At 65.4% G+C, this 56,325-nt stretch carries 52 protein-coding genes, 1 tRNA gene and 3 pseudogenes (2 of these 56 only partly in view); 26 read left to right on the top strand and 30 right to left on the bottom strand.

The window, feature by feature from the left end; all coding sequences use genetic code 11:
- The 4 genes from C265_RS05265 to C265_RS05280 form a co-directional block, all read left to right on the top strand.
- On the top strand, window positions 1–975 hold the 3' portion of the coding sequence (locus tag C265_RS05265; protein ID WP_010813597.1) for an HlyD family efflux transporter periplasmic adaptor subunit. The gene continues 405 nt to the left of window position 1, outside the view; only the last 975 of its 1,380 coding nucleotides appear in the window; the start codon falls outside the window, past its left edge; its stop codon occupies window positions 973–975.
- Window positions 976–1,055: 80 nt separating this feature from the next.
- Window positions 1,056–1,808, top strand: coding sequence for a peptidylprolyl isomerase (locus C265_RS05270; RefSeq protein WP_010813596.1), 753 nt, complete (start codon window positions 1,056–1,058; stop codon window positions 1,806–1,808).
- Window positions 1,789–4,908, top strand: coding sequence for a peptidase domain-containing ABC transporter (locus tag C265_RS05275; protein WP_010813595.1), 3,120 nt, complete (start codon window positions 1,789–1,791; stop codon window positions 4,906–4,908). Before C265_RS05270 ends, C265_RS05275 begins: the two co-directional genes overlap by 20 nt.
- Window positions 4,905–6,221, top strand: coding sequence for a sigma-54-dependent Fis family transcriptional regulator (locus C265_RS05280; RefSeq protein WP_010813594.1), 1,317 nt, complete (start codon window positions 4,905–4,907; stop codon window positions 6,219–6,221). Before C265_RS05275 ends, C265_RS05280 begins: the two co-directional genes overlap by 4 nt.
- A gap of 38 nt (window positions 6,222–6,259) precedes the next feature.
- On the opposite strand, the gene C265_RS05285 is transcribed toward C265_RS05280, so the two are convergent.
- Both C265_RS05285 and C265_RS05290 read right to left on the bottom strand, forming a co-directional pair.
- Window positions 6,260–7,036 carry a PP2C family serine/threonine-protein phosphatase gene (locus tag C265_RS05285; protein ID WP_010813593.1) on the bottom strand — a complete coding sequence of 259 codons (777 nt, stop codon included), beginning with the start codon at window positions 7,034–7,036 and terminating at the stop codon, window positions 6,260–6,262.
- A 74-nt stretch (window positions 7,037–7,110) separates the two neighbouring features.
- Entirely contained in the window at window positions 7,111–7,290 is a 180-nt protein-coding gene (locus tag C265_RS05290; RefSeq protein WP_234788091.1) for a hypothetical protein, read from the bottom strand.
- 499 nt (window positions 7,291–7,789) lie between these two features.
- Between C265_RS05290 and C265_RS05295 the strand changes: the two genes are divergently transcribed.
- The 4 genes from C265_RS05295 to C265_RS05310 all read left to right on the top strand — a co-directional run bounded on the left by C265_RS05295 (window position 7,790) and on the right by C265_RS05310 (window position 10,374).
- The gene (locus C265_RS05295) at window positions 7,790–8,281 is read left to right on the top strand and encodes a lecithin retinol acyltransferase family protein (protein ID WP_010813591.1); all 492 of its coding nucleotides are present in this window, start codon (window positions 7,790–7,792) and stop codon (window positions 8,279–8,281) included.
- Between the two features lie 34 nt (window positions 8,282–8,315).
- Window positions 8,316–8,546, top strand: coding sequence for a hypothetical protein (locus C265_RS05300; protein WP_010813590.1), 231 nt, complete (start codon window positions 8,316–8,318; stop codon window positions 8,544–8,546).
- A 62-nt stretch (window positions 8,547–8,608) separates the two neighbouring features.
- Window positions 8,609–8,683, top strand: a tRNA-Arg gene (locus C265_RS05305).
- Window positions 8,684–9,150: 467 nt separating this feature from the next.
- On the top strand, window positions 9,151–10,374 hold the full coding sequence (locus tag C265_RS05310; protein ID WP_144062241.1) for an IS110 family transposase: 1,224 nt from the start codon (window positions 9,151–9,153) through the stop codon (window positions 10,372–10,374).
- A 25-nt stretch (window positions 10,375–10,399) separates the two neighbouring features.
- Here C265_RS05310 and C265_RS05315 read toward each other — a convergent pair.
- Window positions 10,400–11,477 (bottom strand): annotated as a pseudogene (locus tag C265_RS05315) (IS256 family transposase); the annotation flags it as partial.
- A gap of 109 nt (window positions 11,478–11,586) precedes the next feature.
- Between C265_RS05315 and C265_RS05320 the strand changes: the two are divergent.
- Window positions 11,587–11,850 (top strand): hypothetical protein, encoded by a 264-nt coding sequence (locus C265_RS05320; RefSeq protein ID WP_010813587.1) that lies wholly within the window; start codon window positions 11,587–11,589, stop codon window positions 11,848–11,850.
- A gap of 272 nt (window positions 11,851–12,122) precedes the next feature.
- On the opposite strand, the gene C265_RS05325 is transcribed toward C265_RS05320, so the two are convergent.
- The 5 genes from C265_RS05325 to C265_RS05345 all read right to left on the bottom strand — a co-directional run bounded on the left by C265_RS05325 (window position 12,123) and on the right by C265_RS05345 (window position 18,051).
- A complete protein-coding gene (locus C265_RS05325; RefSeq protein WP_256375516.1) occupies window positions 12,123–12,518 on the bottom strand; it encodes a GtrA family protein in 396 nt (131 codons plus the stop codon).
- A complete protein-coding gene (locus C265_RS05330; RefSeq protein ID WP_037023609.1) occupies window positions 12,515–13,480 on the bottom strand; it encodes a WxcM-like domain-containing protein in 966 nt (321 codons plus the stop codon). Before C265_RS05330 ends, C265_RS05325 begins: the two co-directional genes overlap by 4 nt.
- Complete coding sequence (locus C265_RS05335) at window positions 13,470–14,417, bottom strand: glycosyltransferase family 2 protein (protein WP_037023611.1); 948 nt, start codon at window positions 14,415–14,417, stop codon at window positions 13,470–13,472. The genes C265_RS05330 and C265_RS05335 overlap by 11 nt, the downstream gene beginning before the upstream one ends.
- Complete coding sequence (locus C265_RS31225) at window positions 14,414–15,511, bottom strand: DegT/DnrJ/EryC1/StrS aminotransferase family protein (RefSeq protein WP_010813582.1); 1,098 nt, start codon at window positions 15,509–15,511, stop codon at window positions 14,414–14,416. The genes C265_RS05335 and C265_RS31225 overlap by 4 nt, the downstream gene beginning before the upstream one ends.
- Before the next feature lie 164 nt (window positions 15,512–15,675).
- On the bottom strand, window positions 15,676–18,051 hold the full coding sequence (locus C265_RS05345) for a hypothetical protein (RefSeq protein ID WP_010813581.1): 2,376 nt from the start codon (window positions 18,049–18,051) through the stop codon (window positions 15,676–15,678).
- Between the two features lie 888 nt (window positions 18,052–18,939).
- Here C265_RS05345 and C265_RS32110 point away from each other — a divergent pair.
- From C265_RS32110 to C265_RS05360, 3 genes are all read left to right on the top strand, one after another.
- Window positions 18,940–19,317 carry a hypothetical protein gene (locus C265_RS32110; RefSeq protein WP_010813579.1) on the top strand — a complete coding sequence of 126 codons (378 nt, stop codon included), beginning with the start codon at window positions 18,940–18,942 and terminating at the stop codon, window positions 19,315–19,317.
- A 180-nt stretch (window positions 19,318–19,497) separates the two neighbouring features.
- On the top strand, window positions 19,498–19,707 hold the full coding sequence (locus C265_RS05355) for a hypothetical protein (RefSeq protein WP_010813578.1): 210 nt from the start codon (window positions 19,498–19,500) through the stop codon (window positions 19,705–19,707).
- Between the two features lie 31 nt (window positions 19,708–19,738).
- Window positions 19,739–19,975 carry a hypothetical protein gene (locus C265_RS05360; protein ID WP_010813577.1) on the top strand — a complete coding sequence of 79 codons (237 nt, stop codon included), beginning with the start codon at window positions 19,739–19,741 and terminating at the stop codon, window positions 19,973–19,975.
- A 27-nt stretch (window positions 19,976–20,002) separates the two neighbouring features.
- On the opposite strand, the gene C265_RS05365 is transcribed toward C265_RS05360, so the two are convergent.
- The 3 genes and pseudogenes from C265_RS05365 to C265_RS05370 form a co-directional block, all read right to left on the bottom strand.
- Entirely contained in the window at window positions 20,003–20,374 is a 372-nt protein-coding gene (locus tag C265_RS05365; RefSeq protein WP_010813576.1) for a type II toxin-antitoxin system HigA family antitoxin, read from the bottom strand.
- Between the two features lie 5 nt (window positions 20,375–20,379).
- Window positions 20,380–20,683, bottom strand: a pseudogene (locus C265_RS31230) (type II toxin-antitoxin system HigB family toxin).
- Window positions 20,684–20,758: 75 nt separating this feature from the next.
- Window positions 20,759–21,091, bottom strand: a complete 333-nt coding sequence (locus tag C265_RS05370; protein WP_010813574.1) for a multidrug efflux SMR transporter — start codon at window positions 21,089–21,091, stop codon at window positions 20,759–20,761.
- Window positions 21,092–21,351: 260 nt separating this feature from the next.
- Between C265_RS05370 and C265_RS05375 the strand changes: the two genes are divergently transcribed.
- Window positions 21,352–21,861 carry a hypothetical protein gene (locus C265_RS05375; protein ID WP_010813573.1) on the top strand — a complete coding sequence of 170 codons (510 nt, stop codon included), beginning with the start codon at window positions 21,352–21,354 and terminating at the stop codon, window positions 21,859–21,861.
- 9 nt (window positions 21,862–21,870) lie between these two features.
- On the opposite strand, the gene C265_RS05380 is transcribed toward C265_RS05375, so the two are convergent.
- On the bottom strand, window positions 21,871–23,049 hold the full coding sequence (locus tag C265_RS05380) for a benzoate/H(+) symporter BenE family transporter (RefSeq protein ID WP_010813572.1): 1,179 nt from the start codon (window positions 23,047–23,049) through the stop codon (window positions 21,871–21,873).
- 334 nt (window positions 23,050–23,383) lie between these two features.
- Here C265_RS05380 and C265_RS05385 point away from each other — a divergent pair, with 334 nt between their 5' ends.
- Complete coding sequence (locus C265_RS05385; protein ID WP_010813571.1) at window positions 23,384–25,315, top strand: ATP-binding cassette domain-containing protein; 1,932 nt, start codon at window positions 23,384–23,386, stop codon at window positions 25,313–25,315.
- An 18-nt stretch (window positions 25,316–25,333) separates the two neighbouring features.
- On the opposite strand, the gene C265_RS32470 is transcribed toward C265_RS05385, so the two are convergent.
- Window positions 25,334–25,477 (bottom strand): hypothetical protein, encoded by a 144-nt coding sequence (locus tag C265_RS32470; protein WP_168163303.1) that lies wholly within the window; start codon window positions 25,475–25,477, stop codon window positions 25,334–25,336.
- Window positions 25,474–26,685: an MFS transporter gene (locus tag C265_RS05390; RefSeq protein WP_037023614.1), complete on the bottom strand. Its 1,212-nt coding sequence runs from the start codon at window positions 26,683–26,685 to the stop codon at window positions 25,474–25,476. The genes C265_RS32470 and C265_RS05390 overlap by 4 nt, the downstream gene beginning before the upstream one ends.
- Before the next feature lie 346 nt (window positions 26,686–27,031).
- Between C265_RS05390 and C265_RS05395 the strand changes: the two genes are divergently transcribed.
- From C265_RS05395 to parC, 3 genes are all read left to right on the top strand, one after another.
- On the top strand, window positions 27,032–29,023 hold the full coding sequence (locus tag C265_RS05395) for a DNA topoisomerase IV subunit B (protein ID WP_010813568.1): 1,992 nt from the start codon (window positions 27,032–27,034) through the stop codon (window positions 29,021–29,023).
- A gap of 107 nt (window positions 29,024–29,130) precedes the next feature.
- Complete coding sequence (locus C265_RS05400) at window positions 29,131–29,928, top strand: lytic transglycosylase domain-containing protein (RefSeq protein WP_010813567.1); 798 nt, start codon at window positions 29,131–29,133, stop codon at window positions 29,926–29,928.
- A 72-nt stretch (window positions 29,929–30,000) separates the two neighbouring features.
- Complete coding sequence (gene parC / locus C265_RS05405) at window positions 30,001–32,343, top strand: DNA topoisomerase IV subunit A (RefSeq protein ID WP_010813566.1); 2,343 nt, start codon at window positions 30,001–30,003, stop codon at window positions 32,341–32,343.
- A 74-nt stretch (window positions 32,344–32,417) separates the two neighbouring features.
- Here parC and C265_RS05410 read toward each other — a convergent pair whose 3' ends face one another.
- Together C265_RS05410 and C265_RS05415 are read right to left on the bottom strand one after the other, a co-directional pair.
- Window positions 32,418–34,247, bottom strand: coding sequence for an ABC transporter ATP-binding protein (locus C265_RS05410; protein ID WP_010813565.1), 1,830 nt, complete (start codon window positions 34,245–34,247; stop codon window positions 32,418–32,420).
- Between the two features lie 161 nt (window positions 34,248–34,408).
- Complete coding sequence (locus C265_RS05415) at window positions 34,409–36,091, bottom strand: L-lactate permease (RefSeq protein WP_010813564.1); 1,683 nt, start codon at window positions 36,089–36,091, stop codon at window positions 34,409–34,411.
- A 415-nt stretch (window positions 36,092–36,506) separates the two neighbouring features.
- Between C265_RS05415 and C265_RS05420 the strand changes: the two genes are divergently transcribed.
- Entirely contained in the window at window positions 36,507–37,160 is a 654-nt protein-coding gene (locus C265_RS05420) for a LysE family translocator (protein ID WP_010813563.1), read from the top strand.
- 34 nt (window positions 37,161–37,194) lie between these two features.
- Here the strand turns inward: C265_RS05420 and C265_RS05425 are convergent, their stop codons facing one another.
- The 8 genes from C265_RS05425 to C265_RS05460 are packed head-to-tail and all read right to left on the bottom strand — an operon-like array spanning window position 37,195 to window position 43,018.
- Window positions 37,195–37,839 (bottom strand): glutathione S-transferase family protein, encoded by a 645-nt coding sequence (locus tag C265_RS05425; protein WP_010813562.1) that lies wholly within the window; start codon window positions 37,837–37,839, stop codon window positions 37,195–37,197.
- Between the two features lie 31 nt (window positions 37,840–37,870).
- The gene (locus tag C265_RS05430; protein WP_010813561.1) at window positions 37,871–39,061 is read right to left on the bottom strand and encodes a PLP-dependent aminotransferase family protein; all 1,191 of its coding nucleotides are present in this window, start codon (window positions 39,059–39,061) and stop codon (window positions 37,871–37,873) included.
- 53 nt (window positions 39,062–39,114) lie between these two features.
- A complete protein-coding gene (locus C265_RS05435; RefSeq protein ID WP_010813560.1) occupies window positions 39,115–39,444 on the bottom strand; it encodes a DHCW motif cupin fold protein in 330 nt (109 codons plus the stop codon).
- Window positions 39,445–39,451: 7 nt separating this feature from the next.
- Complete coding sequence (locus C265_RS05440) at window positions 39,452–39,913, bottom strand: RidA family protein (protein WP_010813559.1); 462 nt, start codon at window positions 39,911–39,913, stop codon at window positions 39,452–39,454.
- A gap of 11 nt (window positions 39,914–39,924) precedes the next feature.
- Window positions 39,925–40,908 (bottom strand): DMT family transporter, encoded by a 984-nt coding sequence (locus tag C265_RS05445; RefSeq protein ID WP_011615760.1) that lies wholly within the window; start codon window positions 40,906–40,908, stop codon window positions 39,925–39,927.
- 46 nt (window positions 40,909–40,954) lie between these two features.
- Complete coding sequence (locus C265_RS05450; RefSeq protein ID WP_010813557.1) at window positions 40,955–41,593, bottom strand: LysE family translocator; 639 nt, start codon at window positions 41,591–41,593, stop codon at window positions 40,955–40,957.
- Window positions 41,593–42,306, bottom strand: coding sequence for an alanyl-tRNA editing protein (locus C265_RS05455; protein ID WP_010813556.1), 714 nt, complete (start codon window positions 42,304–42,306; stop codon window positions 41,593–41,595). Before C265_RS05455 ends, C265_RS05450 begins: the two co-directional genes overlap by 1 nt.
- A 34-nt stretch (window positions 42,307–42,340) precedes the next feature.
- Window positions 42,341–43,018, bottom strand: coding sequence for a VOC family protein (locus tag C265_RS05460; protein ID WP_010813555.1), 678 nt, complete (start codon window positions 43,016–43,018; stop codon window positions 42,341–42,343).
- An 84-nt stretch (window positions 43,019–43,102) separates the two neighbouring features.
- On the opposite strand from C265_RS05460, the gene C265_RS05465 reads away from it, so the two are divergent.
- The 3 genes from C265_RS05465 to C265_RS05475 all read left to right on the top strand — a co-directional run bounded on the left by C265_RS05465 (window position 43,103) and on the right by C265_RS05475 (window position 47,264).
- A complete protein-coding gene (locus tag C265_RS05465; RefSeq protein WP_010813554.1) occupies window positions 43,103–44,653 on the top strand; it encodes a PLP-dependent aminotransferase family protein in 1,551 nt (516 codons plus the stop codon).
- A 123-nt stretch (window positions 44,654–44,776) separates the two neighbouring features.
- Window positions 44,777–46,678 carry a molecular chaperone HtpG gene (htpG, locus tag C265_RS05470; RefSeq protein WP_010813553.1) on the top strand — a complete coding sequence of 634 codons (1,902 nt, stop codon included), beginning with the start codon at window positions 44,777–44,779 and terminating at the stop codon, window positions 46,676–46,678.
- A 73-nt stretch (window positions 46,679–46,751) separates the two neighbouring features.
- Window positions 46,752–47,264 (top strand): DNA-deoxyinosine glycosylase, encoded by a 513-nt coding sequence (locus tag C265_RS05475; protein ID WP_010813552.1) that lies wholly within the window; start codon window positions 46,752–46,754, stop codon window positions 47,262–47,264.
- An 18-nt stretch (window positions 47,265–47,282) separates the two neighbouring features.
- Here C265_RS05475 and C265_RS05480 read toward each other — a convergent pair whose 3' ends face one another.
- The 3 genes from C265_RS05480 to C265_RS05490 form a co-directional block, all read right to left on the bottom strand.
- The gene (locus C265_RS05480; protein ID WP_010813551.1) at window positions 47,283–48,071 is read right to left on the bottom strand and encodes a type IV pili methyl-accepting chemotaxis transducer N-terminal domain-containing protein; all 789 of its coding nucleotides are present in this window, start codon (window positions 48,069–48,071) and stop codon (window positions 47,283–47,285) included.
- A gap of 13 nt (window positions 48,072–48,084) precedes the next feature.
- Complete coding sequence (locus tag C265_RS05485; protein ID WP_010813550.1) at window positions 48,085–48,765, bottom strand: methyl-accepting chemotaxis protein; 681 nt, start codon at window positions 48,763–48,765, stop codon at window positions 48,085–48,087.
- Window positions 48,766–49,007: 242 nt separating this feature from the next.
- Window positions 49,008–49,226, bottom strand: a complete 219-nt coding sequence (locus C265_RS05490) for a hypothetical protein (protein ID WP_210401216.1) — start codon at window positions 49,224–49,226, stop codon at window positions 49,008–49,010.
- A gap of 29 nt (window positions 49,227–49,255) precedes the next feature.
- Between C265_RS05490 and C265_RS32115 the strand changes: the two genes are divergently transcribed.
- Window positions 49,256–49,747 (top strand): MFS transporter, encoded by a 492-nt coding sequence (locus C265_RS32115; protein WP_168163304.1) that lies wholly within the window; start codon window positions 49,256–49,258, stop codon window positions 49,745–49,747.
- Window positions 49,748–49,799: 52 nt separating this feature from the next.
- Complete coding sequence (locus tag C265_RS05500; protein WP_010813547.1) at window positions 49,800–50,237, top strand: universal stress protein; 438 nt, start codon at window positions 49,800–49,802, stop codon at window positions 50,235–50,237.
- Window positions 50,238–50,280: 43 nt separating this feature from the next.
- Here the strand turns inward: C265_RS05500 and C265_RS05505 are convergent.
- Both C265_RS05505 and C265_RS05510 read right to left on the bottom strand, forming a co-directional pair.
- Window positions 50,281–51,090 (bottom strand): annotated as a pseudogene (locus C265_RS05505) (YoaK family protein); the annotation flags it as partial.
- A 56-nt stretch (window positions 51,091–51,146) separates the two neighbouring features.
- On the bottom strand, window positions 51,147–52,016 hold the full coding sequence (locus C265_RS05510; protein WP_011615752.1) for a spermidine synthase: 870 nt from the start codon (window positions 52,014–52,016) through the stop codon (window positions 51,147–51,149).
- 323 nt (window positions 52,017–52,339) lie between these two features.
- On the opposite strand from C265_RS05510, the gene C265_RS05515 reads away from it, so the two are divergent.
- The 3 genes from C265_RS05515 to C265_RS05525 all read left to right on the top strand — a co-directional run bounded on the left by C265_RS05515 (window position 52,340) and on the right by C265_RS05525 (window position 55,230).
- Window positions 52,340–53,476 carry a PLP-dependent cysteine synthase family protein gene (locus tag C265_RS05515; protein WP_010813544.1) on the top strand — a complete coding sequence of 379 codons (1,137 nt, stop codon included), beginning with the start codon at window positions 52,340–52,342 and terminating at the stop codon, window positions 53,474–53,476.
- A gap of 74 nt (window positions 53,477–53,550) precedes the next feature.
- Window positions 53,551–54,303, top strand: coding sequence for a tetratricopeptide repeat protein (locus tag C265_RS05520; protein ID WP_010813543.1), 753 nt, complete (start codon window positions 53,551–53,553; stop codon window positions 54,301–54,303).
- 54 nt (window positions 54,304–54,357) lie between these two features.
- A complete protein-coding gene (locus tag C265_RS05525) occupies window positions 54,358–55,230 on the top strand; it encodes a spermidine synthase (protein ID WP_010813542.1) in 873 nt (290 codons plus the stop codon).
- Between the two features lie 52 nt (window positions 55,231–55,282).
- On the opposite strand, the gene C265_RS05530 is transcribed toward C265_RS05525, so the two are convergent.
- On the bottom strand, window positions 55,283–56,325 hold the 3' portion of the coding sequence (locus C265_RS05530; protein WP_010813541.1) for an ABC transporter substrate-binding protein. Its footprint extends 589 nt past the window's final position; the window shows 1,043 of its 1,632 coding nt (coding positions 590–1,632); the start codon falls outside the window, past its right edge — the gene reads right to left on this strand; the stop codon is at window positions 55,283–55,285.

The raw sequence follows: 56,325 nt of genomic DNA on the forward strand, positions 1-56,325 counted from the left end.
CCGGACAAGAAGGCGCTGATGGAACGCCGGGCCGCGGCGCTCAAGCAGCAGATCGACGTGGCCACGCGCCAGCACGAGACCCGCATTGCAGAAGGCACCACGCGGCTTGCCGAACAGCAGCGCGCCCAGCTGCAGGAAGCACGCAGCAACCTCGAGAACGCCCGCCGCGCGCGCGAGTTCGCGCGCCAGGAGCAGGACCGTTATGCGCGCCTGCTGGCGCTGCCGGGCGGTGGTGGCGTTTCGCAGTCGCAGGTTGACACCAAGCGCGCCGCGGCGCAGGACGCGGAGAACAACCTGCGCGTGGCGCAGTCGCGGCTGAGTGAACTGGATGCGCGCCTGGGCCGCGAACTCACCCAGGCCAGTTCCGAGCTTGAAAGCAGCGGCCAGGACCTGGCCGGGCTGCGCGTGCAGTACGAGGCGGCCCTGCGCGAGATTGCCAACACCGAGGACAAGCTGCGCCTGCAGGTGCAGACCGCCCGCCTGGTGGCAGACGCGGCGGCGCGCATCCGCTTCGAGAACATCGACAAGGACAACTTCCTGCTGATCCTGGCGCCGGTGTCGGGCGTGATCACCGATGTCACCTCCACCCAGCGCGGCGACAAGGTGCAGGCCAACACGCCGCTGGGGGGCATTGCGCCCAAGGATGCGCGCCCGGTGGTCAAGATCGTCATTGCCGAGCGCGACCGCGCCTTCCTGCGCGAAGGCCTGCCGGTCAAGCTCAAGTTCAGCGCCTTCCCGTACCAGCGCTACGGGATCATAGAAGGAACGCTGGAATTTATCTCGCCCGCCACCAAGCCGGGGCCGGACAAGCAGCCGGTCTACGAGGGCCGTGTGCGCCTGGCACGCGACTACTACGCGGTGTCCGACAACAAGTATCCGTTGCGTTACGGCATGACCGCCACGGCAGAGATCGTTGTGCGCGAACGTCGCCTGATCGATCTGGGGCTTGACCCCTTCCGTGAGGTGGCAGGGTAGCGCAGCCGGGGGGAAACACGAAAACAGCCGATCTGGACAGCCCGGTGCGCAAGCGCAGGGGCCGTCAAAGGAGCCGAGAAATGACTGGCATTGTGCGTATCGACGACGAGGTGTTCGGCGTCGAGGAGTTCGTGCGGCTGCTCAAGCTGACCGGGCAGTTCGAGGGCCTGGTCGAGCAGATGGTGCGCGACAAGCTGACCGTGCACGCCGCGAAACGGCAGGGCCTGGTGGTCACGCCCGAGGAGATCCAGGAGCGCGCCGACCAGTTCCGCCGCGTGCAGGGCCTGCATCGCGCCGCCGACATGAACCACTACCTGGATGCGCTGAACGTCAGCCTGGACGAGTTCGAGGCCTTTATCACCGACAACCTGTATCAGGAGCGGATGATGGAGCAGGTCTGCAACGACGCCGCGGTGCAGGAGTACTTTGCGCTCAACTCGCCGCGCTTCGACAGCATCGAGGTCAGCCATATCGTGGTCGACAGCGAGGGCAAGGCCAAGGAGCTGATCTCATACCTGCAGGATGATCCGGAGGCCTTCGCCGAGATGGCGCGCGAGCATTCCATTGCCGACACGCGCGAGCGCGGCGGCGAGATCGGCAAGGTGCTGCGCGGCTCGCTCAAGACCGATATCGAGGCCAAGGTCTTCAATGCCGAGCCGGGCGACCTGCTGGGGCCGTTCCCCGCCGCTGACCGCTCCTTCTTCGAGGTGTTCCTGGTGCGCGACAAGCACCAGGCCACGCTCGACAGCGAGGTGGCGGTGGAAGTGCGGCGCCTGTTGCGCGAGAACTGGCTGATGGCCAGGGCGCAGGAACATGTCATCGAAGCCCGCTAGCGAGTCCGGCCAGGCCGGTGATCGCGCCGCCGCGGCTGCCCCGGACAAGCCGGAGGCAGGATCGGCGCTGGCCGCCTTCCTGGCCAGCGTCGAGATCCTGTCGGTGCTGACGCCGGAGGAGTTGGCACGCCTGGCGGAAGCCGCGCAGGTGCTGACCTTCGGTTTTGGCGACACTGTCTGCAATGCCGGCGAAGCGGCGCCGGGCTTGTTTGTCGTCAAGTCCGGCTCGGTGCGCGTGTTCAACGAGGAGCACGGCAAGGAAATCAGCATGGGCGTGCGCAAGACCGGCGAGGTCTTTGCCGATATCGCGCTGCTGCGCGACTACCGGCATGAGTCGTCGGTGCGCGCCTCCGGCAAGACCGAGCTGCTGATGATCCCGCGCAGCGTGGGCGAGCCCGTGGTGGCGGGCAACCCCGCCGCGCTGGCCTTTATCACCAGCTATGTCGCGATCAGTTCGGCCGGCGGCTTTGTCGCGCGGCTCTTCGACCTGCGCGGCAAGCTCGACAAGCAGGAGCTGGAAGACGCCGTGCGCAGCGTCGGCGTCAAGCGCGTGGCGGCCGGCAAGGAAATCCTGAAGCAGGACGGGCGCGAGGACCGGCGCCTGTACGTGGTGCGCCAGGGCACGGTGCGCATCGTGCGCAGCGAAGAGGGCAGCGAGTTCCCACTGGCCACGCTGGGGCAGGGCGATATCTTCGGCGAGCGCGCCTGCGTGATGCGGCAGGAGCAGCTGGCCTCGGCCATTGCCGAAACCGACGTGCGCCTGCTGGTGATCCCCGAGAAGACGGTGCAGCTGATCCTGGAGCGTAACCCGCGCCTGCGCGAGGTGCTGGAAGAGCGCATCCGCGTGCTGGACCGCGAGCTGCATCGGCAGAAGAAGCTGGCCGAACGGCGCAAGCGCCCGGTGCTGCTCGACCTGCATTCCAAACCGGAGCTGGGCGAGAAGCTGATCCGCCGCTTCGCGCTGGTGGAGCAGGCCGAGGAGATGGATTGCGGCGCGGCCTGCCTGGCGATGATCTGCCGGCACTACGGCATCCCGATGACGCTGGGCAAGCTGCGCGAGCTGGCCAACGTGACCACCCAGGGCGCCACGCTGGACAGCCTGGCACGAGCCGGCGAATCGCTCGGCTTCACCACGCGCGGGGTGCAGTGCACGCGGGATTCGCTGATGGGCTTCGAGCTGCCCTTTATCGTGCACTGGGAGGGCTACCACTACGTGGTTGTGTACGGGATCTCGTCGCGCTGGGTGTGGGTGGCCGACCCGGCCATTGGCTTCCGCAAGATGAGCGCGGAGGAGTTCGAGCGCGGCTGGAGCGGCACCTGCCTGCTGTTCACGCCGGGCGAGAGCATGACCCAGCTGTCGGTGTCGCGCTCGCCGTGGCTGCGTTTTATCGGCTACCTGGCGCCGTATAAGAAGATCCTGTCGCACCTGTTCCTGGCTACCTTCGTGATCCAGATGCTGGGGGTGGTGCCGCCGCTGATCATCCAGAACATCCTGGACGGCGTGGTGGTGCACCAGAACGTGGGGCTGCTGCACCTGCTGATCGCGGGGCTGATTATCTCCAGCGTGTTCTCGCAGCTGATGGCGACCATCCGCGCCTACCTGGCCAACTTCATGGTGCGCAGCATGGACTTCGCCATGATGTCGCAGTTCTTCAAGCACACGCTATCGCTGCCGCTGTCGTTCTTTGCCAAGCGCAAGACCGGGGACATCTTCGCGCGCTTCCAGGAGAACCAGACCATCCGCGCCTTCCTGACCGAGTCGACGGTGACCACGGCGCTGAACCTGCTGATGGTGTTTATCTACTTCACCATCATGTTCCTCTACAACGTCAAGCTGACGCTGCTGCTGATCGCCTTCGTGATCCCGATCGCGGCGCTGACGGTGGTGGTGACGCCCAAGGTCAAGACCTATGCGCGCGAGGTGTTCGCGGCATCGACCGATGCCAAGGCCTACCTGATGGAAACGCTGGGCGGCGCCGAGACCGTCAAGGGCATGGGCATCGAGCGCCCGGTGCGGCTGCGCTGGGAGCGCAAGTACGCCAAGGCCCTGGACGCGCAATACCGGGCGCAGGCCTTCCATATCCTGGTGGGGCTGGTGAGCCAGCTGCTCAACGCCGCCACCACCATCGCGGTGCTGTGGGTGGGCGCGACGCTGGTGCTGGAGCGCGAGCTCACCATCGGCCAGCTGATCGCCTTCAATGCCTTCATGGGCAGCGTGCTGGCGCCGCTGATGGGGCTGGTGGCCTTGTGGGGCCAGCTCAACGACGCCGGCGTGGCGATGGAGCGGCTGGGCGACGTGCTCGACCTGGAGCCCGAGCAGAAGCCGCAGGACGTGCTGTCGCGCGTGATGCTGCCCGACCTGCAGGGCGAGATCGTGATGAAGGACCTGTACTTCCGCTACGGCGGCGAAGACACGCCCTACGTGCTGGAGAACATCAGCTTCGCCATCCGGCCGGGCGAGATGGTGGCCATCGTCGGGCGCAGCGGCTCCGGCAAGACCACGCTGGCCAAGCTGCTGGTGGGCTTCTACAAGCCTACCGAGGGCTCGATGACGGTGGACGGCTACGACCTGAACGTGATCGACGCGGCGTTCTACCGCGCTCAGGTGGGCTACGTGATGCAGTCCAACCTGCTGTTCTCGGGCACCATTGCCGAGAACATCGCCTGCGGCGACGACAGCCCGGACCGGCGCCGCATCGAGGAGGTGGCGCGCATGGCCGATGCCCACGCCTTTATCAGCAAGCTGCCGCTGGGCTACGAGCAGGTGGTGGGCGAGCGCGGCATCGGGCTTTCCGGCGGGCAGATCCAGCGCCTGTGCATCGCCCGCGCGCTGTACCACGACCCGCGCCTGCTGGTGTTCGACGAGGCCACCTCGGCGCTCGACACGCAGTCAGAGAGCAACATCCTGGCCAATATGCAGGAGATCCTGCGCGGGCGCACCGCGGTCATCATCGCGCACCGGCTCAGCACCATCATGCAGGCCGACAAGATCCTGGTGCTGTATGAAGGCGCCATCGTCGAGCAGGGCCGGCACGAGGAGCTGATCGAGCGCAAGGGCATGTATTTCCAACTGGTGCAGAAGCAACTGAGTGCCGCATGAAGCTATATAACCAGGGTGCCACCCCCGCCTCGGCCACCTCGCCGGTGTCGTTTGCCGGCCTGATCGAGAAGATCGAGATCCTGCGCTCCACGCTGCGCTGGTCGTCGCGGCTTGACCGGCCCGAGATCGAGAAGCTGCTCAAGCAGGCCACCACGCTGCGCGACGAGGTGATGGGGCTGTCGCACAAGGAGCGCTTCGTGCAGGCGGCATCGGCCGAGGCCGCCGCGCCTCAGGAAGAAGTCGAGCGCATGCCGCGCGAGCGCCGGCAGGCGCTGGTGGAGCGCAGCTTTATTTTCGAAGGGACCTTCGGCGACAACCCCAAGTTGCTGGAAGCGCTGGAGATTGCCGAGAAGGCGGCGCCGACCGACCTGCCGGTGCTGATCGATGGCGAGAGCGGCACCGGCAAGGAGCTGATGGCCAAGGTGATCCATGCCAATGGCTCCCGCACCGACAAGCCGTTTATCTCGGTCAACTGCGGCGCGATTCCCGACAGCCTGCTTGAATCCGAGCTGTTCGGCCACAAGAAGGGCGCCTTCACCGGCGCCAGCAACGACCGGCGCGGCAAGTTCGAGAGCGCGCATACCGGCACCATCTTCCTGGACGAGATCGGCGAGCTGCCGCTGACCGGGCAGGTCAAGCTGCTGCGCGTGCTGGAGGCGCACGAGATCCAGCGCGTGGGTTCGGACGAGGCGATTTCGGTCGATACGCGCATCGTCGCGGCCACCAACAAGGACCTGCGCCGCATGAGCCAGGCCGGCACCTTCCGCGAGGACCTGTTCTACCGCCTGAGCGTGATCCACGTCAGCCTGCCGCCGCTGCGCGAGCGGCGCGACGAGATCCCGCTGCTGGTGTCGTACTTCAGTGACGAGGCCGCAGGCATGCTCAAGCGCCGGCCGCTCAAGCTGACGCCGCGGCTGCGCGACTTCCTGCTGCACTACGACTACCCGGGCAATATCCGCGAGCTGCGCAACCTGCTGTACCGGTTGAGCTGCCTGGCCGGCGACACCGCCGACCTGGCCCACCTGCCGCAGGACATCCGGCCCAGGCCGGCCGCGCTGGCGGTGGTCGGCGCGGGCACGGCAGCCGCGGACATCACCATGGCGACGTCGCTGAGCGAGGCCAAGCGCGCCGCCAGCGACGAGGCCGAGCGGGCCTTCCTCGAACGGGGCTTGCAGGAAGTCGGCGGCACCGTCGCCGAACTGGCGCGGCGCTTCGACATGAACCGCTCGCACCTGCAGATGCTGCTGAAGAAGCACGGCATCCACTCGAAAGATTTCCGCGCCAACCGGCAGGCCGACGGCGGCAAGGGGTAGCAAGGGGCAGGGGGCCGAGGCTGCCGGCGGTCGTGCCTTCAGGCGTCCAGCTCGGGATTGACCAGCGTCTTGTCAGAGCCGTAGGGGTCCGCCGCACGCAGCACCACCACCGACACGTTGTCGCGGCCGCCGGCATCAAGCGCCATCTGCACCAGCGTCGGCGCGGCCTGCGCAACGTCCTGCTGCGCCAGCACCGCCGCGATGTCGTCATCGTCGACCTCGTTGCTCAGGCCATCGCTGCACAGCAGGTAGACGTCGCCATCGGCCACCTCGGTCAGCAGCTGCTCCGGCGCCAGCGTCGGGGCCGCGCCGACGGCGCGTGTGATGGTGTTCTGCGCGGGATGGTGGCGCGCTTCTTCCGGGGTGATCAGCCCGCGCGCCAGCAGGCGCTCGACCTGGTTGTGGTCGCGCGTGAGGCGCGCGAACTGGCCGCCGCGCAGCCGGTACAGGCGGCTGTCGCCGGCCCACACGCAGGCGCAACGGCGATCGCCCGCCAGCATCACCACCACCGTGCTGCCGATGCAGCGCACGCCCAGGCGCGCCGCTTCATCGACCAGCGCCAGATTCACGCCCTGCAGCGCCGCGCGCGTGGCGTCGACCCGGTCTTCCAGCCGGGGCTGCGGCGGCAGCGTGGCCAGCGCCTGGACCACCGCCTGGCTGGCGAAGTCCCCCACGGCATGGCCGCCCATGCCGTCGGCTACCGCCCACAGGTCCTGGCCGGGCAGGTCCAGGCAAGCATCCTCGTTGCGTTCGCGCACGCGCCCGACGTCCGTGCATGCGGCCGAGGTCCACTGGAAGTGCGAGTCGAAACCCAATCTTGTCTCCGGTCCGCGTGAAGCCCCGGACCCGCCGGGGCACTACCACGGCGGCGCTGGCGCTCAGATCAGCATCAGATCAGCCGGCCGTCGTTCCTCGCGCCCTGGTCGCCCTGGACATTGATGTTGGCGTTTGGCGCGTTGTTGCGGATATCGATGTTCTGGAACTGGTTGTTCATCTGATCAGCATAGAAGCTGTAGTTGATCTCGTAAAAGTTGATCACCGTCCCGAGCGGCAGCGGAGACGAGGGCACGAACGGGCGGATCGTTGATCGCAAGGGTGGCCATGATCGGTCTCCGGTGGATGTGGCGTGGCGCCGGGGGGCGGTACCGGTATTTAGCAAGGCGCCTGCCACAGCATGGGTGTGGCAGGCGGGCGACTGGAAACCCAAGGCCGGCGCGGGCTGCAGGGCGGAGTGGCGACAACGGGGCCCACCCCGGCGGGCCTGCCACGTTGGCCTGGACCCGACACCCGGCCAGCCAGTGTCGGGATGCGCCCACCACAGCGTACGCATCGCGCGATCGCTGCCGCCAGCCCGTCCAGGCCCCGCGGCGCACGGCGAATGGTGGCTGCCAGCCAACAGAGTTGCCGCCACGCGGTTGGCTGCCATCCGACAGTCCATCCCCTCCAAAACCCCCGGATTCCCGCCAAACCGTTGTCCTGCCGTGCCTCCCTGGTATTGGCATGGTTGATGCTGTTGGTCTGGCATGAAGCAGCAATGCCTGCAGCAACCAGACAGACCGAGGCCAGCCATGAACATCCAGGAACAACAAGAACGCGCTACCGGCAGCGACGATCGTTTCGCCGACCCGCTGCCGCTCGGCGCGCACCTGGTCACGAAGCGCCACGGCTACGCCCATCATGGGATCTATGCCGGCGCCGGCCGCGTCATCCACTACGCCGGTTTCGCCCGCTCCCTGCAAGCCGCGCCTGTTGAAGAAACTACCCTCGAAGCCTTCGCCGCCGGATTCGGCATCGCCGTCAGGCCGGAACCCTGCGCCCGCTTCGCCGGCCGTCAGGCCGTCGAACGCGCCCGTTCCCGCGTTGGCGAAAACGCCTACCACTTGCTGACCAACAACTGTGAGCATTTCTGCTCCTGGTGCCTGTCCGGCGAAAGTCGCAGCGAGCAGGTGGAAACATGCATGCGCCGCCCGAGCGCCGCGCTGCACATCGGCTGGCTGCTGCTGGGCGCGCTGCTGCAAGCCCAACTGGGCGGCCTGAACCTGGGCCTGGGCCTCGCCTGAACCGCGCGGCCATCACCGAATCAAGGAGCCTGCCATGTCCGGACTGATCGACTGGGAACTGCGCTGCAACCTGCGCGGACAAGCCTGCCACCGCAGCTGCGCCACTGCCGCCGCCAACTGCGCCCGCGGCCACCACCGGCCGGGGCGCCGCGCCCTGCGCCATGCCGGCCGGCCGACGCGCCTGCCGTCGTCCGGCCGCCTTGCCGGGCGAGGCCGCCGGGACGGGTCCGCCACTGCCGGCGAGCCGGGCCGGTGCGGATTTTGATATACTCCGGGCCGTCTCCAGGATCACCGCGCCCGCGGTTCCCGATCCTGACAGTCCTGTCCCTCGCCGTAGTTCAATGGATAGAACGAGCGCCTCCTAAGCGCTAGATACAGGTTCGATTCCTGTCGGCGGGACCACAGTTAAGTTCACAGCAGTTCTCTGAAGTTCTCTCTCCCCAAGTAAAACAAGGCTTCGCGCCGAATCGACGTTCGCCAAAGTTCGTCATGGCCCGTTGGCATCCGTCACTTTTTGGGGCATCCTTAGGGGCATCTTCGAATGCCCCTATTTTCGGTGCCCCTAAGCGATGCCCCGCACGGTCGAGCCATTAACGGATACTAAAATCCGCAACGCCAAGCCGCGCCGGTGCCCCTCCTCCTCACCGAGTAACTTGGTGTATGGTTCGACCATCCGGGACAGGGGCACCGGGGAGTACTTCGGGTGGGCAGGCCGTTCATATACGTTGAGCTGCGAGCTCGTGTTAGTAGTTAGCCGCCCCTGCGACCCGCCCGGTTGCGCTGCGAGCGCGAATCCGTAGTTGTCGTGCTGTCCCACCGGCTCCCATTTGCGATGTTTCCCATGGGAGACGCCAATGTGAGTGATAGGACTGGATGTATCGCGATCGGTGGCCGAGATCGCCTATCTGGAGAATGGCCTGCTGCGCGCCGGCGGGCGCGTCGGACTGCGACGCGACGAGCTCGAACGCTTTGCCGCCAAGCTAAAGCCCGATGACCACGTAGTACTCGAGGCGACCGGCAATACGATCGCCATTGCGAAAGTGCTGACTAGTCACGTCGGCAGAGTGATCGTCGCCAACCCGCTGCAAGTCCGTCTGATTGCGGAAGCCCGCGTGAAGACGGATAAGATCGATGCGTCGATCCTGGCGCAACTCTATGCGAGCGGCTTCCTGCCTGAGGTCTGGATTCCCGACGAGGCCACGCAAGCGATGCGGCGGCAGGTGTCGCGCCGCGCTCAAATCGTGCGGCAGCGGACGCGGCTCAAGAATGAGATTCACGCTGTCCTGGCCGCGCATCTCATCGAGCGGTGTCCCGCGACAGACCTGTTTGGCAAGAAAGGGCGGGCCTGGCTGAGCCTCCAGCCGCTACCCACGGACGAACGCATCGGGATCGACCAGCGGTTGCATGAGCTGGACCGGCTGGCAGAGAATCTGCAGGAGATTGAGCGCGTGCTGGCCCAATCTGCTATTCAGGACGACAGGCTGCGCAAGCTCCTGACCATCACTGGCATCAACACCACGGTGGCGATCGGGTTGCTCTCCGCCATCGGCGATGTTGCCCGCTTTCGCTCGCCGGAGAAATTGGTCAGCTACTTTGGCCTCAATCCGTCGGTCTACCAATCCGGCTTGCAACCAGCAAAACACGGACACATCAGCAAGCGCGGACGTTCCTATGCGCGTGCCATGCTGGTCGAGGCTGCCTGGGCCGCAGCGCAAACGGCCGGGCCCGTCCGAGCCTTCTTCCTACGTGTCCGGGAGCGTCGCGGTCAACAGATCGCGGCTGTTGCCACGGCGCGCAAGCTAGCAATAATCGTCTGGCGCGTCCTCACGCATAACGAAGCCTTCGCCTGGGATCGCCCAGCGCTGACTGCGCGAAAGACCCGTGAGTTGGAACTGCAGGCAGGCATGCCTGCTGCGCGTCGCGGTAGCCGCAAGGGCTCTGTCGCCGCCTACAACCTGAAGTCCGTCCGGGATCTGGAGCGTGCAGTCGGCGAGCAAGCCGAGCAGGCTTACCAACGCCTGTTCTCGCGCTGGAAGCAAGCACGACCGCAAGGTGCGGTTCGCGCTCCCTGGCCACCGATACGAACGCCATGAACGCCGGAGATTGCCGCGGGGGCTTGTCAACTTCATCCGTAGTGTAGATCACACGCCGGATCTCGGGCGGGAACACGAAGAATGGCGTGACGTGCTCCCAGGCGCGTCGCCACGACTGCGCGATCATCGGCAGCTTTTCGCCCCACGGGCCGTCGGCAGAAATCCTGCAGCGCCTGCTCGGCCTCCTGCTCGCTGGCCGCGCTGTAGATTGGTCGCAGCGCCTGCGCCAGCGCCTTGCGGTCCTTGTAGTTGGCGTAGTCCAGGCTGTTGCGGGTCAAATGCACGATGCAGGTTTGCACCGTCGTGCGGGGATAGGCCGTCGCAACGGCCTCAGCCAGGCCCTTAAGGCCATCGACCACGGCAATTAGGATATCCTGACAGCAGCGGTTCTTGAGCCCATTGAAGACCTTGAGCCAGAACTTGGCGCCTTCGGTCTGCTCGACCCACAGGCCCAGCACATCGCGTTGACCGTCTGCCTGGATTCCCAATGCCAGGTACACGGCCTTATTGCTGACCACGCCGTCGGTGCGGATTTTGACCCGTAACGCATCAAAGAACACGACCGGGTACATGGCTTCGAGCGGGCGGCTCTGCCACGCGATTGCCTCGGCCATAACTTCATCGGTGACCGAGCTGATGAAGTCCGGGGAGACTTCGGTTCCGTAGCTCTCGGCCAGGAACGCCTGAATCTCGCGCACGCTCATGCCGCGCGCGTACATGGCAATAATGCGCTCGTCGAATCCGGTAAAGCGCCGCTCATGCTTCGGGATCAGGACCGGCTCAAAGCTGCCATCGCGGTCGCGTGGCAATTCGACCCGCACCGGGCCGCGCTCGGTGATCACGGTCTTGCCGGTGAGACCGTTGCGTGCATTGGATTGCTCGGCCGGCTTGGGCTCGCCTGGCTTATAGCCTAGGTGCATGCTCATCTCGGCGCCCATCGCCCGCTCGATGATGGCCTTGTTGAAGGCCAGCATCAAATCCTGGACCTCGCTGGGCGTCATTGGCCCTTTAACCAGTTCGTCGAGCAAGCCCTCAGGCAAAGCCGGCAGCGGCCCGCGGGCCGCTGCCTGAGACGCCACCGTACGTTTCTTCTTCATCGGCATATCCATGGTCATTCCCTCTCATGATATGCCTCGTACACAAAATTCCGGATCGGTCCTCGCAGCCGGCTGGACTGTCAATGGCTGGCGCAAGGACGCTCAGATCGATCGAATGAAGACGGCCAACGCTCAGTCCGATCTGGTCAGCGCCAACAAGGCGATCGAGGACATCGGCAAAGCCAGCGACGCCATCCGCGCCAAGGCTGACGAGTTTAACGTCACCCAGACCACCCTCGGCGCTAAGGTCGATGCCGCCGTGAAGGAATTTCGAAATGCGAAGCAGCCTCTGCCTACTGACTGCCGCCCTGACGATTTCAGGGTGCGCAAGCTGTCCGACGCCGTCGACGCTGCCAAACAGGCCGCCGCCGCTCGATAGCGCGCTGGCCACACCGTGCCAGATCCCGGACGCGCCGGCCGCCGCTGATTATGACGCCTGGCAGGAATGGATGATGCGGGACGCATTGGGCGCGCTGGGGAAGTGCGCGGCTAAGCATGTGAAAACGGTTGAGGTGTGGCCGCGTTAGCTACATCCGTTCCAAGATATTGAGGGACAGACTCGATTGGCGGACGCTTTCAAACGAATCTACTACAGTCGTGTCACTGCTCTCCCGCATAGACTCGCGCTCAGGTGTGGATGAGCCCGCGACATTAGCCGCGAGGCGTTCTTTTCAGAATCAGCTTGCTCATGACATAAGTCAACGGCATCATTGCCGCCGTAACCATAAGCGGCGCAAACGATACGTTGACTCCAGCGAATTCGACTAATCCATGCAGCAGCAAGGCCGAAGCGCAGTACTGAAAAACGTAGACCATTGGATACGAAAGAAACTTTACCCAGGAAAAGGCCACTTTGAAGACCAGGCGCGAGTTAAACCAATACGAAAAAACAACACCGATCACATAGGCGGCAAGATATGCAGACTGATATCCAACCACGAGCTTGAAGGCGAGGTACAGCGCGTAGGTCACGAAAGTGTTTATCCCACCTCCGAGTAGGTATCGCCCCCACCGCTGTACGCTGCTTCCGGAAAAAATTGTAGTCAAAGCCCGTTTTTTTGTTTAGTTATTTCGACAAATTCCGCGTAATTGCGAATATAGTCATCGGCATCGTATTCGTCCGACGCAAACACCAAAAGCATTGCATCGCTCGAATACTTATACTGGATGCCCCAGGTCAGTGGTGGCAGATACAGACCCGTCTCTGGTGATTCGAGTGCGATCTCGCACCGGACCTTGCCATCGTCAACGACCACTGAACATTTTCCTCTAACGCAAATCAGGAACTGATGACATTTGTGATGAGCGTGCTCGCCCCGGGTTTCTTCGCTCGGTACATTGAATACCAGGAAATAACGCTTGGGGTCGAACGGGATGTCTCGAGGAAATTCCCCAACGGAGAGATCACCTCTCATATCATTAACGCGCTTGAGACGATGAAGTGTCACCCCGCCTACGCCGACATGTGCTCGAGCGTCTAGCAGCTGCTCAGGCGCCCTCACAGACGTACTTTTGACCGCGCCACCGGGCGAGGCCGCGTTTTCAACGTACCCGACAATACGGGCCGGATTGCCCGTGACGATTGCATAGGGAGGCACAGATCGCGTGACCACTGCCCCGGCGCCGATCATCGCGCCTTGACCAATCACAATTCCCGGAAGCAGCACGGCAGCGGCGCCGATCGAGGCGCCATCTTCCACGACAGTCTGGAGGAAAGCTTCTGGGTAAGCCTTCGACCGCGGAAATTTGTCGTTGCTAAACGTAACATTGGGGCCCACAAATACATCATTGCCCAGACGGATGCCGTCCCATACGTAAACCCCACACTTGATGGTTACGCGGTCTCCGATAACAACATCGTTCTCGACAAAGCATTGCGCATTAATGTTGACGTCACTGCCGATGCGCGCGCGCGGGAGGACCGTTACGGATTGCCAAATAGTCGTGCCTGCCCCGATGTCATTCGATTGCACATCGGCAGAGCCATGAACTGTGAAATTACTCGGCATAGGATTGAATTGAATTTTTCTGTCGAACGGAAATAACCGCCAATGGTCGCTTTTTGCTGTTTTCGTAAGCGCGCCACGCATACGTTCCCACCAGCCCAAGCCCGAATAAATTGAGAGTTCCGAAGAACATGATCACTATCATGACGGTCGCATAACCGGGAACATCGATGCTATTCGACAGGCGACCGACCAGCACGATTCCGCCAAGAATACTGGACAGCATGAAGCCTGCGATGCCAATCTTGGTCAGCAATCGGATAGGGTAATCGGTGAACGCGAAGATACTGTCCATCATGTAGTCCACCTTTTTTCGGAAAGTCCATGCGGTCTTCCCTTCCTGGCGGACTCGTCGCCCGTAGCTTACGATCTTGCGGCGAAAACCTAGCCAGAAAATCAGTGCAATCAGCGACGATCTCGACTCCTCGAGTTGAAGCAACTGGTCGCGGAACACCCGATTGCAGCCAAAAACGTCGACGCCGCCTGCTGGCATTTCAGGAACCACCAGCCGCCGGTATAACCACCAGAACATGCCGGATGCCATACGGGAGAAGTAAGGGTCGCTTCGACTTGCTCGTGTGCCAATGGCGACATCGCACTCATCGCCATCTAGTGACCGGAAAAACTCGACAAGCAGTTCCGGCGGCTCCTGCAAATCTGCCGCCATGACGCCAAAAAAATCTCCCCTGGCAGCAGCCAACCCCGTCCGGATCGCCGGAAAGGAACCGAAATTTCGTGAATGCGCCAACAATTGTGCCGGCACATCCATGGTCCTGAGCGCTGCGCGCAATAGCGCAAACGACTGGTCTGGGCTACCGTCGACAACGAATACGACTTCCAACTCGCCGTCCAGTTGGCGATTCATATCCGTCAACGTTTGCAACAGACGGGGAATAGACGATTCGTTCTTGTAAACAGGGATGATGACCGAGAATTTCATGGTCGCCACCTATTGACTGCGGAGATGACGCTATCGACCTCTGCGTCGGTCATTTCGGGATAACAGGGCAAGGTCAGAATTTCACCTGCCAAGCGCTCAGTGTTTGCGAGTCGAATGTTTGCAAAACGCTCTCCGAAAACCGGTTGCCGATAGTCAGGGATGGGATAGTGCACGTCGGAGCCGATCTCCAAATCATGCAAATGCGTGCGCAGGGCATCCCGATGCGCGCTGCGCACGACGTAGAGGTGCGCCACGTATGCCTCTCCCACCGCCTGCGGTGTCAGAACTTTGTCGTGAGCAATTCTCGCGGTATAGCGTGCAGCAATTTCACGCCTGCGAGCATTCGCAGCATCAAGATACGGCAGGAAAGTCGAGAGGACAGCCGCTTGCAGTTCATCGAGACGGCTGTTGCGCGATCCGGCCACTTCGACTTGATATTTCGACGACCAGCCATATTGACGAAGTCGGGCGACTCGCTCGGCTGTCTCCGCATGCTTCGTCACAACTGCGCCGCCATCGCCAATTGCACCAAGGTTCTTGGTGGGATAGAAGCTGAAAGTGGCTGCATCCCCAAACCCGCCCACGCATGTCCCGTCGATACGGGCACCGTGAGCTTGGGCACAATCCTCAATGAGCAGTACCCCCCGGTCGGCACAAAGCTGTGCAATTGCAGCAATGTCAGGCACGGCCCGACCGTAAAGATGCGTAACCACCACCGCTTTGATTCCGGCAAGAATGGCTCGCTCGACTTCCTGGAACGTGACACCATGCGAATCAGTATCGACGTCAAGGAAGAAAGGCTCGGCTCCAACAATCTCGATGGCCGTTGCCGTATACATTCCCGCATTGGCCGCAGTCGCGACGCGGTCACCACGAGTAACGCCAAGTGCTTTCAGCGCCAATTCAATAGCATCCGTGCCATTGGCCACGCCCAGGCAGTAGTCAACGCCGACATACTCGGCAAATTCGTGTTCGAATTGCCTCGATGCCGGGCCCAGGACAAACCACCCGCTGGAAAGTACCCTATTGATCGCCTCGGCTAGCTGTGGGTTCCGGGAAATTCGCGCCGAAAGGCTGTTTATCTGTATCAACATTGCTCTCCGCAAACAATGGCTGGACGCCAGGTTAACTTCCCGATTCGGTTGGGGCTGATCACTTCCGGGGGAGGGGCCACATTTTACGTCAAAGGATGCCAGCCTTAAAGTACCAGGCCCCCTGTACAGCACGCCTAGGTAGGGCTATGCACGCATTTGTGGTATTACGAGGGGTCCACTTTTATTGCACGGCCAGTCTGTCGGGAAAGCCAAATTCGTTTCGGCCGCATGATCGACCATCCGTTGGCTATCCAAAGCCCTATGCCTAACAGCGTAATTGCCATACCAAGTGTGCGGTATGGGGTATCAAAGCGAGCAATCAAAACGTAGCGCCCAGCTGGCAACTGCCAACCGCGGAAACCCTTTACGTCAACGGGAAAGATGTCTTTCGCCCCGCCCGACCAACCGCAGTCATCACAGAGCAGTCGCGCGGACCATCCCTTGGCGTAGATTTCGTTCTCCACAACTGCTGTGGGCACGCCCAGGTCAATCTGATACCGAATCTCGGTCGTCCCATACGCCGAACATACTGCGTCCACGCGTGGAGCCTTGGACAAATCTGCGTCGTGCGTACGATGAAGGTCGGATACCGCAACCATGGTCCATGGAAGCATTGCGAAGCCCCGCAGATCATCGGAGCCGAGGATGCTCTGCTGGCGTTGGAATTTCATCGGCCCAGAATAGTCTTGCATAAAGTATTGACCACTGTAGTAGCCGCTCCAGGGAAAGCGGTCCGCGGTGGGTAACGGAACGTCATGGCGCGGACCGCGGCATGTCTCGGTACGCAACTGACGCTTCAACGCTTCGCGTGTATCAGAAAACTTCCCCGCAATTGATTCGACCCATGCAGTACCGTCTTGCGCCGGCGGCGCAAAATACCTCTCGGTCCACGTCACGCACATCCAGTGCGATATTGCAACTGTCGCCAACGCAGGCATCACCACCCCTCTTCCTGACTGCAAGAACACGGGAGACAGCGCCACGATCGTCAGGACCGCAGTGATGGCAATCGGGATCATGACACCATTCTGATTCACCCTGGCAACGAGCAGCGTGCTGGCGATGTACGCTGCAACAATGGCGGAGAATATTATCAACAATGGCTCCAGGCTCTTTTTTATGAAAAGACTGCAAAGAAAATTCAAGCCCAGTGCAAGAATCGCCAGCCACCTAATGACGCTTATTACCTCCGCTCGCGCCGGCGTAGGCATGACATTCAAGAGATAGCTCGAATACCAAATAAAAACGGCACCAACAACGAAAACCAACGGCTCGAGGGTCCAGCCAAGCAATCTTGCCGCGAATCTGTTCAGGATAGCTGCCACCCCGACAAGCAAGACCATCAGCAGGGCAATGTGGTCTTCTTTCGCATAGGCGCGCTCGAGATTCAGTGCATGCACGCCATACCATACAAAAATCCCGAACAACAATAGCCAAATGATCCCGCCTTTTTTCCCACCATGACGATCATCCAACACTGTCACCGCCGCGAGAATAGCGACGAGGCCAATGAGGGCTCGGTAGTCGGCCATCACAAACCGGCTCAAGCCGAGAGGTGGAATCATTAACACGAGAATCTGGTGCAGCGGCCCGGCTGCCATCAGCAATGCGATCAGCCCGGAAATCAATGGCCACATCATGCGGCGACGAACCTCGACGATGCCCATTAAAAATAGCGCGACAACCGGAAACCCGACAAAGAACGATCGCATTGAAATATCATGCCCGAAATACGAATTATTTATCGGGAATGCGAACGAGAGAATGTCGCCAGGTAACATGTAGTCATAAGCGAGTGTCTCAATGGTTTTCGAGCGGGCAATTTCCCCAGAGGAAAGAAACGCCGGCACAAGGGCTATTCCGGCAACCAGCGTTCCTGCAACAAGAGCCACCAGTATCCAAATGCCCACACCAGATACGTCACGTTCCCGAAGCGTGCGTAGCACGCTAACCGTCGCTAGAACGAATAGCGTTGCCATCGCGGTTCCCGGATACCCGCCGGTCCATACAGCAAAAACCCACATTGGCAGAGTGACGACACCAATCATCAATGACGTCGACCTGATTCGCCAATCGGCAAATACCGGGCCGCACAACCATGGCAGAAATGCAAACGCTCTGACAATATCGGGGTGCTGTGAGTTCGAGTAGAAGCCCCCAAAGCATTGATAAAATATCCCCGCCAGCATGGATTCCCGCCACCCCACCCCCAACAGTCGTGCGCAGACGGCCGCGCCGATACTTCCAAGCAGCACGTGCGCGCCTTGCATCACGACAGCGGCATGGATGGTGTATGTTCCGTCAAACAAGGGAAACAGCCAGAATGGAAGATAAAACTCTCCGCTTTGCAGGTTCAGGAACAAGGGATACCCCATACCCTGAAAAGGAATCCAGGCGATCCCTTTGCCCAACTTGACTGCCTCGATCCAGTAGTACGGAATGGCGTGATAAGTCAACAGGAAGTCGTCGGGGAACGCGATGCCATCAAAGTAATGTCGCCAAAAAATCAGGAGATTTTGCCCTGCCAACAACAATAACATAAGGCAACCTCGCACAGGCATCCATAGCTTTGCTTGTGTATCGATACTTCCTTGTCGCAATATTTTCATGAACCTTGGTGCGATTGCGCGATTGAAGAGCCGCAACTGCTTTTATTTGATGAACAGAGTAAGTACGGGAAAGCGCCAAGATTATAGTTTATGTGCTTGCAGGCTCGGGTCATCCTGGCTCGTGACTGACCTGAAGGCCAAAGAGACCCACCGGATTGAGCGTCAAGATCTTGGTGATCGCTTCATCAGCCTGTGGGGAGGGACCTAATCTCGGTAGATGCATTCCCCGCAAAGCACGATGTTCTCCGGGGGCGCTGGCAAGTCCGCGACACTTCGTGAAAGGCGTCTGCCCAGACGGCCTCGGCCAAGCCGCGCCAGCCATAGCTGCTTGCTGCTCGCTGGACGGCTTCCGACTTCCAGATGCGCTCGAACGCCTCAGGATCGAAGTCGGCGCCCGTGATCAGGCTTGTTTGCCTTGGCGTGCTCGCCAGCAAAATTTCCAACTCGTGCCGTACTTCCTCCAGTTGGTCGCCGGCGGGCTCGCACAGCCCGTTCTCCCATCCGTGAAACCCCTTCGATTCGGTGCCCGCGTGTAGTCGATCCATCGCCGCCAAGAGGCCTGTGGCGACCTGCCGGACGCGACCGCTACGGCCGACTATGATGCGATGCGTGGCAGGAATGGGGGATGAGGGGCGTGCTGAAAGCGCTAGGGGCGTGTGAAGCGAAGCACCGGAAGACGGTGGAGGCGTGGCCCGCGCTAGGACGGGGGAGTTGCCCGGCTCACGGTACAATGGCCGCCTCTTATCAGAACCTAGCCGGAAGGGGGCACTTACCATGGGCGCTGTCACAACACGCACGCTCCAAAGGATGGACTGATTCATGGGCGCAATCGCACTGTTCGGCGCACTTGCGTGCTTTTGGTTGGTGGGCGCTAAGCGCGCCGCATTCGTGCTCGCGGGCGTCATGGTGTTGGGTCCCGTTTCGTTCCTCATGAACCGCCAAGGAGGGCAATTAGATGGGAATCATGCGTGGTTCTCCGATCTCATACCGAGTACGCTTGTGGCACGGTTTCATTGCCCAGATGATGGCGAGCCGGTGAAAACCCGCATTTTCACTGAGGAACATGTTGATGCCGAAGTGCACCGCCTTATCAGCACCGGCGTTTGCCAGGCTAAAGCGATCGAACGCATACACACGGGATGGGGGGCGACGTTCGCGCCGGAATATCTCTCCCGCTATGGGCGTCGCGCGCCCTAGCTACGCCACTCAGGGCGAAGAATGCCGGGACCGCTGTGGTTCCCAGCAGTGCTTCCTCCCCAACTCGATCTAGGCATTCCCCGGAGTTTCAGTCCGAGAGGATGGCGCCAGCCTCGCCGTCGAGGGCCTGGATTGACAGGTGCTTCATGCTACGATCCTCCAAACTCCGGAGCGCTCGCCATGGAACTGAAATACAAAGGCCGAGAGATCTCAATCCAGGCCAAAAAGGACTCGGGCGGCCAGTGGGACTGGTCATATGGCATCCGCGGTCACGGACACCGGCACAACACCGGGGCGCTTGCTCCCACGGAATCGGTCGCGATCGATAACGCCTATGCGTGCGCGAAACGGGAGATTGACCAGGCCACTTCAGGCGACGCCAACGACTGACACTTCCTGAATGCCACTAGTGGAGAAAGACATGGATCTCCAAGGTTTCACGTATTACCGCGACCACTGGTATGAAGCATCGGCAACGTCCCTTGGCGTTGGCGGCCCCTGGCAAGGTGAGGTGACCATCTGCGCGAAAGCGGCGGATGGCGCGCCACTCAAGGTCTTCGATCACCATCTTGTTCCGGGCCAGTTCTTCAGCGAAGGCGAGGCATGGCAGCATGCCTCGGACTGGGCCAGGAAGCAGATCGATGCGCGCTTTGGCTAGCACGCGCGCCAGTCGCTGCGCAAGTGCTCATGCCGCACTGCGTTCGGCGATCAGCACGTTCGCGGGAATCTTCAGGTCACGGTGCAGCCGCCGGATCATGGCCAGACTCAGCGCGCGCTTGCCATTGAGCACTTCATATACGCGGTTGAGGTTACCCAGGTACGGTTGCATGTCGCGTGGCGTGAGGCCAGCTTGTTCCATGCGAAAGCGGATCGCGGCGATCGGATCCGGCAGATCCATCGGAAAGTGCCCGGCTTCATACCGTTCCACCAGCATGGAGAGGATTTCCAGCTTGTCGCCCTCAGGCGTGTCGGGCGCAGGGTCTGCGTCGACCAGGGCGGAGACCGCGGCCAGCGCTTCCTGGTAGTCGGCTTCAGTGTGCAGGGGGCGGATATCCATGGTGATCACTCCATTTCCGCGGTGGCGGCGTCTATGCGGTCATAGTCGAGATGGGTGCCGATGAACTTCACGCAGACGACCCCCCAATCGGTATGCGACAGCGACGATAAGCCGGTACTTGTTCCCGCCGAGATTGAAGACCACGCGGTTGCTGCCGACGAAGCTGGCACTGGCGTAGCGTGCCTTGATGTCCCTGGGCGCGGTCCAGGCCGCGCAGCGGGCTTCTTCATGCCAGGCAAGCAGCGGTTGCCTGGCTTCGGGGTGGAACTTGCTGAATTGCAGCAAAGACCCCTTCGCTATGATTCGCATGTGGGCAATGCCAGTCCCAAAATGGGACTGCGGCAAGAGTGGATGAGGGGTCATCTCTGCCGAGCATACCTATGATCAATGCGCGCTAGTCTTCGAAAACAGCTGAATGACGGCGACGCCGGCAATAATCAGACCAATCCCAGCGCAAGCCGCCAGATCCGGCACCTGGCGGTACAGCACCACCGCGATCAGCGACACCAGCACGATCCCGGCCCCACTCCAGATCGCATAGGCAATCCCCACCGGCACTGTCCGCATCACCAGCATCAGCAAATAGAACGCCGCCACATAGCCGGTCACGACCAGCACACTGGGGACCAGGCGCGTAAAACCCTGCGACGCCTTCAGGCTGCTGGTGGCGATGACTTCGGCGACGATGGCGAGGGCGAGGAGCAAGTATCCGTTCATGGGAGCGCATAAATGGGTGGGCCGAAACGGGCCGAAGCCGGCATCTTAGCGCTCCCGCATGTTGCGCCAAAGCCGCGCCCCTCCGTTGCGGTGGTTGTGCAAAGCGGTGATGGAGGATTGAATGTGGCTATAACGAAGAGAACAAGCGGGCGCATGGCCGGCCCGCGGCACAAGTCCTACAGGGCAGTCGCGGTAGTTGGCCCGACCAAGCCGGCACGAACCCCACGATGCCGGCGGCGGGCATGGGTAAGGGGAGCGGTATGCATCACAATGGCATCGACGGCACGGCCGCCTGGACGTCTTCGCAGCCCGGGGACGGGGCGCCCGCGCCGGACGCGAATCCGTGGCAGGACACCATCGCCGCGGCGGACCAAGCACTGGAAGAGGCTTCGCGCATCCAACGCGGCGTGCAGCACAACCTGAAGCTGTTGCAGGAGGTGCGGTCGCTGCGCGAAGAGTTGCGCAAGGCCCATGCGGAGGTCGATCGCTACCGGGGCATGCATGCCCGGGTGGTGGTCAGCATGCGTCAGCTGGACGAAGACCATGTGGGGGAAATGAGCCGGCTCCAGGCGGCGAACGAGATGCTGCAGGTGCGTCATCGCGTCTACAAGCTGATGGCCGAGCACTACGCGCGCGCGGCGTTGAACCTGGATCCGGAAACCTTCGCGGCCCATCGCGACCGCGTGCTGCAGCATGTCTTGTTCCAGCGCCGCAGGGGCGTGTCGTCCGACGATATCGGCTACGCGGACGTGGCTTTCCTGATGCTCTAGCGGCGATGCTCAGGCGGCGCGCCGGCGCAGCACGTGGAACGCCAGCATGCCGCCCACCACGCCCCAGAACGCGGAGCCGACACCCGCCAGGGTCATGCCGGACGCCGTGATCATGAAGGTCAGCAGCGCGGCTTCGCGCTCGGCCGGGATTTGCATGGCCACGGTCAGGCCGTTGGCGATCGAGCCCATCAGTGCGAACGCGGTCACGCCCACCACCAGCGCTTGCGGAAAGGCCGCAAACAGCGCCGCGATGCTGGCCGCCAGCGTGCCCGCGACCAGGTAGCCCACGCCGCAGACCACGGCCGCGGTATAGCGGCGGTTGCGGTCGGGGTCGGCCTGCGGGCCGGTGCAGATGGCGGCGGTGATCGCCGCCAGGTTGACGCCGTGCGAGCCGAACGGCGCCAGCACGGCCGAGGTCAGGCCGGTGATCGAGATCAGGCGCGAGGCCGGCACGTGGTAGCCGTCGGCTTGCAGCACGGCCAGCCCGGGGATGTTCTGCGAGGCCAGCGCCACGATGAACAGCGGAACCGCCATGCTGACCAAGGCTGACAGCGAGAATGCCGGCGTGGTCCACACCGGCACCGCCAACGCCAGCCGCACGCCCGAGAAATCGAGCTGGCCGAGCACGCCGGCGACCACCGCCCCGGTCAGCAGCACCCCTGGCACCGCATAGGCCGGCCACAGGCGCCGCCCGAGCAGGTAGGCGGCGAACATCGCCAGCAGCAGCACGGTCTGGTGCTGCGCCTGCACGAACACATCCACGCTGATGCGGAACAGGATGCCGGCGAGCAGGGCTGACGCGATGCTGGCGGGCAGGGCGCGCATCAGCTTGTCGAACCACCCGGTCATGCCGGCCGCGGCCATCATCAGCCCGGCCAGCAGGAAGGCGCCGATGGCTTCCGCGTAGGGCACGCCGGGCAGGCTGGCGATCAGCAGCGCCGCGCCGGGCGTGGACCAGGCCACCACGATCGGCACGCGCAGCGCCAGCGACAGGCTGATGGTGGTGATCCCCATTCCCATCGACAGCGCCCAGATCCAGGACGAAATCTGGGCATCGGTCAGGTGGGCGGCGTGGCCGGCCTGGATCATCAGCACCAGCGAACTGGTATAGCCGGTGAGCGTGGCGACCAGCCCGGCGACCAGCGCGGACACGGACAGGTCGGACAATTTCAGCGAAGCGGTGGTCATGAAGGTGGCAGCAGGCCATTGGCACGGCCGACATCTTCGCATGAGTGCCTTGGTCGTACCAATTTGCCGCGGCGGCGTCCAGAAATCGCGGTTGACGGGGCTTTCCCTTACGGACTTTTCCGACTGGAGCGGGCAGGGGGGGCGTTGTTATGCTGGCTTCGTGCCTTGCGAGCAGGGCACCGAGGAGAGACTCTTGGGCCCGCAGTGCGCGGGCCCTTCTTTTTTGGGGCCAGCCTTGGCCCGGCCCCGGTCGTCTACAATGCGGGCTGCCGTGCCACGCCAGCCCTGGCTGCCAGGCCGTCCCTCCTTTCCCTCGTCGTCTCGTCTTTTTCCCATGGCCCTGTTTTCCATTACCGACGCCCAGCTTGCCTTCGGGCACGTGGCCCTGCTCGATCACACCGACTTTTCGCTGGAGGCCGGCGAGCGCGTGGGTTTGATCGGGCGCAACGGTTCGGGCAAGTCCTCGCTGCTGAAGATCGTGGCGGGGCTGTCGGCGCCCGACGACGGGCTGATCGCGCGCCAGAGCGGCGTGACCAGCGCCTACGTGCCGCAGGAGCCGCAGTTCGAGGCGGGCATCACCGTGTTCGACGCGGTCTCGCAGGGCATGGGCGATGCGCACGACTTGCTGGTGCGCTACGAGGCCGCCGCCGACCGCGTCGCCGAGAACCACGACGACGAAGCCGCGCTGGCCGAATTGCACCGGCTGCAGTCCGAGCTCGACGCCGCCGGCGCCTGGCAGCTGCGCACCCGCGTGGAAACCACGCTGGCGCGCCTGGGGCTGGATTCGCACACGCGCGTCGAGGCACTGTCCGGTGGCCTGCAGAAACGCGTGGCGCTGGCGCAGGCGCTGGTGGTCGAGCCCGACATCCTGCTGCTGGACGAGCCCACCAACCACCTCGATGTGGAAGCGATCCGCTGGCTGGAAGACCTGCTGCTGGGCTTCCGCGGCAGCGTGCTGCTGATCACCCACGACCGCGCCTTCCTCGACCGCGTCGCCACCCGCATCATCGAACTGGACCGCGGCCGGCTGGTGTCCTTCCCCGGCAACTTCGCCGCCTACCAGGCGCGCAAGGAAGAGATGCTTGCCGCCGAGCAGGTCGAGCAGGCCAAGTTCGACAAGCTGCTGGCGCAGGAAGAGGTGTGGATCCGCAAGGGGGTGGAGGCGCGCCGCACGCGCAGCGTGTCGCGCATCCAGCGCCTGGTGGCGATGCGCAACGAGCGCGCCGCGCGGCGCGAGGTGCAGGGCAATGTCAGGCTGGAGGTGTCGCAGGCCGACCGCTCCGGCAAGATCGTGGCCGAGCTGACCGACGTCAGCAAGGCCTACGGCGACAAGGTGGTGGTGCGCGACTTCACCGCCACCATCATGCGCGGCGACAAGGTCGGCCTGATCGGCCCCAACGGCGCCGGCAAGACCACGCTGCTGCGGCTGATCCTGGGCGAACTGGCGCCGGACAGCGGCACCGTGCGCAACGGCAGCAACCTGCAGGTGGCGTACTTCGACCAGATGCGCACCGCGCTGGACCTGGAGCGCTCGCTGGCCGACACCATCAGCCCGGGCAGCGACTGGGTCGAGGTCAACGGCCAGCGCAAGCATGTGATGAGCTACCTGGGCGACTTCCTGTTCGCGCCGGAGCGCGCGCGTTCGCCGGTCAAGTCGCTGTCTGGTGGCGAGCGCAACCGGCTGCTGCTGGCGCGCCTGTTTGCGCGCCCGGCCAATGTGCTGGTGCTGGACGAGCCGACCAACGATCTCGACATCGACACGCTGGAACTGTTGGAAGAACTGCTGCAGGACTATGGCGGCACCGTGTTCCTGGTCTCGCACGACCGCGCCTTCCTGGACAACGTGGTGACCTCGACCCTGGCCGCCGAGGGCGATGGCGTGTGGCGCGAGTCGGTGGGCGGGTATTCCGACTGGGTCGAGCAGTCGGCCCGCAGCGCGGCGCTGCAAGCGGCGCGCAAGCCGGAGCAGAAGGCGGCAGAGCCGGTAAAGGGCAAGGATTCGCGCGAAGCGCGCGGCGCCAATCGTACGGTCAAGCTGTCGTACAAGGAGCAGCGCGAACTGGACGGCCTGCCGGAGCGCATTGCCGCGCTGGAAACCGAGCAGAAGGTGATCTCGGCACAGCTCGCGGACGGCTCGCTCTATGTCAGCGATGCGCCCAAGGCCGCGCAGCTGGGCACGCGGCACGACGAGATCGAGATGGAACTGCTGGAAGCGCTGGAGCGCTGGGAAGTGCTGGAGGCGAAGTCGAAGGGCGAGGGGGCCTGAGGTCAGGCAAGCCGACCCTCACCCGCACCAGGCCAACACCATGTTGGTCAGGTCGACCATGAACCCCGGCCGCAGGTAACCCACGAACCCAAGCGCCAGCACCCCGACCAGTACCGCCAGCCCGGCTGCCTTCATCACGCGCGCTTGGGTCGTGCTCATCATGCCGCCGCCGGCTGCGCGCGCACCAGCGCCTGCTCGCGGATCGGCAGGTTCACCAGCGCGGCCACCACGCCCAGCGCGATCGCGATCAGCCACACGGTGTTGTAGCCGCCGGTGCGGTCGTAGAGGAAGCCGCCCAGCCAGGCACCCAGGAAACTGCCGATCTGGTGCGAGAAGAACACCACGCCCGATAGCATCGACAGGTATTTCACGCCGAACACCTGGGCGATGATGCCGTTGGTCAGCGGCACCGTGGACAGCCACAGGAAGCCCATGACCGCCGCGAACACCCAGGTGCTGGCCACCGTCAGCGGCAGCAGCAGGTAGCTGGCGATCACCACCGAGCGCGTCACGTAGATGGCGGACAGCAGGTAGCGCTTGGGCAGGCGCTGCCCCAGCGCACCCGCGGTATAGGTGCCGAATACATTGAACAGCCCGATCAGCGCCAGCGCCACGACGGCGACTTTTGGGTCGGTCAGGCCCTGGTCCTTCAGGTAGGGCGCCAGGTGCACGCCGATAAACACCACCTGGAAGCCGCACACGAAGTAGCCCAGCGTCAGCAGCTGGAAGTTGCGGTTGCCGAAGGCTTCGTGCACGGCCTGGCCGATGGTCTGGTGGTGGCCGCCGGTGTGGGCCGCTTCGCGCGGCTCGCGCAGCGTCAGCGCCAGCGGCAGCATCACGCAGGCCATCAACGCCATTACATAGAGGGCGTTCTGCCAGCCCAGCCCGGAGATCAGGCCCTGTTCCACCGGGATCATCAGGAACTGGCCGAAGGAGCCGGCCGCGGCGGCGATGCCCATGGCCCAGACCCGCTTCTCGGGGCTGGCCACACGGCCGATCACGCCGTAGACGATGCTGTAGGTGGTGCCGGACTGGGCGATGCCGATCATCACGCCGGCACCGGTGGCAAAGGCGGTGCCGCTGGTGGCCAGCGCCATCACCACCAGCCCGGCCACGTACAGCGCCACGCCGACCAGCATGATGCGCAGCGCGCCGAACTTGTCGGCGAGCGCCCCGGCAAAGGGCTGGCTGGCGCCCCACATCAGGTTCTGCAGCGCCAGCGCGAAGGCGAAGGTCTCTCGGTTCCAGCCATGGGCCTGGGTGATCGGCAGGTTGAACAGGCCGAAGCCGTGCCGGATGCCCATTGAAAGGGTCACGAGCAGCCCACCGCACACAAGTACGGTGGTCAGGGAGAGTTGTCGGTTCTGCATGTCTTGGCTCGATGTGCGGCAGTCCCGCCGGGTAAGCGCGGTGCCGACAGGGATTGTGTGCTTGTTGTTGTCCATGCCGGGACGGCAATCGGGCTTGCCGGGGCCGGGTGCTGGCGAGTTTACTCCGGCTCGGGAAAACGCGTACGGCGCTGCCCGCGCTGCCGGCGCCCTGGCAAAAAGTGGCGGCGGCCCGGCAAAACCGGCGCCAGCGCGGGTCGGCAGGCCAAGCGCCTTTTTGGCGGGATTGCCGTCGCCCGCTTCCATTACAATGCAGTGCCCGGTGCCCCGGCGCGTGCACAGTTGTGCGCCTCATGGCAGCCGGGACCATCACTTTCGTAGCGACTCCATGGCGAGCAAAACCAGTCAGTACAGCGAATCTTCCATCCGGGTCCTGAAGGGCCTGGAGCCGGTCAAGCAGCGTCCCGGCATGTACACCCGGACCGACAACCCCCTGCATATCGTGCAGGAGGTGATCGACAACGCATCGGACGAGGCCCTCGGCGGCCACGGCTCCGAGATCCTGGTGACCCTGCATCGCGACGGCAGCCTCAGCGTGGAAGACGACGGCCGCGGCATCCCGGTGGGCATCCACCCGGAAGAAGGCGTGCCGGTGGTCGAGATCGTCTTCACCCGGCTGCACGCCGGCGGCAAGTTCGACAAGGGCAAGGGCGGTGCCTATGCCTTCTCGGGCGGCCTGCACGGCGTGGGCGTGTCGGTGACCAATGCCTTGTCGACGCAGCTGGACGTGACCGTGTGGCGCGACAGCATGTGCTCGACGCTGACCTTCTCCGGCGGCGACGTGACCGTGCCGCTGGCCTCGCGCAAGATCGAGCGGGGCGAGAAGAAGAGCGGCACCCGCGTGCAGGTGTGGCCGGATGCCAGGTATTTCGACTCGGCCGCGATCCCGCTGGCCGAGCTGCAGCGCCTGCTGCGCAGCAAGGCGGTGCTGCTGCCCGGCGTCAAGGTCACGCTGGTGACCGAGAAGACCGGCGAGCGCCAGACCTGGCAGTACGACCAGGGCCTGAAGGGCTACCTGGTCGAGGCGCTGGCGCAGGGCAGCGGCGCGGAATTGGTGATCCCGATGTTCGAGGGCGAGCATTTTGCCGACCCCGACGCCAATCCCGGCGATGAAGGCTTTGCCGACGGCGAAGGCGCCTCCTGGGTGGTGGCCTGGACCGAAGACGGCGCGCCGGTGCGCGAGTCCTACGTCAACCTGATCCCGACGCCGGCCGGCGGCACGCATGAATCCGGCCTGCGCGAAGGGCTGTTCCAGGCGGTCAAGAGCTTTATCGAGATGCACGCGCTGCAGCCCAAGGGCGTCAAGCTGATGAGCGAAGACGTGTTTGCGCGCGCCTCGTTCGTGCTCTCGGCCAAGGTGCTGGACCCGCAGTTCCAGGGCCAGATCAAGGAACGCCTGAACAGCCGCGACGCGGTGCGGCTGGTCTCCACCTTCAGCCGTCCGGCGCTGGAGCTGTGGCTGAACCACCATGTCGAGTACGGCAAGAAGCTGGCCGAGCTGGTGATCCGCCAGGCCCAGGCGCGCACGCGCGCGGCGCAGAAGGTCGAAAAGAAAAAAGGCTCCGGCGTGGCGGTGCTGCCCGGCAAGCTGACCGATTGCGAGTCCACCGACGTGACCCGCAACGAACTGTTCCTGGTCGAGGGCGACTCGGCCGGCGGCTCGGCCAAGATGGGCCGCGACAAGGAGTTCCAGGCCATCCTGCCGCTGCGCGGCAAGGTGCTCAATACCTGGGAGACCGAGCGCGACCGTCTCTTTGCCAACAACGAGGTGCACGACATCGCGGTGGCGATCGGCGTGGACCCGCACGGCGCCAACGACGAGCCCGACCTGTCCAACCTGCGCTACGGCAAGATCTGCATCCTGTCCGACGCGGACGTGGACGGCGCGCATATCCAGGTGCTGCTGCTGACGTTGTTCTTCCGGCACTTCCCCAAGCTGATCGAGACCGGCAACGTCTTTGTGGCGCGTCCGCCGCTGTTCCGCGTCGATGCGCCCGCGCGCGGCAAGAAACCGGCGCAGAAGCTGTACGCGCTGGACGAAGGCGAGCTGCTGGCCATCCAGGACAAGCTGCTCAAGGACGGCGTCAAGGAAAACTCGTGGCAGATTTCCCGCTTCAAGGGCCTGGGCGAAATGAGCGCCGAGCAGCTCTGGGAAACCACCATGAACCCCGACACGCGGCGCTTGCTGCCCGTGTCGCTGGGCGAATACGACCTGCCGCAGACCGTCGAGATGATGAATATGCTGATGGGCAAGGGCGAGGCCGCACAGCGCCGCAGCTGGCTGGAAGAGAAGGGCAACGAGGTCGAGGCCGATATCTGAGCGAAACCTGAGCGGAAAGCGGCGGCCGGTGATTGGGTAGATAATCCCCCAGTCTGCCTGGCCGTCATTCCCGACGGCCGCCAACGGACAGTAATCTGGAACGCACGATGACGACGAGAACTCCCGGCAAACCATGGCGCAAGGCGGCGGCAGCCGTCGTGGCGCTGGCCGGGCTCGCCTTCGTGCCGGCGGCGCATGCCGAGCTGTGGGGCTTTATCGATGCCGATGGCGTGGCGCACTTTGCCGACCAGAAGCTCGACGCGCGCTACAAGCTGTTCATGAAGGATGGCGGCAAGCTGGATACCGCGCGCCTGGCGGCGCGGCAGTCGCAGGCGGCCGCTGGCGCTGACATCGACCTGGAGCAGCACAAGCTGTACCGCTACGTCGTCAACCATCCCAATATCAAGACCGTCGAGCCGCTGATCCACCAGATCGCCGGCAAGCAGGATGTCGATCCCGCGCTGGTCAAGGCGGTGATGGCGGTCGAGTCGGGCTTCAACCCGGGCGCGGTGTCGCCCAAGGGCGCGATCGGCCTGATGCAGGTGATCCCCGACACCGGCGCGCGCTTTGGCGTGAACGCCGATGCGCGCCGAAGCATCGAGCAGAAGCTGGCCGATCCACGCACCAATATCACCGCGGGCGTGCGCTACCTGAGCTGGCTGATGCAGCTGTTCCCGAACAACCTGGAGCTGGTGCTGGCTGCCTATAACGCCGGCGAGGGCGCGGTGCAGCGCTACAACAACCGCATTCCGCCTTACCCGGAGACCCGGCAGTATGTCAGCACCGTGCTGCAGTTTTACCGGCTGTACCAGCCGCAGCAGGGCGCGGTGCTCAGGCGCGCCAGCGCCAGCGCGGACGGCCCGCGCGTGAAGATGGTCATCGGCGGGCGCCGCGCCATGCCCTGACCGGCATACCCGAACAACAAGCAACCCGGCGCGCCGGCAGTTCAACGTGGCGCGCCGAATTCTTGCCTACCCATGGAACAACAAGACATCACGTTTCAACCTGAAGAGCCGGCCGATTCGCTGACGCTGGCGCGCTACGCCGAGCGCGCCTACCTGGACTACGCCGTCAGCGTGGTCAAGGGCCGCGCGCTGCCCGAGGTGGCCGACGGCCAGAAGCCGGTGCAGCGCCGCATCCTGTTCGCGATGCACGAGATGGGCCTGCGCGCCGACGCCAAGCCGGTCAAGTCCGCGCGCGTGGTCGGCGACGTGCTGGGCAAGTTCCACCCGCATGGCGACCAGTCCGCCTACGACGCGCTGGTGCGCCTGGCGCAGGACTTCTCGCTGCGCTACCCGCTGATCGACGGCCAGGGCAACTTCGGCTCGCGCGATGGCGACGGCGCGGCGGCGATGCGCTACACCGAAGCGCGCCTGACGCCGATCTCGCGGCTGCTGCTCGATGAGATCGATGAAGGCACGGTCGATTTCGCCCCCAACTACGACGGCTCGATGCAGGAGCCCAGGCTGCTGCCGGCGCGGCTGCCGTTCGTGCTGCTCAACGGCGCCTCGGGCATCGCGGTGGGCATGGCGACCGAGATCCCGCCGCACAACCTGCGCGAAGTCGCCGCGGCCACCGTGGCGATGATCCGCAATCCCAATATCACGCTGGCCGAGCTGCTGGCGCTGATGCCGGGGCCGGACTACCCGGGCGGCGGCCAGATCATTTCGCCGGCGTCCGATATCGCCCAGATCTACGAGGGCGGCCGCGGCAGCCTGAAGGTGCGCGCGCGCTGGACCATCGAGGAGATGGCGCGCGGCCAGTGGCAGCTGGTGGTGACCGAGCTGCCGCCGAACACCTCGGCGCAGAAGGTGCTGGAAGAGATCGAGGAAATCACCAACCCCAAGATCAAGACCGGCAAGAAGGCGCTGACGCAGGACCAGCAGCAGCTCAAGGCCACCGTGCTGGCAGTGCTGGATGCGGTGCGCGACGAATCGGGCAAGGATGCGCCGGTGCGGCTGGTGTTCGAGCCCAAGAGCAAGAACGTCGGCCAGCAGGAGTTCATCCATACGCTGCTGGCGCATACCAGCCTGGAGTCGGGCGCGCCGATCAACCTGGTGATGATCGGCACCGACGGGCGCCCGCGCCAGAAGGGCCTGCGCGAGATCCTGTCGGAGTGGATCGCGTTCCGCTTCGACACCGTCACGCGCCGCACGCGCCACCGCCTGGGCAAGGTCGAGGACCGCATCCATATCCTCGAAGGCCGGATGCTGGTGCTGCTCAATATCGACGAGGTGATCCGCATCATCCGCGAGAGTGACGAGCCCAAGCCGGCGCTGATCGAGGCCTTCGGCCTGAGCGACCGCCAGGCCGAGGACATCCTCGAAATCCGGCTGCGCCAGCTGGCGCGCCTGGAAGCGATCCGGATCGAAAAGGAACTCAAGGAACTGCGCGAGGAGCAGGCCGACCTGGATGTGCTGCTCAAGTCCGAGACCATGATGCGCCGCCGCATCATCAAGGAGATCGAGACCGACGCCAAGCAGTACAGCCCGGAAGACAAGGACCCGCGCCGCACGCTGATCCAGGAAGAGCGCCGCGCCGCGGCCGAAGTGCGCGTGATCGACGAGCCGGTGACGGTGGTGATGTCGCAGAAGGGCTGGGTGCGCACGCGCCAGGGCCATGGCCACGACGCGCAGCAGTTCACCTTCAAGGCCGGCGACGCGCTCTACGGCACCTTCGAATGCCGTACCGTCGACGTGCTGCTGGTCTTCGGCACCAACGGCCGGGTCTATTCCGTGCCGGTCGCCAGCCTGCCTGGCGGGCGCGGCGACGGGGTGCCCATCACCACGCTGATCGAGTTGCAGTCCGGCAGCCAGGTCGCGCACACCTTTGCCGGCAGCGCGGAGCAGCGCATGCTGATCGCCACCGCGGGCGGCAATGGCTTCCAGACCAAGGTCGGCGATATGATCAGCCGGCAGAAGGGCGGCAAGTCGTTCCTGACGCTGGATGACGGCGACACGCCGCTGGCGCCGGCGCCGATCGGCGACGAGGCCACGCATGTGGCCTGCCTGTCCGGCAACGGCCGCCTGCTGCTGGTGGCGCTCGATGAAGTGAAGGTGCTGTCCGCCGGCGGGCGCGGCGTGATCCTGATCGAGCTGGAACCCAAGGAGAAGCTGCTGCAGGCGGTGGGCGTCGGCGCGCCGGGGCTGATGCTCTCGGGCGCGGGGCGCGGCGGCAAGCCGACCTCGCAGAAGCTGGCAGGCGTGGCCTTGCAGGCCTACGTTGGCAAGCGCGCGCGCAAGGGCAAGGCGATCGAGGCCAAGCTCAAGGAGCCGCGCATCGATCCGGTGCGCGTGGAGCCGCCGGCTGGCGGCAATTGATTAGCTGAATCGTCAGCCCAGGCGAATGTTTGCTCCCCTCTCCCGCAAGCGGGAGAGGGGAGCAAACCAGCGACTCAATCCACTCCCACAAATCCCCCGGTCTGATGCGCCCACAGCCGCGCATACAGCCCGCCGTGCGCCAGCAATTGCGCGTGCGTGCCGCTTTCCACGATATGGCCGTTGTCCAGCACCACCAGCCGGTCCATGCGCGCAATCGTCGACAGCCGGTGGGCGATGGCGATCACGGTCTTGCCCTGCATCAGCGTTTCCAGGCTTTCCTGGATTGCCGCTTCCACTTCCGAATCCAGGGCCGAGGTGGCTTCGTCCAGGATCAGGATCGGCGCATTCTTGAGCAGCACGCGCGCGATGGCAATGCGCTGGCGCTGTCCGCCTGACAGCTTCACGCCGCGCTCGCCGACCTGTGCCTCCAGCCCGGTATTGCCGTGGGCGTCGACCAGGTGCGGGGTGAATTCGTCGGCGCGGGCGCGGTGCAGGGCTTGCTGCAGTTCAGCCTCGGTACTGGAGGGTTTGCCGTAGAGCAGGTTCTCGCGGATCGACCGGTGCAGCAGCGAGGTGTCCTGCGTGACCATGCCGATCTGTGCGCGCAGGCTTTCTTGCGTGACCGCGGCGATGTCCTGGCCGTCGATCAGGATGCGGCCGCGCTCGACGTCGTAGAGTCGCAGCAGCAGGTTGACCAGCGTCGACTTGCCGGCGCCGGAGGGGCCGACCAGCCCGATCTTCTCGCCCGGGCGCACCGTCAGGTCCACGCCTTCGATGACGCCTGAGCCCTTGCCATAGTGGAATCCCACCCGCTCGAAGCGGACCTCGCCATGGGTGACGCGCAACGGCTTCGCGTCGGCGCGGTCGGTCACCACGCGCGGCACGGCTATCGTCTTCATGCCGTCCTGCACCTGGCCGACGTTTTCGAAGATGCCGTTGACCACCCACATGATCCAGCCGGACATATTGTTGATGCGGATCACCAGCCCGGTGGTGAGTGCAATCGCGCCGGTGGTGACGTGCCCCTCGCTCCACAGCCACAGGGCCAGCCCCGTGGTGCCGGCAATCAGCGCGCCGTTCATGGCGGTGATGGTGATGTCCATGCCGCTGATCATGCGTCCGGCCAGCCGCGACTTCTCGGTCTGCTCGGACATGGCGTCGCGCGCATAGTCTTCCTCGTGACGGGTGTGGGCGAACAGCTTGAGTGTGGTGATATTGGTGTAGCCGTCGACGATACGCCCCATCAGCCGGGAACGCGATTCCGTGGCGACCACCGAACGCTGCTTCACGCGCGGCACGAAGTGGAGCAGGGCGGCCACGTAGCACGCGATCCACAGCAGCAGCGGGATCATTAGCCGCCAGTCGGCCTGCGCGAACAGCACCAGCGAGCTGATCGCGTAGATCACCACGTGCCAGATTGCGTCCACCGCCTGCACCGCGGAATCGCGCAGCGAGAAGCCGGTCTGCATGATGCGCTGCGCGATGCGCCCGGCAAAATCATTCTGGAAGAACGACAGGCTCTGCTTGAGCACGTAGCGGTGGTTCTGCCAGCGGATCAGGTTGGCCAGGCCGGGGTTGATGACCTGGTGCACAAGGACGTCGTGCAGGCCGAAGAAGATCGGGCGCAGCAGCAGCGCCACCACGGCCATCCACAGCAGCTCGTTGCGATGCCGGCTGAAGAACTCCGCGCCTGGCGTGGTCTGTGCCATGTCGACCAGCCGGCCGAGGAAGCTGAACAGCGCCACCTCGATCAGTGCGCCGACCAGACCCACCAGCAACAGCAGCGCGAACACACCCCACACTTCGCGCAGGTACCAGGCATAAAAGCGCCAGACCTGGCCGGGCGGCTCGTGGTCGGGCATGCCCCGGAAGGGGTCGATCAGTCTTTCCAGGCGACGCAACATGGCAGGTTTCCCGTTGTGCCCGGCGCGCCCCGGCGTCTTCGTGGGAGGTGGGGGCGCGCGTGCGGCGGATCAGACACAACATGATACGCGCCTTGCACAATGGAAAAGCCCCGCCAGGGGCGGGGCCTTGTCAGAACCGCAGTGCGGAAACTTCTGAATGGTCAGGGATGGTGGATCACCATATGCGTGAACGGCGGCACATAGGCCTGCAGCGTCACGAACAGGCCCACCAGGATCGCCAGCACGATCGAGTGGAAGAACACGTAGCGCAGGATGTCGCCTTCGTGGCCATACCACTTGGTCGCGGTCGAGGCCACCACGATGGACTGCGCATCGATCATCTTGCCCATCACGCCGCCTGAGCTGTTGGCCGAGGCCATCAGCACCGGCGACAGGCCCAGCTGCTCCGCCGTGGTCTTCTGCAGGCCGCCGAACAGCACGTTCGAGGCCGTGTCCGAACCGGTCAGCGCCACGCCCAGCCAGCCCAGCATGGTGCCGAACAGCGGATAGAACACGCCGGTGTGGGCGAAGGCCAGGCCCAGCGTGGCATCCAGGCCCGAGTAGCGGGTCAGGTAGCCGACGCCGAACATCGCGCAGATGGTCAGCAGCGAGTAGCGCACCAGCTTGATGGTTTCCCAGTATTCCTTGAACAGGCGCGGCACCGAGTAGCCCATCAGCAGGCCGCCGGCGATGGCCGAGACAAAGATGCCGGTGCCGGCCATCGACAGCACGTTGAAGTTGAAGACCGCGCCTTCGATGACGTCCTTGGGCACGACCGGCGGCACCTTGACGATGGCCTTGTCCAGCCCCGGGATCGGGAATTTCCACGCCCACAGGCTATCCATCAGCTTCTTGAACTCGGGCACGCCCCAGACAAAGACGAACACCGTCAGGATCACCCACGGCATCCAGGCCTTGGCCACCGAGATGCCGGCCGAGGCGGCGCTGGCGCGGGCATCGGCTTCGAGCGCTTCGGGATGGTCGACCTTGGAGTCGTCGTGGCGGCCCAGGATCCTGGTCGAGGTCCAGATCTCCTTCGGATGCCAGACCTTCAGGAACAGCGTCAGCGAGCCCATCGACACCAGCGCGGCGATCACGTCCACCAGCCACGGTCCGTGGTAGTTCGACACCAGGAACTGCGGGATCGCAAAGCTCACGCCCGCCACCAGGATCGCCGGCCAGATCGCCAGCATGCCGCGGAAGCCGGCAAAGGCCCAGATCAGCCAGAACGGCACGATCACGGAGAAGAACGGCAGCTGGCGGCCGATCATGGCCGACAGGTCGAGCAGGTCCAGCCCGGTCACCGACGCCAGGCCGATGATCGGGGCGCCCAGCGCGCCGTAGGCCACCGGCGCCGTGTTGGCGATCAGCGCCAGGCCCGAGGCGGCCAGCGGCGAGAAGCCCAGGCCGATCAGGATGGCACCGGTCACGGCCACCGGTGTGCCGAAGCCGGCCGCGCCCTCGAAGAAGGCGCCGAAGCTGAACGCCACCAGCAGCAGCTGCAGGCGGCGGTCCTCGGTGATGCCGGAGATCGAGTTCTGCAAGACCTTGAATGACCCGTTAAGGGTTGTCAGCCGGTGCAGGAAGATGATGTTCAGCACGATCCAGCCGATCGGGAACAGCCCGGATACGATGCCCAGCCCCGCTGCCTTGCCGGCCATTGCCGCCGGCATGCCGAACACCGTGGAGGCGACCACGATGCCGATCAGCAACGCCAGCCCCGCCGCCAGGTGGGCCTGCATATGAAAGAACGCCAGCGCTGCCAGCAGCACGGCGACGGGAATGCCCGCGGCAATGGTCGACAGCGCCATATTGCCTAGCGGGTCATAGACTTGACTCCACACGATCGATGTCCTCCTCAGGTTGGCTCAGGCGCCGGGACGATCTGCGTGCCCTCGGCGCCGTGCATGCGCTTTGCCCCGGCGAGCGGCATCCGCCGCGCGCGGGAAAGAACCAGCGATTGTAGGAACGGGTTCCGTGTTCGCTGTCGTATATTGCGTCATGCCTGGCATGAGCCACATTCAGGGATCAGGGTTTCCCTGGGGGGCATTGCGGCGCACGTGGTGCCTTCCAGGCACTCCGGCGAGAGTACTCTAAACGGCGCCTGTTGCAAAAGTCTGCGTGCCTGCCACCGGCTTGCATGACCGGCCCGGCAGCCATGCCCGGGGCTGGCACAAGCGCCGGCGCTCGGCGCATACTGGCGGGCGTCATGCCGCGGGCGCGCTGCCGCCCGCATCCAACCATTGAATGAGGCTGCCCATGACCGAATTCCTTCCCCCCTGGCCTTTGCTGACCGCATTCGTGCTGGCCAGCCTGGCGCTGGCCATCACGCCCGGCCCGGCCGTGGTCTACATTGTCACGCGCACCCTGGCGCAGGGCCGGCAGGCCGGGCTGGCCTCGATCGGCGCGGTGGCGCTGGGCAACCTGGGCAACGCGATCGGCGCCTCGCTGGGGCTGGCGGTGCTGTTCTCGGTATCGGCGCTGGCGTTTTCGGTGGTCAAGTACGCAGGGGCGGCCTACCTGATCTGGCTGGGCATCCGCGCCTTGCGTGGCGGCGCCGCGGCGGCTGACGGCGGCACGGTTGAAGCAGCGCCACGCAGCCTGCGCCAGGTGGTGCGCGACGGCTTCGTGGTGGCGCTGCTCAATCCCAAGACCGCGATCTTCTTTGCCGCTTTCCTGCCGCAGTTCATGAACCCGGCAGGCTCGGCGCTGACGCAGAGCCTGGCACTGGGCGTGGCCTTCGTGCTGATCGCCGCGACCACGGACGCCTGCTACGTGATGGCCGCCGCCGCGGTGATGCCGGCACTGCGCCGCGCCGGCAGGGCGCGCGCGCTCGGCCGCTACCTGACCGGCGCGGCGTTTATCGGGCTGGGGCTATTTACCGCGGCGTCGGGCTCGCGCGCGGCGAAGTAAGGCAGGACGGCAGGAAAGAAAAAACTGCCGCGGCTCAGCGCAGCGGCAGTTCCAGGATGCCGTCCGCGGCGGGGCGGGCGCGCATTGCGCTCAACCAGCGCTCCAGGTTGGGGCGCGACTGGTGCTTGAGCGGCAGCCCCATCCAGCGGTGCGCGGCGCAGGCCAGCGAGATGTCGGCCATGGTGAAGCGGTCGCCGCCGATGAACTCGCGCCCGGCCAGCGCCTTGTCCAGCAGTTCGGCCAGCGGCTCGGTGCGCTCGCACGATGCCTTGATGGCAGCCTCGTCGCGCTCCGCCTTCGGCTTGCGCACCAGGTTCAGGAACGCCGTCACCATGGCCGGGCTGAAGGCGGTGGTCTGCCAGTCCATCCAGCGGTCGGCCGAGGCGCGTGCCTTGACGTCCTCGGGCCACAGCGTGCCTTCGCCGTAGCGCGCGCACAGGTACCGCACGATCGCATTGGATTCCCACAGCACGAAGGGCTCGCCGCCGACATCGGTGCCGCGGAAATCCTCGATCACGGGGATCTGGCGGTTCGGGTTCAGGCGCACATAGGCCTCGGTGTCGAGGTCGCCCTTGGTCACACCGATATCCACGCGCTCATGGTCCAGGTGCAGCTCGCGCGCGCACCAGACCACTTTCTGCACGTTGATGGAGGAGAGTCGGCCCCAGATACGCAACATTTCGGCTCCAGTGATGATGCGCGCCCGGGCTTCAGGCCGCGCGCGGTTGCCTGGCGGCGGCCGCGGCGATGGCTTCGCGGAACAGCTCGCCAAGGATGGCCACGCCCTGCTCGATGCGCTCTGCCGACACCGTGACGAAGGCCAGGCGCAGCGCGTTGCGCTTCGGGTTGCTGGCGTAGAACGGCGCGCCCGGCACATAGGCCACGTTGCGCTTCACGGCTTCTTCCAGGATCACCATGCTGTCCAGGCCCTCGGGCAGCTCCATCCAGATGAACATGCCGCCTTCGGGCTCGTTCCAGGTCACGCCCTTGGGCATATGGCGCTTGAGCGCATCCAGCATGTACTGGCACTGCTTGCCGTAGAGCTCGCGGATGGTCGGGATATGCGTGTCGAGCAGGCCGTCGCGGATGGTCTCGTAGGCCACGCGCTGGGTGAAGGTCGGCGTGTGCAGGTCAGACGCCTGCTTGGCCTGGCACAGCTTGAAGTGCAGCTCGGGCGGGGCGATCACGTAGCCCAGGCGCATGCCGGGGGCCAGGATCTTCGAGAACGAGCCCATGTAGATCACGCCGTCCGGATTCATCGACAGCAGGCTGGGCAGTTGGTCGCCGGTGTAGCTGAGCGCGCCGTAGGGATCGTCCTCGACCAGCAGCACGCCCTGTTCCTTGGCGCGGGCCACCAGCGCCTCGCGGCGTTCCAGCGGCAGGCGGCGCCCGGTCGGGTTCTGGAAGTTGGGCAGGGCGTACAGGAAGCGCGCGCCGGCGGTCAGCTCGGGCGTCAGCGCCTCGGGCAGCAGGCCCTTGTCATCGCTGGGGATCGAGACGAACTCAGGTTCGAACAGCGAGAACGCCTGCAGCGCGCCGAGGTAGCTGGGGGTTTCCACCAGCACCTTGCTGCCCGGGTCGATCATCACCTTGGCGATCAGGTCCAGTGCCTGCTGCGAGCCGGTGGTGATCAGCACGCGCTCGACCGGCGCGCCATGGCGCCTGGCGACGAACTCGCGCAGCGGCAGGTAGCCTTCGGTCGCGGCGTATTGCAGCGCCGCCTGCGGGTTGTCGGCGAATACGCGGGCCGTCGCTGCCTCCATGGCCGCTACCGGGAACGAGGCCGGCGACGGCAGGCCGCCGGCGAACGAAATGACTTCCGGACGCTCGGTGACCTTCAGGATTTCGCGGATGGCCGAGCTGGTCAGTTGCTGTGCCCGGCGGGAGATGGCCCATTTCATGATGTGTCTCTTGTGGTCTGGGGGAGTTCTGGGCTGAGCGGCAAGCCTGCCGCTCAGTCAACGATAAATAGTCGTGCGCCCTTCGGCGAGGACGAACGGTGCGCTTCCGCCTGGTCGGCTACCTGGTAGCTGGTGCCCGCGCCGAGCACGAACTGCCGGCCGTCTTCCAGCTCGGTATGGAGCTCGCCGTCCAGCACGAACAGGATATGGCCCTTGCTGCACCAGTGGTCGGCCAGGTAGCCCGGCGAATATTCGACCATGCGCACGCGGATGTCGCCGAACTGGCGCGTGCGCCAGGTGGCCTCGCCCTGCTCGCCGGGGTGGCGGGTCGGCGCGATGGCCGACCAGTCGGTGGTGCCGAAGGGCAGGTTGTCGATGCGCATGCGGGCCTCAGGCCGCCTTCACTTCGGCGATCATCTCGATCTCGACACAGGCGCCCAGCGGGACCTGCGCCACGCCGAAGGCGCTGCGCGCATGCTTGCCCTTGTCGCCGAACACTTCGGCCAGCAGCTCCGAGGCGCCGTTGGTGACCAGGTGCTGCTCGGTGAATTCGGGAGTCGAGTTGACCAGGCTCATCACCTTGACGATGCGGGTGACGCGGTTCAGGTCGCCCACATGCGCGTGCAGCGTGGCCAGCAGGTCGATGGCGATCGCGCGCGCTGCGGCCTTGCCGGACTCGGTATCGATGTCCTTGCCCAGCTTGCCGGTCCATACCTTGCCGTCCTTGCGGGCGATATGGCCCGACAGGAACACGGTGTTGCCGGTTTGCGCGGCCATTACATAGGCGGCGGCGGGGGCGTTGACGGCCGGCAGTTCGATGCCGAGGCGGGCAAGGGTGTCGTAGACGGACATGTAGGCTCCAGTCAGTGAATGCGTCCAGGGAGGATCGGTGGCGTTTCCGGGGCGGGGGCGGGTGCGCTTTGCTGCACGGCGGCGCGGCGGCCGAGGGCCACGACGGCGATCACCGCCACCGCGAAGGCGATGGTGGGGGCGTCAAGCGGCTCGGCCAGGATCAGCGCACCGCCCGCCAGCGTCAGGAACGGCTGCAGCAATTGTATCTGGCCGACGCGCGCCACGCCGCCTTTTGCGAGGCCGGCGTACCAGAAAAGGAAGCCGACAAACATCGAGAACACCGACACATAGGCCATGCCGCCCCAGGCGCGCGGCGACGCCGCGGCTATTGCCGGCAGGTCGCGCAGGGTCAGCCAGGCCACCACCGGCACCAGCACCGGCAGCGACACCACCAGCGCCCAGCTGATGGTTTCCAGCCCGCCCTGCTCGCGCGACAGCTTGCCGCCCTCGGCATAGCCCAGCGCGCCCAGCACCACGGCGGCGAACAGGTACCAGTCCGCATGCTGCAGGCCGCCGGCACCCTGCCAGACGGCAAAGCCCACCACCAGCGCGCTGCCGGCCACGGCCGACAGCCAGAACGCCGGCGACGGCCGCTCACGCCCGAGCCAGGCGGCGAATACCGCGGTCGCCAGCGGCAGCAGGCCGATCACGATGGCGCCGTGGCTGGCCGGCACCTCGCGCATCGCCAGCGAAGAAAACAGCGGGAAACCCGCCACCACGCCCAGCGCGGTCACGGCCAGCCGCGGCCACTGGCCGCCGCGCGGGCGGCGGCTGGCGGACAGCGCGCCGCGCCAGGCAAGCAGCGCCAGCGCCAGCAGCGCGGCCAGCACGGCGCGTGCCAGTGCCACAAAGACCGGGTCCAGCTCGGCCACCGCCATGCGCGTGAACGGCAGCGTCTGGCTGAAGATTGCCACGCCGACAAAGCCGAGCAGCATGCCGCCGGAGGCCGGTGGGGCAGACGTCAGTGGCGGAGAAGCGGGGCGGCTGGCGGGCATGGTCGGGGTCTTGGTTGTCATCGGCTCGGAATCGGATCGCCGCGGGTCACTGCATGCCCGGGCTGGCGCTGACCGCAATCCACAGCGCGGTCAGCGCCAGCGCCGCGCCCATGGCGCGGTTGAACCAGCTCACGCGCTGGCCTTGCTGCAGCCATTGCCGCAACGACGCGCCCAGCACGCCGTACACGCCGTTGCTGACAAAGCCCAGCACTGCGAACAAGCCGCACACCAGCAGCACGCGCTGCAGCGGCGAGGGCGCGCCCGTCATGTAAGAGGCCGCGACTGCCAGCGCCAGCATCCACGCCTTGATGTTGGCGTACTGCAGCACCGCCGACTGCCACACGCTGAGCGGGCGCAGCACCTGCTTCTGCGCCAGCACCGTGCTGCGCGCGATCTTCCACGCCAGCCACAGCAGGTAGGCCACGCCGGCCAGGTGCACGCTGGCGGCCAGCGCGGGCTGGCCCAGGATCAGCGCGCCCACGCCCAGTGCGCACAGCGCCAGGATGCTGGCAAAGCCGAAGGCCACGCCCACGCAGTGCGGCAGCGTGGCGCGCAGCCCGAAGTTGGCGCCGGTGACCGCGGCGATGGTGGTGTTGGGCCCGGGCGTGAACAGGCCCACCGTCAGCAGGGTCAGCAGGGCCAGGAACTGCGCGGCCGTCAGGCCGGTGAGCAAGCCGGACGCCATCACGCGAACGCGACCACCACGCGCCGGTTGGTGCGGCTCTTCTTCTCGATCCTGGTCACCACCACTGCGCCGATCTCGCTGGTGTTGGCCACGTGCGTGCCGCCGCAGGGCTGGCGGTCCACCCCGGGGATTTCGATGATGCGGATGCTGGCCGTGCCCGCCGGCGGCGCGGCGCCGATGGTGCGCACCAGCTCGGGCTGGGCGGCCAGTTCCTGCGGCGTGATCAGCGTGGTGCGCACGGCGGTGTCGGCGTGGATCAGCGCGTTCAGGCGTTCGGTCAGGTCGGCCTTGTCCAGGGTCGATTCCGGCAGGTCGAAGTCGACGCGCGCCGACTCCGGCGAGATGCCGCAGCCGGTCACCGGCACCGGGATCAGCGAGCCCAGCAGGTGCAGGCAGGTATGCAGCCGCATCAGCTTGTGGCGTCGCGCCCAGTCGATGGTCACGGTGACGCGCTCGCCCACGCGCGGCAGCGGCGCATCCGGTGCGGGCACATGCAGGATGCGGCTGCGGTCTTCGGCGTAGATGGTGTCGGCGATGGCCACCGTGCGCCCGTCGGCCAGCGCCAGCGTGGCGGTGTCGCCGGCCTGGCCGCCGCTGCGCGCGTAGCACACGGTTTCGTCGAGTTCGATCCCTTCGGCGCCCGCCGCCACCACGGTGGCGGTGCAGTGGTCGAGGTAGGGGTCTTCGTCGAAGCGCTTGCGGGTGGCGGACATCGGGGGTCTCCTGGTGGGCTTGTTCCGGGTGTGGCTAGCGCAGGGTGCGGATGCCCTGCGCGGTTTCGATTTCGGCGCTCAGTTCAGGCGGGCCGTCGGCCTGCTCGATGGCGATGAGGTGGTCGGCGCCCAGCCAGGCCAGCCCCTGGCGCAGCAGCTCGGCACGCGGGTGGCGCCCGGACAGCTTGCGCAGCGCCAGGTCCTGCCGCGGCAGGCTGACGCCGGGGTAGCTGGCCACGTCCCACTGGATTAGGCTGGGCAGCAGGCCGTCGCCGGCGATGTCGGCTTCGCCCGGCCAGGCCGGCAGGCTGCCATCCTCGGGCACGGTGATGCGCCAGTGCAGGCCGCCGCGGGTCATCGGGATGACCGGGGCGATGCGCTCCGGGTACTGCGCCTGCCACCGGCCCAGGTCGGCGGGGCGTTCCACGCGCGCGGCCCAGTGCAGCAGGAAGGGGCCGTCGCGCAGGCGCTGCTGTACGGCCTCGGTGTCCAGGCCGAACCAGCGCGCCCGGGCCGGCGCGGTTGCCGCCGGATCGACCGCGATCACTTCCAGGTAGACGCCGCCGAACATGCCCAGCACACGGTTGTGCGTGCCCATGGCCGTGTGCGCACCGCCGCCCTGGGGCGCAATGCCCAGCAGGCCGGCAACATGGTCCGTGCCGGCGTCCAGGTCGGGCGCGGCGATGACAAGGTGATCGAGGGCGAGCTTCATCTTGGCTTGATGGTAGACAAGGTAGTCGGTACAGTACCGGTACAGTTGAGCGGATCGTATTCAGTACAGTTGCAGGAGCAGCACATGGATGCCAACAGCAGGGATGGCGACGCCGGCGGCGAGACCGCCACCGTCACCCGTCAGAAGGATAGCGGAGGCGACGCCCACAGCACATCGGGGCATACCTCCGGCCGCGCGCTGCGGCTGGTGGTGCCGCCCACCGAGCGCTTCCCGGATCCGATCCCCTCGGCGCAGATGACGCTGGTCGAGCAACTGACCGAATGGGCCCGCATGCGCATCGACGAGCGCGTGTTCCGCTCCGGCATGCGCATGCCGTCGATCCGGCAGCTGGCCCAGGAGAAGGGCATCTCGCGCTTTACCGTGGTCGAGGCCTATGAGCGGCTGGTGGCGCTGGGCTACCTGGAATCGCGCCGCGGCTCCGGCTTCTACGTGCGCGAGCGTGCCCCGGCCGCGCCCGCGGCGCCGGTGTCCGGCGCCGTGGCGGTGGCGCGTAATATCGACGTGACCTGGCTGCTGCGCAGCATGTTCCATACCGCCGAGGCGCACAAGGCGCCCGGACTGGGCTTCCTGCCCAATGACTGGCTCGACGGCGAACTGATCGCCAGCGCGCTGCGCGGGCTGGGCCGCCAGCCCGGCAACCATTTTCTGGCCAGCGGCACGCCGCAGGGCTTCCTGCCGCTGCGCCAGCAGTTGCGCACCCGGCTGGAAGAACTGGAGATCGGTGCCAGTGCCGAGCAGATCGTGCTGACCTCGGGCATCACCCAGGCCCTGGACCTGATCGCGCGGCTCTACCTGCAGCCCGGCGACACGGTGCTGGTGGGCGACCCGGCCTGGTTCGTGATGTTCGGCCGCTTTGCCGCGCAGGGCGCCCAGGTGATCGGGGTGCCGTACACCGCCGAAGGGCCGGACCTGGAGGCGCTGGAGCGCATCGTGCAGGCGCGGCGGCCCAAGCTGTTCGTGATCAACTCGGTGCTGCACAACCCCACCGGCACCTCGCTGTCGGCGGCCAAGGCCTTCCAGCTGCTGCGCCTGGCCGAGCAGTACGACTTCCTGATCGTCGAGGACGATATCTACTGCGACCTGTGCCCGCCCGGCCACGCCGCCACCCGGCTGGCCAGCCTGGACCAGCTGCGCCGGGTGATCTACCTGGGCAGCTTTTCCAAGACGCTGGCGGCCAACCTGCGCGTGGGCTTTATCGCCGCGCACCCGGAGACGGCGTCGGCGCTGACCGACAGCAAGCTGCTGGCGGGGCTGGCCACGCCGGAGATCAACGAACGCGTGCTGTACAAGGTGCTGACCGAGGGCCACTACCGCAAACATGTGGAGCGCGTGCGCACCCGGCTGGACCGCGCCCGCGACGAGACCCGGCGCGAGCTGGAGCGCCTGGGCCTGCGGCTCTTTCCCGGCCAGCACGCCGGCATGTACCTGTGGGCCGATACCGGCCGCGACACCAACGCGATCGCCACCGCGGGGCATGAAGAGGGCTACCTGTTCGCCCCGGGCAGCCTGTTCTCGCCGTCGCAGATGCCGTCGGGCTGGATGCGCTTCAACGTTGCCAGCAGCGGCCACCCGGAAATGCTGGCCTTCCTGGCGCGCCAGCTAGAACGCCTGTAAGTCACATCCCGGCAGCACCCGGGCCTTGAAAAATGGCCCGGGCGGCCCTATGTCTGGCGGCACCGGCCACAGGACCGTGGCCACACCGACTTTCCAGATTCGCCTGTTTCCAAGAGGAGAACCATGACCGCACCGCACGAGACGATGAGCTTCCAGGCGGAAGTGAAGCAACTGCTGCACCTGATGATCCACTCGCTGTACAGCAACAAGGAAATCTTCCTGCGCGAGCTGGTCTCGAATGCTTCGGACGCCACCGACAAGCTGCGCTTCGAGGCGATCGCGAACCCGTCCCTGCTGGAGAACGACGCCGACCTGGCGATCCGCATCGAGGCCGACGCCAAGGCGCGCACGCTGACGATCACCGACAACGGCATCGGCATGAGCCGCGACGAGGCCATCCACAACCTCGGCACCATCGCCCGCTCGGGCACCAAGGAATTCTTCCAGCAGCTTTCCGGCGACCAGCAGAAGGACGCCGCGCTGATCGGCCAGTTCGGCGTGGGCTTCTACTCGGCCTTTATCGTCGCCGACAAGGTCACGGTGGAAACGCGCCGCGCCGGCCTGGGCGCCGAAGACGCGGTGCGCTGGGAAAGCACCGGCGACGGCGAGTTCACCATCGATGCCATCGCCCGCAACGAGCGCGGCACCACCATCACGCTGCACCTGCGCGAGGGCGAGGACGACTTCCTCTCGGCCTGGCGCCTGAAGGGCATCATCCAGAAGTACTCGGACCATATCTCGCTGCCGATCCGCATGCCCAAGGAGGTGTGGGACGCTGAATCCAGCACCTACCAGCGCACCGCCGAGTGGGAAAGCGTGAACCAGGCCAGCGCGCTGTGGACCCGCGCCAAGTCCGACATCACCGACGAGCAGTACACCGCCTTCTACCAGCACATCGCGCACGACAACGAGGCGCCGCTGGCCTGGACCCACAACCGCGTGGAAGGCCGCAGCGAATACACCCAGCTGCTGTATATCCCGGCGCGCGCCCCGTTCGACCTGTGGGACCGCAACCACAAGGCCGGCCTGAAGCTGTACGTCAAGCGCGTCTTCATCATGGACGATGCCGACCAGCTGCTGCCGGGCTACCTGCGCTGGGTCAAGGGCGTGGTCGATTCCGCCGACCTGCCGCTGAACGTATCGCGCGAACTGCTGCAGGAAAGCCGCGACGTCAAGGCCATCCGCGAGGGCTGCACCAAGCGCGTGCTGTCGATGCTGGAAACGCTGGCCGACAGTGAAGAAGAAGCCGAGCGCGCCAAGTACACCACCTTCTGGCAGCAGTTCGGCCAGGCGCTCAAGGAAGGCATCGGTGAAGACCAGGCCAATCTGGAGCGCGTGGCGAAGCTGCTGCGCTTTGCCTCCACCCACAACGACACCGCCGAGCAGAACGTGGCGCTGGCCGCCTACGTCGGCCGCATGAAGGAAGGCCAGGACAAGATCTACTACGTCACCGCCGATACCTGGTCCGCCGCGAAGAACAGCCCGCACCTGGAAGTGTTCCGCAAGAAGGGCATCGAAGTGCTGCTGCTGACCGACCGCGTCGATGAATGGATGCTTTCATTCCTGCGCGAGTTCGACGGCAAGGAACTGGTGTCGGTCGCGCGCGGCGACCTGGACCTGGGCAAGCTCGCCGACGAAGCCGAGAAGGCCGAGCAGGAAAAGGCCGAGGCCGACTGGAAGGACGTGGTCGATCGCGCCAAGACCGTGCTCGACGGCAAGGCCAAGGACGTGCGCGTGACGCTGCGCCTGACCGCGTCGGCCTCGTGCCTGGTCTCTGACGAAGGCGACATGAGCGGCTATCTGCAGCGCCTGCTCAAGCAGGCCGGCCAGAAGGCGCCGGACGCCCAGCCGATCCTGGAACTGAACCCGGAACACGCGCTGGTGCAGAAACTGCGCGATCTCCCCGAGGGCGATGCCTTCAGCGACCGCGTGCAGGTGCTGTTCGACCAGGCGCTGCTGGCCGAAGGCGGCATGCTGGACGATCCGGCTGCGTATGTGCAGCGCGTCAACAAGCTGCTGGCCTGACGCCCCGGCTGCCCCCGCCGCGCAGGCGGCGGGGGATTCCCATCTCAATGTGTTGTAGCGGAGCGCGTGACCGATGACACTGAAGCGGTGCTTCCCGCCTGTCGTTGACGCCGGCACGCGCATCCTTATTCTCGGCAGCCTGCCGGGCGAGGCGTCACTGGCGCAATGCCAGTATTACGCGCATCGGCAGAATCAGTTCTGGCGCCTGACCGGCGAAGTTCTCGGTGAAGACCTGGTCCGCATGGAATATGCCGCGCGGCTGCAAACGCTTCTGGCGCATCACGTCGGTCTGTGGGACGTGGTGGCGCAAGCGAAGCGTGAGGGCAGCCTGGACAGCAACATCCGGGATCACGCCGGCAACGACCTGGCGAGCCTGATCGAATCACTACCCAGGCTGGCTGTCATCGCCTTCAATGGCGGCACTGCCGCGCGTATCGGTTTGAAGGCCCTTGGGCAGCATGGCGACCATCACCGGATCATCAGGCTTCCTTCCAGTAGTCCCGCTCATACCTTGCCCTACACGGAAAAGCTGGGCGCCTGGCAGGCATTGCAAGAGTGGCTGCCTGTAAGGCAGCGTCTGGCATAGCTCGTTCACGCACCCACGTTACCTGGGCATCCCTTCATACATGCCGGTGACGTCATCCATTACCTGAAGAATACGCTCGCTGGTCGTGGCGATGTTCCTCAACTGTTCCGCGCGACTGACCCCGGTCTGGTTGAGTGCCTCTTCAAAGAACAGCCACTGAGACCCGGCCAGCAGCAGTTCGCGACGGATTGCCTCGGTGTTTTGCGGCGCCGAGGTGAGAAGCTCCTGCGCGGCTGCGAATTCCCTGGTAGCCATGTCCAGATCCTGCGCCATCCGGGGGGAGGTAATGCCCCAGGCGCGGAACATGCTGATCTTGGCGATTCTCTGCGAGAGCATCCGCTGGCGGCCGGCAACGTTGATCAGCTTGCCCGTCGCGGTGCCCGAATGTTTCTCGAGCAGGAGGGTCCCCTGTTGCGCAAGCTTCAGCACGTCCTCGCTCATTCTTGCGATGGTTTTCGCGCTATCGGGATTCGGATCGCCGCCGGACAGCAACTGTCTATAGGGAATCCATGTCTGCTCGAGCCTGGCGTAGGTATCCTTGATCTCCGGCGTGGGTGCGAACGCCTTCAGCTCCATGAGCTGCTTGTCGAAGAGCGCCACGGACTGCTCGAGAATCTTCTTCGAACGTTCGACTTCAACGCCGAGGCCAGCCTGGCAGTAAGCCTTGGCCATGCGCTGAGACAGCATGCGCTGGCGGCCCGCCTTGTTGATCGCCGCGTTGATCGTCAGCGTTTCGGCGCAAGCGGTCCCGGCCAGCGCCAGGACGCTGCAGACAATCAGGCAGAAGGAACTGAGGTAACGTTTCAAGGGCGTCTCCGCGTCAGGCTCTGGTTGGTCCTTTGGGCCCGTCGTTCGAGCCGACGACGTGGCGGATCAGCTGATCCATTTCCTTGATGATGTCCGCAAGCACCTGCGTGATCACCGAGAACTCCCTGCCGTACTCTCCCGCCCGCGCCGCCGAGATGCGTGCATTCATTGCGACGATGTTGGCCTGCATCGAAATACCGCTGAGGCGATCGGCGAGGTCGGTCTGGCGTTTGCGCACAGCGAGCTCGCAACGGTGCATTTCCTCCTGGTAGGCCTGCGTGACAGTCTGCAGCAGCTCAAGTATCGGCGTGGCCTGCGTCACAAGCACATCGAGGAATGATGCTTGCCGGCTGGTGTCGGCCAGTGGTGTGTCTATCGCTGTTCTGACCCGGGCGATGAATTCACGGATGCGAGCGTCAGCGCGCGCACTGCCAAAGTACAGTTGCTGCAAGGCGCCGGAGAATGTGCCGGGGAAGCGCTCACTGCCCGTCACGAGATCCGAATGCGCCGACTCGAACATTGACAGGCACTTGCGTGCGATATCGAGCGCGGCAGTGTCCCCCCGCGAAGCGAGCAGCATCTGAAGGACGATCCGTTGCGACAGCATGCGCTGCCTGCCGGAAAGGTTGATCAATGCGCCGATGGTCTCGGCGGACACTTCGGTCTCGGGTGACTGAGTGGAGGGAGCGTTCATGCCATGCCTTGCAGGTAGTGTCGACGCAGACGCGCACCGCGCTGACCGGCGAAGCAAAAGCGCCCCGAAGCGAGATGCCTGCGAACCGGTTGTCCGGTTCGTGGTCCATTCGCTTCGGGGCGTCGTTGCCCGGGATGCTCCTTTTCGGAGCATGTCATCGCGACTTGCCATCTTGTTTCAAGGCCGCCGTTGGCCTGTGCGACCGCTTCGCAATATCCATGCCATGGCTCACGGAAGTTGCATCAGCTTCTTTCGGCGACACCTGCCTCGTGCTGCTGCGACGCATCCACGGACGCGGTGCTGAAGTCCACCGGACCCACGCGCGTGCGCAGGTTCAGGGTGATCTCGCCGTGCGCGCGCGTAAATGCGGGCAGGCGCGGGATCAGCCAGTAGCTGCCCAGCGACGCACCTACCGAGAGCGACAGGGCGCCACCTCTGCCCTTGAGGGTCATCACGTTCATGGTGGCCCGCTCCAGCTGCCGCAGCAGCGGTGCAATTTCAGCCAGGTATTCGCGCCCGCATCGGTGAGCGCCATGGCGTCGCGCCGCCCGGTGCCAGGACATGGCCGCGGATCCGATCATCACGGCATGATTTCCTGACAGTGCCTCGCCACGTCCTGCACGCCGGCATCGCCTCGGCGGTGCCCTATGTGGTGGCCTTTGCCTGCCTGCTCGTGGTGGGCTGGCTGCTCGACAAGGTCGGGCAGGGCCGCGAGCGCGTGTTCATGGCGGTCGGCGCCACCGTCATGGCTGTCTTCATCGCGCTGATGGCCTATGCCGGGCCTGACGCGGCCCGCAGCCAGCCAACGGCTTCGCAAATCGCCCGTACTGAATCCACCCGTGAGCATGTGACGCATGCCGGATTGCCGTGGGCCATGGCGCACCTATACTGGAGTCGAGCGACGAATCATTCGAAACCGGGGGTATCGATCGCTCCTTGTAGTGCGCCTTGCGGGCTTGCACTTTCGGACGCATGGCGATGACGCATCGGAAGTGAGCGCCTTAGCCGGCAACCATGCTGGCAAGGAGGCAATCATGTTCAAGCATCTCCTGCTGGCGGTCGATGGTTCCGACCTGTCTGAATCGGCGTTCCGCAAGGCTCTCACGCTGGCGCGGGACATGGGGGCGAGTGCCACCGCGGTGCGCGTCTGTCCGAACTACCACGTCCTGACCTACCAGGTCGAGATGCTGGAGGACACGCGCGAAACCTACGTGAAGGAGGCCTGGGAAAACGCGACCCGCTACCTGCGCGGACTGGCCGACGAGGCCGTCGCCGCGGGCGTGGCCTGTGACACGGCATACGTCGTCAACGACCATCCCTACGAGGCTATCATCAAGACGGCCGAGGAAAAAGGCTGCGACCTGATCGTGATGGCTTCGCACGGGCGGCGCGGGGTCCAGGGCATGCTGATCGGCAGCGAAACCCTGAAGGTGCTGACCCACAGCAAGATCCCGGTGCTGGTGTACCGCTAGGCGGCGCCTAGCGCCGCCGGCGCGGCGCGCCCGCCTGCACGCATTGCCGCATCCGCGCCGCCAGGCGCGGCAGTGAGCCTGTGCGCCAGCGGCTGCGCAGGTCGTCGCTCAGCGGCACTGCGATCAGCGCCAGCAGCAGCGCGGCCAGCGGCAGCGTGGCGCTGAAACCCATGTGCTTGAAGCCCAGCGCGCCGGTGATGCCGCCGGCAAAGAACAGCGTGACCAGCACCACCAGCAGGCGCAGCTTGCGCCGGTTGGCGAGCACGCGGGGCAGTGGGCGCGCTTGTGTGCGTGATGGCGTGCGCGCCGGCGCGGCTGCGTTCCAGTAGCACAGCTTGCCCAGCTCGATGCCGATATCGGTGACCATGCCAGTGAGGTGTGTGGTGCGGATCTCGGCGTTCGAAAGCTTGGTGATCATGGCATTCTGCAGCCCCATGATGAAACACAGCAGCATCACCGTGGCTGGCACGAACAGCCACTGGTGCTGCCCCAGGTTGCCGCCGATCAGGCCAAAGCACAGCAGCAGCCCCGCCTCCAGCGCCAGCGGCAGCGCGTATTCACTGTGCAGCCGTTGGCGTCGTCCCCAGTTGACCAGCACCGCCGAGCACGCGGCGCCGCCGAGAAACGACAGCAGCGCCCCGACCCCATCCAGCACCAGCGCGAAGCTGCCCAGCGCCAGGTTGTCGGCCATGGCCGAGACCACGCCGGACATATGCGAGGTGTATTGCTGCACGGCCAGGAAGCCGCCGGCATTGATGGCGCCGGCGACAAAGCAGAGGTAGCCGGCCAGGTGCCGGTTGGCGTGGGGGCTACGCCGCTTCCCGGTCAGTTTGCGCAGGTACAGGATCGGCATGGCGATGGGGCGGCGTCTGGCGGATTGGGAAGGGCGGCGGCGGACCTGCGTTGCCGCTACAGGGTGTCCCGGGGCCGGGCAAGGGCGTGCCAGGCGTCGGGGTCGGCGGCAACCGCCTCGCCGCGCTTCATGCGGCGGGCAGTCGGTGTCAGCTTCAATGCATGCACGGCTTCCAGCGCCCGTGCGCGTGCCAGCAGCGTCTGCAGCGACGGCAGCCGGGGCGGGCCTTTCCAGGCAAACAAGGTGTAGTTGCAGCTGTCCTCGGCGCGTGCGACCGACATCGAGGCCCCGAACACGGCGCGCACCGCGCCCAGGTAGTGCGGCATGCCGCGGTCGCTTGCAAGGAAGTTGGCCACCAGCATGCCGTCGTCGGCCAGCCGCGCGTGGCAGGCCGCGTAGAAGCCGGCGGAGCCAAGCTGCAGCGGCATGCCGTCAGCCAGGAAGCCGTCGACGAGGATGACCTCGGGGCGCGCTTCCCGGCCCCTGACGTACTCGGCGCCATCGGCGCAGACCACCTGCAGGCGGACATCGTCGGGCGGAATGCGGAAGCGCTCGCGCAGTGCGATCACCGCCGGGTCGATCTCGACAGCGACCACCCGCGTGGCGGGCAGGTGCCGGTAGCAATACTTGACCAGCGAGCCTCCGCCGAGCCCGATCACCGAAATCCGTGCCGGCGACGGATGCAACAGCAGGAATCCCATCATGGTGCGCGTGTAGCCCAGCACCAGCCGGTCGGGATCGCGCCGCGACATGAAGCTCTGCGTGGCCAGCACGTCGAAGTGCAGTGACAGGGCGGTCTCGGTCTCCAGCACCACGGGCGTGCCGTCGCGCGGGGCTTCGGCCAGGAAGCGCATATAGGACTCAAAGGATGTGCGGCGGCTACCCGCTGCGACGCCGGGGTCGGCGTCCGGTTTGCGTTCGTTCATGACGGCAGCCTTGCGCAATGCAGGATCCGGGGACCAGCCGGCTGGCTGGCGCGGGCAAGGCGGCGGGTGGCTCGCCCGGGTATCGCGGACATCGTGGACATCTGTTTCAGTCACATAGGATATTAATCGTATTATCATATCCCAGCACCCGCGCGGTGGCTGCATCCGGCGGGGAAATGCCATGCCCGGTCCCGCGGTTGTGGTGAAACCGCCCTTTGCGGGCTGTGCCAGCCCGCCTGCCCATCCCGGAAACTGGATTTGCGGCGTGCGCTTCTGGCATCCTGACGGTCTGTCCTGACGTCCGGCCTGCCCGGAACACTGCCATGCCACTTTCCGACTGGACCCACGAAGCCATCCGCAAGATCGATGCGGATTTCAACCGCTCCGCCGACACCCACCTGATCCCGCTGGACCTGCCGGGCTACCCGGACATCCGCGTCTATTTCAAGGACGAGTCCAGCCACCCGACCGGCAGCCTCAAGCACCGGCTGGCGCGGTCGCTGTTCCTGTATGCGCTGTGCAACGGCTGGCTGCACGAGGGCAGCACGGTGGTTGAGGCATCCAGCGGCTCGACCGCGATCTCCGAGGCTTACTTTGCGCGGCTGCTCGGGCTGCCGTTCGTGGCGGTGATCCCGGCGGGGACCTCGCGCGCCAAGATCGAGGCGATCGAGTTCTACGGCGGGCACTGCCACCTGGTGGGCAGCCCGTCCGGGATCTACGCCGCCTCGCGCCGCATTGCGCAGGAGACGGGCGGGCATTTCATGGACCAATTCACCTACGCCGAGCGCGCCACCGACTGGCGCGCCAACAACAATATCGCCGAGTCGATCTTCAAGCAGATGGCGCACGAAGAGCATGCGGTGCCGGCCTGGCTGGTATCGAGCGGCGGCACCGGCGGCACCATCGCCACGCTGGGGCGCTATGTGGCCTATCGGCGCCACAAGACCCGCGTGCTGTGCGCGGATCCGGAGAACTCGGTGTTCTTTGACTACTTCCGCAGCTGCCTGGACGGCAAGCCGCAGCCGGACCTGTCCCTGGCGGAGGGCTCGCGCATTGAAGGCATCGGCCGGCCGCGCGTGGAGCATTCGTTTATCCCGACCTGTATCGACGCCATGCTTAAGGTGCCGGACGCGCTCTCGTTCGCGGCCATGCGCTACCTCGCCGGGCGCTTCGGGCGCCGCGTGGGCGGGTCCACCGGCACCAATTTCGTCGGCGTGCTGTACCTGGCCCAGCAGATGCGCGCGGCGGGGGAGGGCGGCGCCATCGTCAGCCTGCTGTGCGACAGCGGCGAGCGCTACGGCAACACCTATTACGACGATGCCTGGTACAGCGCGCAGGGCATTGCCATCGAGGCGGCCGATGCGCTGGTGGCGCGCGCGGTCAATGGCGAGGCCGTGCTGACGCCGCAGGCGGTGGCGGGGCTGCAGTCGGCCGGCGCCGGCATCCCGGCGGGCGGCTGAAACCCGTGGCCCCGCCTTTCTGTCACAATGCCGGCGGCTGGCGCGCCGGCCATTGATTTCAAGGTAAATTCCCTATGCGTATCTTCGGCATCAGCATCCATATCATCGTTGCACTGTTCTTTGCGGTGCACGCGGTGCGCACACACCAGAACATGTACTGGCTGCTGATCCTGTTCCTGTTCCCGGGGCTGGGCAGCGTGGTGTATTTCTTCGCGATCTACCTGCCCGAGCTGCGCCAGTCGCGCGGCGCGCGTGCGGCCACGCGTGCCATCACGCAACTGGTCGATCCGAACCGCGCGGTGCGCGAGGCCCGCTCAGACTTTGACCGCGCCCCGACGGTGGCGCACCGCATGCGCCTGGGCGCCGCGCTGCTGGCGGCCGGGGAGCCGTCGGAAGCCCTGCAGCACTACCAGGCAGCGGCCAGCGGACCGTTTGCGACCGATCCGGCGCTGCTACAAGGACTGGCACAGGCGCAGTTCGCCACCGGCGATGCGGCCGGCGCGCTGGCAACGCTGGAAAAGCTGTTCGCCACCAATCCGCAGTCGCGCCAGCAGCCCGATCCGGCCTTGCTGTATGCGCGCGCGCTGGCGGCCACCGGCGCATCCGGCACGCGCGCCGCGTTCGAGCAGGCGCTGACCAGCGCCAGCGATGCCGCGCCGCGCTGCCTTTTCGCCGACTGGCTGGCGGCGCAGCCCGACGCCGCCGACCGCGAACGCGCGCAGCAGCTCTATGCCGATATCGTCCACGACGCCCGCCACTGGCCGCGCCACGCCCGCGAACACAACCGCGAATGGCTGCAGCGCGCGCAGGCGGCGCTGGGCAAGTAATCCGCGTTTCCCCCATCCATGCTGGAACGGGTGCTGAACGCCTTTCTCGACAACATGACCCTACTGAAACGCAAATCGATTGAAGCCGTGGCCTCGCGCCGTCCGGCACGTGGCACCCGCACCCGTGGCGAGGCGCCGGCACGCGAAGAAAAACGCATGACGCCGCGCTTTGCGCCGGTGACCTTCTCGGAAATGGAAGGAGTGCGCTACCTGCACTTCGGCACCGAGTGGGTGCAGGGCGCGATGCGCCTGCGCAAGCCCGATGCGATCGAGCTGGAATACGCGCAGCAGATGATGGCCTGGCTGCTGTTCCTGTCGCCCTCGGTCGAAGAATTCCACGTGGTGCAACTGGGCCTGGGCGCAGCGGCGCTGACCAAGTTCTGCCACCGCCAGTTCAGCCGCGCGCGCGTGACCGCGGTGGAGCTGAACCCCGCGGTGATCATCGCCGGGCGCAGCATGTTCGGCCTGCGCGAGGACGACGCGCGCCTGACCGTGCGCGAGCAGGATGCCTGGGACTACGTCATGGACGGCACCCATGCCGGCGCCATCGACGTGCTGCAGGTGGACCTGTACGACGCCACCGCGCGCGGCCCGGTGCTGGACACCACCGCGTTCTACCGCGCCTGCCGCCGCACGCTGAAGGCACCCGGGGTGATGACCATCAACCTGTTCGGCGACCACGACAGCTTTCCGAAGAATATCGAACGCATCTGCGATGCCTTCGACAACCGCGTGCTGGTGTTCCCGGAAGTGCATGACGGCAACGTCATTGCGCTGGCATTCAATGGGCCGGAGATCGATGTGTCGTGGGAAGTGATCGAGGCGCGCGCCGATGTGGTCGAGAAGACTACCGGCCTGCCTGCGCGCGACTGGGTGCAGAAGCTGCGCGCGGCGAATGCGCGGCAGGAAGAGCGGTTGAAGATCTGAGGAACGGCCGCTCTCCCGCTGCGCGGGAGAGCGGCAGCAGGCAGTCCCGCCCTCACTCCTTGTGGAAGAACTGCGCCAGCGACCACTCGTCGGTGCGCGCCTCGTACTTCAGTCCCTTCTTCATCGCCCACATCGCCAGCTGGCTGTGCGACGGAATGATCGCGTGGTCGGCCAGCGCAAACTTGGCCGCGATGCGGGCATTCTCCTCACGCGCCTTGTCGCTGCTGACGGTAGTCAGCGATTTCTCGATCAGCTGGTCCAGCTGCTGGTTGCTGTACTTGCCCCAGTTCCAGGTGCCGTAACCGGTCTTGGGGTTGGGCGTGCCAGTGATCGAGCGCAAGGCCACGTCGGCCGCGGCCGAGCCCCAGCCCAGCATCTGGAAGGCGAACTCGCCCTGGCGTGCGCGCGTGAAGTAGGCCGCCACCGGCAACGTCTCCACCTTGGTCTGGATGCCGATGCGCGTCAGCATGCTGGCGGTGGCCTGCGCCACTGCGGCGTCGTTCAGGTAGCGGTTGTTGGTGGCGTGCAGCGTCAGGCCGAAGCCGTCGGGGTAGCCCGCGTCGGCCAGCAGTTTCTTCGCGCCTTCCGGATCATAGGCCTCCGGCTTGGTGCCCGGATGCCCGAAGATCTGCGGCGACACGATCGACGATGCCGGCACCGCCAGCCCTTCCATGATGCGGCTGATGATGGCGTCGCGGTTCAGCGACTTGCTGATTGCGGCGCGCACGCGCGCATCCTTGAACGGGTTCTTGCCCAGCGGCTTGCCGGCCTTGTCGGTGACGAAGGGCGGGTTGTCGCGCGACTGGTCCATCTGCCAGAAGATGGTGCGCCACGACACCTGCTGCTCGATCTTGAACTTCGGATTCTGCTTCAGCTTCGCGACGTCGGCCGACGGTACGCTCTCGATCACGTCGACATCGCCCGCCAGCAGCGCGGACGAACGCGCGCCGTTGTCGGTGAGGATGCGGAAGATGGCGCGGTCCCACTCGGGCTTGGGGCCCCAGTAGTTGGGGTTGCGCTCCATCACGATTTCCTGCCCGCGCGCAAAGCGCACGAACTTGAACGGGCCGGTGCCGATCATCGCCTTGCCCGAGT

This window comes from Cupriavidus sp. GA3-3, from assembly GCF_000389805.1.
GTDB lineage: Bacteria > Pseudomonadota > Gammaproteobacteria > Burkholderiales > Burkholderiaceae > Cupriavidus > Cupriavidus necator_D.

Excerpts from the sequence above, each read along its gene's own strand:
- C265_RS05270 (WP_010813596.1), top strand. The coding sequence starts at position 1,056 with ATGACTGGCATTGTGCGTATCGACGACGAGGTGTTCGGCGTCGAGGAG.
- C265_RS05275 (WP_010813595.1), top strand. The coding sequence starts at position 1,789 with ATGTCATCGAAGCCCGCTAGCGAGTCCGGCCAGGCCGGTGATCGCGCC.
- C265_RS05280 (WP_010813594.1), top strand. The coding sequence starts at position 4,905 with ATGAAGCTATATAACCAGGGTGCCACCCCCGCCTCGGCCACCTCGCCG.
- C265_RS05295 (WP_010813591.1), top strand. The coding sequence starts at position 7,790 with ATGAACATCCAGGAACAACAAGAACGCGCTACCGGCAGCGACGATCGT.
- C265_RS05300 (WP_010813590.1), top strand. The coding sequence starts at position 8,316 with ATGTCCGGACTGATCGACTGGGAACTGCGCTGCAACCTGCGCGGACAA.
- C265_RS05320 (WP_010813587.1), top strand. The coding sequence starts at position 11,587 with ATGAAGACGGCCAACGCTCAGTCCGATCTGGTCAGCGCCAACAAGGCG.
- C265_RS05330 (WP_037023609.1), bottom strand. The coding sequence starts at position 13,480 with ATGCCGAGTAATTTCACAGTTCATGGCTCTGCCGATGTGCAATCGAAT.
- C265_RS05335 (WP_037023611.1), bottom strand. The coding sequence starts at position 14,417 with ATGAAATTCTCGGTCATCATCCCTGTTTACAAGAACGAATCGTCTATT.
- C265_RS31225 (WP_010813582.1), bottom strand. The coding sequence starts at position 15,511 with ATGTTGATACAGATAAACAGCCTTTCGGCGCGAATTTCCCGGAACCCA.
- C265_RS05345 (WP_010813581.1), bottom strand. The coding sequence starts at position 18,051 with ATGTTATTGTTGTTGGCAGGGCAAAATCTCCTGATTTTTTGGCGACAT.
- C265_RS32110 (WP_010813579.1), top strand. The coding sequence starts at position 18,940 with ATGGGCGCAATCGCACTGTTCGGCGCACTTGCGTGCTTTTGGTTGGTG.
- C265_RS05355 (WP_010813578.1), top strand. The coding sequence starts at position 19,498 with ATGGAACTGAAATACAAAGGCCGAGAGATCTCAATCCAGGCCAAAAAG.
- C265_RS05360 (WP_010813577.1), top strand. The coding sequence starts at position 19,739 with ATGGATCTCCAAGGTTTCACGTATTACCGCGACCACTGGTATGAAGCA.
- C265_RS05365 (WP_010813576.1), bottom strand. The coding sequence starts at position 20,374 with ATGGATATCCGCCCCCTGCACACTGAAGCCGACTACCAGGAAGCGCTG.
- C265_RS05370 (WP_010813574.1), bottom strand. The coding sequence starts at position 21,091 with ATGAACGGATACTTGCTCCTCGCCCTCGCCATCGTCGCCGAAGTCATC.
- C265_RS05375 (WP_010813573.1), top strand. The coding sequence starts at position 21,352 with ATGCATCACAATGGCATCGACGGCACGGCCGCCTGGACGTCTTCGCAG.
- C265_RS05380 (WP_010813572.1), bottom strand. The coding sequence starts at position 23,049 with ATGACCACCGCTTCGCTGAAATTGTCCGACCTGTCCGTGTCCGCGCTG.
- C265_RS05385 (WP_010813571.1), top strand. The coding sequence starts at position 23,384 with ATGGCCCTGTTTTCCATTACCGACGCCCAGCTTGCCTTCGGGCACGTG.
- C265_RS32470 (WP_168163303.1), bottom strand. The coding sequence starts at position 25,477 with ATGATGAGCACGACCCAAGCGCGCGTGATGAAGGCAGCCGGGCTGGCG.
- C265_RS05390 (WP_037023614.1), bottom strand. The coding sequence starts at position 26,685 with ATGCAGAACCGACAACTCTCCCTGACCACCGTACTTGTGTGCGGTGGG.
- C265_RS05395 (WP_010813568.1), top strand. The coding sequence starts at position 27,032 with ATGGCGAGCAAAACCAGTCAGTACAGCGAATCTTCCATCCGGGTCCTG.
- C265_RS05400 (WP_010813567.1), top strand. The coding sequence starts at position 29,131 with ATGACGACGAGAACTCCCGGCAAACCATGGCGCAAGGCGGCGGCAGCC.
- parC (WP_010813566.1), top strand. The coding sequence starts at position 30,001 with ATGGAACAACAAGACATCACGTTTCAACCTGAAGAGCCGGCCGATTCG.
- C265_RS05410 (WP_010813565.1), bottom strand. The coding sequence starts at position 34,247 with ATGTTGCGTCGCCTGGAAAGACTGATCGACCCCTTCCGGGGCATGCCC.
- C265_RS05420 (WP_010813563.1), top strand. The coding sequence starts at position 36,507 with ATGACCGAATTCCTTCCCCCCTGGCCTTTGCTGACCGCATTCGTGCTG.
- C265_RS05425 (WP_010813562.1), bottom strand. The coding sequence starts at position 37,839 with ATGTTGCGTATCTGGGGCCGACTCTCCTCCATCAACGTGCAGAAAGTG.
- C265_RS05430 (WP_010813561.1), bottom strand. The coding sequence starts at position 39,061 with ATGAAATGGGCCATCTCCCGCCGGGCACAGCAACTGACCAGCTCGGCC.
- C265_RS05435 (WP_010813560.1), bottom strand. The coding sequence starts at position 39,444 with ATGCGCATCGACAACCTGCCCTTCGGCACCACCGACTGGTCGGCCATC.
- C265_RS05440 (WP_010813559.1), bottom strand. The coding sequence starts at position 39,913 with ATGTCCGTCTACGACACCCTTGCCCGCCTCGGCATCGAACTGCCGGCC.
- C265_RS05445 (WP_011615760.1), bottom strand. The coding sequence starts at position 40,908 with ATGCCCGCCAGCCGCCCCGCTTCTCCGCCACTGACGTCTGCCCCACCG.
- C265_RS05450 (WP_010813557.1), bottom strand. The coding sequence starts at position 41,593 with ATGGCGTCCGGCTTGCTCACCGGCCTGACGGCCGCGCAGTTCCTGGCC.
- C265_RS05455 (WP_010813556.1), bottom strand. The coding sequence starts at position 42,306 with ATGTCCGCCACCCGCAAGCGCTTCGACGAAGACCCCTACCTCGACCAC.
- C265_RS05460 (WP_010813555.1), bottom strand. The coding sequence starts at position 43,018 with ATGAAGCTCGCCCTCGATCACCTTGTCATCGCCGCGCCCGACCTGGAC.
- C265_RS05465 (WP_010813554.1), top strand. The coding sequence starts at position 43,103 with ATGGATGCCAACAGCAGGGATGGCGACGCCGGCGGCGAGACCGCCACC.
- htpG (WP_010813553.1), top strand. The coding sequence starts at position 44,777 with ATGACCGCACCGCACGAGACGATGAGCTTCCAGGCGGAAGTGAAGCAA.
- C265_RS05475 (WP_010813552.1), top strand. The coding sequence starts at position 46,752 with ATGACACTGAAGCGGTGCTTCCCGCCTGTCGTTGACGCCGGCACGCGC.
- C265_RS05485 (WP_010813550.1), bottom strand. The coding sequence starts at position 48,765 with ATGAACGCTCCCTCCACTCAGTCACCCGAGACCGAAGTGTCCGCCGAG.
- C265_RS05490 (WP_210401216.1), bottom strand. The coding sequence starts at position 49,226 with ATGAACGTGATGACCCTCAAGGGCAGAGGTGGCGCCCTGTCGCTCTCG.
- C265_RS05500 (WP_010813547.1), top strand. The coding sequence starts at position 49,800 with ATGTTCAAGCATCTCCTGCTGGCGGTCGATGGTTCCGACCTGTCTGAA.
- C265_RS05510 (WP_011615752.1), bottom strand. The coding sequence starts at position 52,016 with ATGAACGAACGCAAACCGGACGCCGACCCCGGCGTCGCAGCGGGTAGC.
- C265_RS05515 (WP_010813544.1), top strand. The coding sequence starts at position 52,340 with ATGCCACTTTCCGACTGGACCCACGAAGCCATCCGCAAGATCGATGCG.
- C265_RS05520 (WP_010813543.1), top strand. The coding sequence starts at position 53,551 with ATGCGTATCTTCGGCATCAGCATCCATATCATCGTTGCACTGTTCTTT.
- C265_RS05525 (WP_010813542.1), top strand. The coding sequence starts at position 54,358 with ATGACCCTACTGAAACGCAAATCGATTGAAGCCGTGGCCTCGCGCCGT.